Annotated in this window: 49 protein-coding genes and 1 other annotated feature (2 of these 50 running past the window's edge); of the genes, 10 read left to right on the top strand and 39 right to left on the bottom strand. The window is 44.9% G+C overall.

Annotated elements, in window-relative coordinates; genetic code table 11:
• Window positions 1–1197 carry the 5' portion of an ABC transporter substrate-binding protein gene (locus IGJ26_RS02165; protein ID WP_015508887.1) on the bottom strand. It extends 144 nt beyond the left edge of the window, so only the first 1197 of its 1341 coding nucleotides appear in the window; it begins with the start codon at window positions 1195–1197; the stop codon falls past the left edge of the window.
• A gap of 375 nt (window positions 1198–1572) precedes the next feature.
• On the opposite strand from IGJ26_RS02165, the gene IGJ26_RS02160 reads away from it, so the two are divergent.
• On the top strand, window positions 1573–2463 hold the full coding sequence (locus tag IGJ26_RS02160) for an ArsR/SmtB family transcription factor (protein ID WP_008376111.1): 891 nt from the start codon (window positions 1573–1575) through the stop codon (window positions 2461–2463).
• Between the two features lie 71 nt (window positions 2464–2534).
• Here IGJ26_RS02160 and IGJ26_RS02155 read toward each other — a convergent pair whose 3' ends face one another.
• From IGJ26_RS02155 to IGJ26_RS02105, 11 genes are all read right to left on the bottom strand, one after another.
• On the bottom strand, window positions 2535–4358 hold the full coding sequence (locus IGJ26_RS02155; RefSeq protein ID WP_034872061.1) for an APC family permease: 1824 nt from the start codon (window positions 4356–4358) through the stop codon (window positions 2535–2537).
• A gap of 217 nt (window positions 4359–4575) precedes the next feature.
• Window positions 4576–7278: a YhgE/Pip domain-containing protein gene (locus IGJ26_RS02150; protein WP_016611396.1), complete on the bottom strand. Its 2703-nt coding sequence runs from the start codon at window positions 7276–7278 to the stop codon at window positions 4576–4578.
• 15 nt (window positions 7279–7293) lie between these two features.
• Window positions 7294–7518: a hypothetical protein gene (locus IGJ26_RS02145; RefSeq protein WP_223347157.1), complete on the bottom strand. Its 225-nt coding sequence runs from the start codon at window positions 7516–7518 to the stop codon at window positions 7294–7296.
• 47 nt (window positions 7519–7565) lie between these two features.
• Entirely contained in the window at window positions 7566–8240 is a 675-nt protein-coding gene (locus IGJ26_RS02140; protein ID WP_016611398.1) for an HAD family hydrolase, read from the bottom strand.
• Between the two features lie 46 nt (window positions 8241–8286).
• Window positions 8287–9087 carry a pyrroline-5-carboxylate reductase gene (gene proC / locus IGJ26_RS02135; RefSeq protein WP_430599820.1) on the bottom strand — a complete coding sequence of 267 codons (801 nt, stop codon included), beginning with the start codon at window positions 9085–9087 and terminating at the stop codon, window positions 8287–8289.
• Between the two features lie 61 nt (window positions 9088–9148).
• Window positions 9149–9850 carry a GntR family transcriptional regulator gene (locus IGJ26_RS02130; protein WP_005232219.1) on the bottom strand — a complete coding sequence of 234 codons (702 nt, stop codon included), beginning with the start codon at window positions 9848–9850 and terminating at the stop codon, window positions 9149–9151.
• A gap of 43 nt (window positions 9851–9893) precedes the next feature.
• A complete protein-coding gene (locus IGJ26_RS02125; protein WP_086316835.1) occupies window positions 9894–12332 on the bottom strand; it encodes an FtsK/SpoIIIE family DNA translocase in 2439 nt (812 codons plus the stop codon).
• A gap of 163 nt (window positions 12333–12495) precedes the next feature.
• On the bottom strand, window positions 12496–13299 hold the full coding sequence (locus IGJ26_RS02120) for an amino acid ABC transporter substrate-binding protein (protein WP_005227273.1): 804 nt from the start codon (window positions 13297–13299) through the stop codon (window positions 12496–12498).
• Between the two features lie 13 nt (window positions 13300–13312).
• Entirely contained in the window at window positions 13313–13945 is a 633-nt protein-coding gene (locus IGJ26_RS02115; RefSeq protein ID WP_005227272.1) for an amino acid ABC transporter ATP-binding protein, read from the bottom strand.
• 12 nt (window positions 13946–13957) lie between these two features.
• Complete coding sequence (locus tag IGJ26_RS02110; RefSeq protein WP_005232226.1) at window positions 13958–14602, bottom strand: amino acid ABC transporter permease; 645 nt, start codon at window positions 14600–14602, stop codon at window positions 13958–13960.
• 307 nt (window positions 14603–14909) lie between these two features.
• Window positions 14910–15144: a binding site (T-box leader), on the bottom strand.
• A 126-nt stretch (window positions 15145–15270) separates the two neighbouring features.
• Window positions 15271–16425 (bottom strand): cobalamin-independent methionine synthase II family protein, encoded by a 1155-nt coding sequence (locus IGJ26_RS02105; RefSeq protein ID WP_429961698.1) that lies wholly within the window; start codon window positions 16423–16425, stop codon window positions 15271–15273.
• A 126-nt stretch (window positions 16426–16551) separates the two neighbouring features.
• On the opposite strand from IGJ26_RS02105, the gene IGJ26_RS02100 reads away from it, so the two are divergent.
• Window positions 16552–17472 (top strand): LysR family transcriptional regulator, encoded by a 921-nt coding sequence (locus IGJ26_RS02100; protein ID WP_430599819.1) that lies wholly within the window; start codon window positions 16552–16554, stop codon window positions 17470–17472.
• Window positions 17473–17600: 128 nt separating this feature from the next.
• Here IGJ26_RS02100 and IGJ26_RS02095 read toward each other — a convergent pair whose 3' ends face one another.
• The 5 genes from IGJ26_RS02095 to IGJ26_RS02075 all read right to left on the bottom strand — a co-directional run bounded on the left by IGJ26_RS02095 (window position 17601) and on the right by IGJ26_RS02075 (window position 25029).
• Entirely contained in the window at window positions 17601–19967 is a 2367-nt protein-coding gene (locus IGJ26_RS02095; protein ID WP_430599818.1) for a phosphoketolase family protein, read from the bottom strand.
• A gap of 196 nt (window positions 19968–20163) precedes the next feature.
• Window positions 20164–21588 (bottom strand): L-arabinose isomerase, encoded by a 1425-nt coding sequence (araA, locus tag IGJ26_RS02090; protein WP_430599817.1) that lies wholly within the window; start codon window positions 21586–21588, stop codon window positions 20164–20166.
• A 19-nt stretch (window positions 21589–21607) separates the two neighbouring features.
• On the bottom strand, window positions 21608–22303 hold the full coding sequence (locus IGJ26_RS02085; RefSeq protein ID WP_008376133.1) for an L-ribulose-5-phosphate 4-epimerase: 696 nt from the start codon (window positions 22301–22303) through the stop codon (window positions 21608–21610).
• 19 nt (window positions 22304–22322) lie between these two features.
• The gene (locus IGJ26_RS02080; RefSeq protein ID WP_430599816.1) at window positions 22323–23918 is read right to left on the bottom strand and encodes a xylulokinase; all 1596 of its coding nucleotides are present in this window, start codon (window positions 23916–23918) and stop codon (window positions 22323–22325) included.
• A 4-nt stretch (window positions 23919–23922) separates the two neighbouring features.
• Entirely contained in the window at window positions 23923–25029 is a 1107-nt protein-coding gene (locus IGJ26_RS02075; protein ID WP_429947004.1) for a GntR family transcriptional regulator, read from the bottom strand.
• A 165-nt stretch (window positions 25030–25194) separates the two neighbouring features.
• Between IGJ26_RS02075 and IGJ26_RS02070 the strand changes: the two genes are divergently transcribed.
• From IGJ26_RS02070 to IGJ26_RS02060, 3 genes are all read left to right on the top strand, one after another.
• Window positions 25195–26034 carry an SHOCT domain-containing protein gene (locus tag IGJ26_RS02070; RefSeq protein WP_194187887.1) on the top strand — a complete coding sequence of 280 codons (840 nt, stop codon included), beginning with the start codon at window positions 25195–25197 and terminating at the stop codon, window positions 26032–26034.
• A 330-nt stretch (window positions 26035–26364) separates the two neighbouring features.
• Window positions 26365–27069 carry a helix-turn-helix domain-containing protein gene (locus tag IGJ26_RS02065; protein WP_223272959.1) on the top strand — a complete coding sequence of 235 codons (705 nt, stop codon included), beginning with the start codon at window positions 26365–26367 and terminating at the stop codon, window positions 27067–27069.
• A gap of 107 nt (window positions 27070–27176) precedes the next feature.
• The gene (locus tag IGJ26_RS02060; RefSeq protein WP_008376142.1) at window positions 27177–28286 is read left to right on the top strand and encodes an ABC transporter ATP-binding protein; all 1110 of its coding nucleotides are present in this window, start codon (window positions 27177–27179) and stop codon (window positions 28284–28286) included.
• A 129-nt stretch (window positions 28287–28415) separates the two neighbouring features.
• On the opposite strand, the gene IGJ26_RS02055 is transcribed toward IGJ26_RS02060, so the two are convergent.
• The 5 genes from IGJ26_RS02055 to chvE all read right to left on the bottom strand — a co-directional run bounded on the left by IGJ26_RS02055 (window position 28416) and on the right by chvE (window position 34479).
• Window positions 28416–29936, bottom strand: coding sequence for an alpha-L-fucosidase (locus IGJ26_RS02055; protein ID WP_430599815.1), 1521 nt, complete (start codon window positions 29934–29936; stop codon window positions 28416–28418).
• A gap of 220 nt (window positions 29937–30156) precedes the next feature.
• Window positions 30157–30492 (bottom strand): PTS sugar transporter subunit IIB, encoded by a 336-nt coding sequence (locus tag IGJ26_RS02050; RefSeq protein WP_005232241.1) that lies wholly within the window; start codon window positions 30490–30492, stop codon window positions 30157–30159.
• Between the two features lie 12 nt (window positions 30493–30504).
• The gene (gene mmsB / locus IGJ26_RS02045; RefSeq protein WP_005227258.1) at window positions 30505–31701 is read right to left on the bottom strand and encodes a multiple monosaccharide ABC transporter permease; all 1197 of its coding nucleotides are present in this window, start codon (window positions 31699–31701) and stop codon (window positions 30505–30507) included.
• Between the two features lies 1 nt (window position 31702).
• The gene (gene mmsA / locus IGJ26_RS02040) at window positions 31703–33232 is read right to left on the bottom strand and encodes a multiple monosaccharide ABC transporter ATP-binding protein (protein WP_061053686.1); all 1530 of its coding nucleotides are present in this window, start codon (window positions 33230–33232) and stop codon (window positions 31703–31705) included.
• A gap of 146 nt (window positions 33233–33378) precedes the next feature.
• Window positions 33379–34479 (bottom strand): multiple monosaccharide ABC transporter substrate-binding protein, encoded by a 1101-nt coding sequence (chvE, locus tag IGJ26_RS02035; protein WP_005231478.1) that lies wholly within the window; start codon window positions 34477–34479, stop codon window positions 33379–33381.
• A 232-nt stretch (window positions 34480–34711) separates the two neighbouring features.
• On the opposite strand from chvE, the gene IGJ26_RS02030 reads away from it, so the two are divergent.
• From IGJ26_RS02030 to IGJ26_RS02020, 3 genes are read left to right on the top strand one after another with little or no spacing between them, the layout of a single operon-like run.
• Window positions 34712–35716 (top strand): ABC transporter substrate-binding protein, encoded by a 1005-nt coding sequence (locus tag IGJ26_RS02030; protein WP_196043695.1) that lies wholly within the window; start codon window positions 34712–34714, stop codon window positions 35714–35716.
• A 10-nt stretch (window positions 35717–35726) separates the two neighbouring features.
• Complete coding sequence (locus IGJ26_RS02025) at window positions 35727–37175, top strand: sensor histidine kinase (protein ID WP_430599814.1); 1449 nt, start codon at window positions 35727–35729, stop codon at window positions 37173–37175.
• Window positions 37153–38706 (top strand): response regulator, encoded by a 1554-nt coding sequence (locus IGJ26_RS02020; protein ID WP_005232247.1) that lies wholly within the window; start codon window positions 37153–37155, stop codon window positions 38704–38706. The genes IGJ26_RS02025 and IGJ26_RS02020 overlap by 23 nt, the downstream gene beginning before the upstream one ends.
• A 77-nt stretch (window positions 38707–38783) precedes the next feature.
• Here IGJ26_RS02020 and IGJ26_RS02015 read toward each other — a convergent pair whose 3' ends face one another.
• Window positions 38784–40856 (bottom strand): DNA topoisomerase III, encoded by a 2073-nt coding sequence (locus IGJ26_RS02015; protein WP_430599813.1) that lies wholly within the window; start codon window positions 40854–40856, stop codon window positions 38784–38786.
• Window positions 40789–41166, bottom strand: coding sequence for a DUF1033 family protein (locus IGJ26_RS02010; protein WP_005227251.1), 378 nt, complete (start codon window positions 41164–41166; stop codon window positions 40789–40791). The genes IGJ26_RS02015 and IGJ26_RS02010 overlap by 68 nt, the downstream gene beginning before the upstream one ends.
• Window positions 41167–41478: 312 nt before the next feature.
• Between IGJ26_RS02010 and IGJ26_RS02005 the strand changes: the two genes are divergently transcribed.
• Window positions 41479–42339 carry an AAA family ATPase gene (locus IGJ26_RS02005; RefSeq protein ID WP_005232252.1) on the top strand — a complete coding sequence of 287 codons (861 nt, stop codon included), beginning with the start codon at window positions 41479–41481 and terminating at the stop codon, window positions 42337–42339.
• 539 nt (window positions 42340–42878) lie between these two features.
• Here IGJ26_RS02005 and mnmA read toward each other — a convergent pair.
• Window positions 42879–43997 (bottom strand): tRNA 2-thiouridine(34) synthase MnmA, encoded by a 1119-nt coding sequence (gene mnmA / locus IGJ26_RS02000; protein ID WP_026008140.1) that lies wholly within the window; start codon window positions 43995–43997, stop codon window positions 42879–42881.
• A gap of 368 nt (window positions 43998–44365) precedes the next feature.
• Between mnmA and IGJ26_RS01995 the strand changes: the two genes are divergently transcribed.
• Complete coding sequence (locus IGJ26_RS01995) at window positions 44366–45079, top strand: C39 family peptidase (RefSeq protein ID WP_194199307.1); 714 nt, start codon at window positions 44366–44368, stop codon at window positions 45077–45079.
• An 86-nt stretch (window positions 45080–45165) separates the two neighbouring features.
• On the opposite strand, the gene IGJ26_RS01990 is transcribed toward IGJ26_RS01995, so the two are convergent.
• The 14 genes from IGJ26_RS01990 to IGJ26_RS01925 form a co-directional block, all read right to left on the bottom strand.
• Window positions 45166–45684, bottom strand: coding sequence for an Asp23/Gls24 family envelope stress response protein (locus IGJ26_RS01990; RefSeq protein ID WP_005232258.1), 519 nt, complete (start codon window positions 45682–45684; stop codon window positions 45166–45168).
• Window positions 45685–45740: 56 nt separating this feature from the next.
• Window positions 45741–45935 carry a DUF2273 domain-containing protein gene (locus IGJ26_RS01985; protein ID WP_005232259.1) on the bottom strand — a complete coding sequence of 65 codons (195 nt, stop codon included), beginning with the start codon at window positions 45933–45935 and terminating at the stop codon, window positions 45741–45743.
• 11 nt (window positions 45936–45946) lie between these two features.
• Complete coding sequence (amaP, locus tag IGJ26_RS01980) at window positions 45947–46510, bottom strand: alkaline shock response membrane anchor protein AmaP (protein ID WP_005232260.1); 564 nt, start codon at window positions 46508–46510, stop codon at window positions 45947–45949.
• A 205-nt stretch (window positions 46511–46715) separates the two neighbouring features.
• Window positions 46716–47321 (bottom strand): metallophosphoesterase, encoded by a 606-nt coding sequence (locus IGJ26_RS01975; RefSeq protein WP_005232261.1) that lies wholly within the window; start codon window positions 47319–47321, stop codon window positions 46716–46718.
• A gap of 42 nt (window positions 47322–47363) precedes the next feature.
• On the bottom strand, window positions 47364–48209 hold the full coding sequence (locus tag IGJ26_RS01970; protein WP_194199308.1) for an aldo/keto reductase: 846 nt from the start codon (window positions 48207–48209) through the stop codon (window positions 47364–47366).
• Between the two features lie 177 nt (window positions 48210–48386).
• Entirely contained in the window at window positions 48387–48728 is a 342-nt protein-coding gene (locus IGJ26_RS01965; RefSeq protein ID WP_005232263.1) for a DUF1831 domain-containing protein, read from the bottom strand.
• Between the two features lie 68 nt (window positions 48729–48796).
• Window positions 48797–49936, bottom strand: a complete 1140-nt coding sequence (locus IGJ26_RS01960; protein ID WP_128432280.1) for a cysteine desulfurase family protein — start codon at window positions 49934–49936, stop codon at window positions 48797–48799.
• Between the two features lie 199 nt (window positions 49937–50135).
• Entirely contained in the window at window positions 50136–51089 is a 954-nt protein-coding gene (gene manA, locus IGJ26_RS01955; protein WP_176257035.1) for a mannose-6-phosphate isomerase, class I, read from the bottom strand.
• 45 nt (window positions 51090–51134) lie between these two features.
• Complete coding sequence (locus tag IGJ26_RS01950; RefSeq protein WP_429976550.1) at window positions 51135–52151, bottom strand: serine hydrolase domain-containing protein; 1017 nt, start codon at window positions 52149–52151, stop codon at window positions 51135–51137.
• Window positions 52152–52349: 198 nt separating this feature from the next.
• Window positions 52350–53171: a VOC family protein gene (locus IGJ26_RS01945; protein ID WP_086372563.1), complete on the bottom strand. Its 822-nt coding sequence runs from the start codon at window positions 53169–53171 to the stop codon at window positions 52350–52352.
• Window positions 53172–53346: 175 nt separating this feature from the next.
• On the bottom strand, window positions 53347–54108 hold the full coding sequence (argB, locus tag IGJ26_RS01940) for an acetylglutamate kinase (RefSeq protein WP_087664814.1): 762 nt from the start codon (window positions 54106–54108) through the stop codon (window positions 53347–53349).
• 35 nt (window positions 54109–54143) lie between these two features.
• Window positions 54144–55334 (bottom strand): bifunctional glutamate N-acetyltransferase/amino-acid acetyltransferase ArgJ, encoded by a 1191-nt coding sequence (argJ, locus tag IGJ26_RS01935; protein ID WP_034872069.1) that lies wholly within the window; start codon window positions 55332–55334, stop codon window positions 54144–54146.
• A gap of 78 nt (window positions 55335–55412) precedes the next feature.
• Complete coding sequence (argC, locus tag IGJ26_RS01930) at window positions 55413–56435, bottom strand: N-acetyl-gamma-glutamyl-phosphate reductase (RefSeq protein ID WP_194199309.1); 1023 nt, start codon at window positions 56433–56435, stop codon at window positions 55413–55415.
• A gap of 146 nt (window positions 56436–56581) precedes the next feature.
• A protein-coding gene (locus IGJ26_RS01925; RefSeq protein WP_087664812.1) for an acetylornithine transaminase crosses the window boundary here: on the bottom strand, window positions 56582–57671 show its 3' portion. It continues 56 nt past the right edge of the window; the window shows 1090 of its 1146 coding nt (coding positions 57–1146); the start codon falls outside the window, past its right edge; the stop codon is at window positions 56582–56584.

Genomic DNA, 57671 nt, shown 5'->3' with positions numbered 1-57671 from the left:
ATTGTAGGTTGTTGCTACTGGCAAAGCGCGACCATAATCTTGGACGATGTCAATAAATTCTTGTTTATTATTAGGTACACTGTCCGTATCAGAAGCCCATTCTTCAGCCATATCAATCAGGTTAGGAATTTGAATCTGTGCATCTACTAATTGTTGTTGTCCTTCTTCAGATGCACTTAAATACTCAACTAATTTCACTGCTTCTTCTGGATGTTTGGTTTTGCTGGCAACACCAATTCCTAAAGAACCAATATACGTTGCAGATTCGCCTGTAGAGCCTGCTGGCCAAGGCATCAAGTCATACTCAAAATCTAATCCTGCATACGTACTCATATCCCAAGGTCCTACAGGGAAGAAAGCAATCTCCCCATTCATCCATCTTTGATACGTATCCAATGTTTGTGCATCAGAAATTGAAGGGGTGAGTTCATGCACATTTTGCAGATCCGCAAACCATTGCAATGCTTCCGCAAATTCTGGTGTATCGACTGTAACGGTATCTTTGGCTTCGTTGATCCAATCTGCTCCGTTACTCCAAACAAAAGCTTGTAAACTCCAGTTTACGTTAAATCCTGTTGCCCATTGGTCAAGATTTCCATCTCCATCAGAATCCTTCGTCAACTGTTTAGATACTTCAACGAATTCATCCCATGTATAAGGCGTATCTGTATCTGGCAAATCAATACCAGCTTCTTTAAACATGTCTTTGTTATATCCTAAAGCAAATGGTCCAACATCTTTTGGTAATCCATACAAAGCACCGCTACCAACTTTTTCACCATCATACCGATAACTGTTTACTCCATATTCCCAAATGTTTGAAAGATCAAAATCTGAATTCTCAATTTCATCCGTAATATCTAGCAAAACACCATTATCAACGTAAGCCATTAGATTGCTTTGTTCTACATAGAAAACATCGGGCATATTACCGCCTGAGATTGCCGCTTGCAGCTTTGTTGCATATTGATCAGCATCTGTGGCGATAATCTTAACGCTTACATCATTTTCTTCCTCAAATTGTTTAATTGCTGTTTCATAGGCTTTCTTCTCGTCCTCGCCGCCTCGAAACATAAACGTAATTTCTTTACTTCCGCTATCATCACCTGAACTATTATTACTGTTTCCGCAGGCCCCTAATACCAAACTACTTAAACCTAGAACTGCTCCCGAAAAAATAACCTTTTTGATGTTCATCTTTTCCATCCTCTCAAGTTTTATAGATATTTGCAGGTACGTTATCACATTTGTTCATTGACCTCTCTAAAAAAAGACCTTACTAACTGCTCATAATAATTCCTAACACCTAAGATATTTCCTATAAAGAAGCCTATAAACAATTCACAAAAACAAAACATAGAAATTGATGTTTGCAAACACTTTCAATTTACAAATAAATCATAACTTTATTTGTAATCGCTGTCAACAATATTTTGATTAATTTACCAAGGATAATATCTATGTTAATTAATAAATATATTAATAACTAGCGAAATAAACAACGCTATTTACACAAATTAGCAAATATGTTAACATTCAAGTAAATCAAACAGTTTAAGCGGAGGTGACACGATGCAATTAGAAATCAATCAAGAAGCATTGCCTGTCTATGAGGCACTTGCCAGTAACGTGCGAATCAAAATCATTCAATTGCTGGCTAAAAACAAGATGAATGTCAAAGAGTTGGCACAAGAGTTAGGCTTAAGCAGCGCTATCATTACGATGCATATCAAAAAATTAGAAGAAGCCAAAATCATCAAAACAGAGCGTGTGGGGCAAAAAAAGATTTCCAGTTTGAGAGTGGACCATATCGATATCAACTTTCCTGAGAAAATCTTTAATGCCTTTGATACGAAAGAAACGGCGATACCGATCGGTCATTATACAAATTATTCGGTAGAACCAACGTGCGGGCTTGCTACTTCAGCTGATTTTGTGGGAATGGTAGATGAACCGAAGTTTTTCATGGATCCCCGACGAATGGATGCCCGCATCTTGTGGTTTACGAAAGGATTTGTCGAATACCAATCGCCAAACTTCTTAGCAAAAGAAGAAAAACTCGAAATGATGGAGATTTCAATGGAGGTTTCGTCTGAATTTCCTTTTTCCAATAACAACTGGCCGTCAGACATCACCTTCAGCTTAAATGGTGTGGAGCTTGGTACATGGACTAGCCCAGGGGATTTTGCAGATATTCGCGGCAAGTATACACCGGATTGGTATCCAGACAATCTAAATCAGTACGGGTTATTAAAGACGATTCGCATCATGGATCATGGAACCTACATGGAAGGTGTTCCTCTTTCCGACATTACGATCAAGGATATACCTGCCTACGAAGATACGTGGCATTTAAAAGTGGAAGTCAAAGAAGATGCCGAGCATGTCGGCGGTTGTACCCTCTTTGGCAAGGGGTTTGGGAATTACGATCAAGATATCAAACTAAAAATGTTTTATAGCTAAAAAAAACGCTAGTCTTAGCGGCTGACCCAAACATTTCTTTTGGGAATCAGGTCGCTAAACTAGCGTTTTTGTTATTTCTTCAAATGGTAACTGTACGTACTTACAATGATGTTTTCACGCCAAGAAAGTCTGAAACGCAAGCGCAGGCTTGTTTGGTTGTGCAAAATATTTTGCCAGCGACGTCTTGGAACAAACTGTGGAATGATGACGGTCGTTGTGTAATTGTGTTTGGCTGCATTGCGGCTGACTAGATCTACATAACGCAAGATTGGATTTTCAATCGAACGATACGAAGAATGAACGACGGAGAAACGCACGTCTGGGAATTTTTGCTTAAATTCTTGTTCGATCTCTTTTTCTTTCTTCACATCTTCATCCAATGAGACGTGCATCGCCACGACATAATCACCAATCGATTGGGCATAGTTCAATGCGCCGATATTTACTCGGGTAACATTTCCGACGAGAACGATCACGGTATTTCCTTCATAGACATGCAGTGCTTCTTGTTTTTCCAATCGCAGCTGTTCTGCGACTTTTTTATAATGATCATGGATCTTGTAAAAGATATACAAGAGGATCGGCATGATAATAAAGAATGGCCAAATATCGCCTAAGCGATACACGAACAAGATGGCAATGATCGCAAAGGAAATCAAAGCCCCAACGATGTTGGCGATCGATTTAAAGAACCAGCCTTTGCCTTCTTTTCTCCATTTGATCACCATTCCGCTTTGGGACAAGGCAAAAGGAATAAATACCCCAATGGAATACAAAGGAATCAAACGCTCGGTCGATCCTTGGAAGATAAACAATAATACGATGGAACCAGCAGCCAAGGTGATGATTCCGTTCGAATAGCCAAGACGGTCCCCACGGTCTTGATACATATGCGGCATATATTTGTCTTTCGCTAGGTTATACGCCAACACGGGGAAAGCTGAAAATCCGGTATTTGCGGCAACTGCTAAAATCAGTGCCGTAGCAAATTGCAAAACGTAGTACATAAACCCATGACCAAAAACGGCAGAACCGATTTGAGATAGGACGGTCACTTCTGTTTCTGGTACGATACCATACCAATAGTTGATAAAAGTGATGCCGACAAAGAAGAATCCTAAAATCGACGCCATGATTGTCAAGGTCGCAGCTGCATTTTTCGCCCGTGGTTTTTTGAAAAACGGCACCGCGTTACTGATCGCTTCGACCCCTGTCAAAGAAGAGGAACCTGATGAGAAAGCCCGTAAAATCAAGGCCACGGATACCCCAGGTACGACCGCTCCCGGTAGTGCGGTTGCATTTAACGGTTGCGCACCCGTTACGATATTGTACAAACCGACCACGATCAAGACTGTGATCACTGCGATAAAGGTGTAGACAGGAATCATCAAGAAGCTAGCTGATTCTCGCAACCCTCGCAGATTCATCATCATGATCAAGATTACGATCACGACAGAAATGGCCACTTGATGACCAAACAACGCCGGCACAGCTGAAGTGATAGCTTCTGCCCCTGCTGAGACGGATACTGCCACTGTCAGCATATAATCGATCAATAGAGAGCCGCCGGCAATCAGGCCCGCATTTTTCCCTAAATTTTCACTACTTACTACATATGCCCCACCGCCGTGAGGGTAAGCATGAATGATCTGGCGGTAAGACAAGGTCAATGAAATCAAAAGAATAATAACAAAAGCAGCGATCGGCAATGAATACCAGATAGCAGCAGCGGAAAGTGCCACTAATACGACAACGATCTGCTCTGTCCCATAAGCAATCGAAGACAAAGCATCAGAAGATAGCAACGCAAGGGCCGCCGTCCGGCTCAGTTTTTGTTCATCATTCTCTGCGGATTTCAATGGACGTCCGACCAACAAACGTTTCAAATACTCCACTTTTTCTACACTCCTTTTCATGAAAAAATCCTTCGTTAAACTTGTAACGATATCCTCACAAATATTGAATTATCAAGACTGTATGCTACTCTTGTAACCGCGAAAAGTCAATGAAAATCAGATGAAAAAACGACCCTTTTTCCCTCTTTTGATTATTAGAAATTTCACGTGATGGCACAAAAGCAGAAAGAACAAATGCTCTTTCTGCTTTAAGATTTTAGTGGAAGAAATGACTTTCTTTGGAAATGTCACTTAGTTTCTTCGTAGAGTTGACTAGATAAGGATACGCGTACGTACCGACGATCCCAAAGACTAGGAACAAAATCGTTAAAATGATCAACTGCGGGATAGCATTTGGCCAATAGATCCCACCGGCTGATTCTCTTAACAGATTGACCGCATGAGTAAACGGCAGTAGCGGATTAATGAATTGGAAGAACTTCCCAGAGACTTGGATTGGGTAGTTTCCTCCCCCACCTGAAATGGAGAGAACCAAAATAATGATGGCGATCCCTTTCCCGAGGTTGCCGAACAGTCCCGCCAGTACGTAGACGATCATCATAAAGGCGAGTCCGACGAGTAATGCGAAGAAGACACTGTACACAGGGTTGTGGACATCGACGCCTAATAAAAACATATTTCCTAGGGTCACGATCAAACTTTGGGCGACTGCCATCGTCAAGAACGTCAGCATCCGTGCCACAAAGGTTTCACGTTGTGTAAAGCGTTTTTTGTCTTTCTTCTCTAAATGATACTCCGTTGTAGCGACACTTGACAATAATAATGCCCCTACCCACAAACACAATGCGGTATAAAATGGTGTGCTAGCTGAACCATTGTTGGCGATTGGGTAGATTTCATTGCTTTTTAATTCCACTGGTTGTTTGAAGAAGTCGGCTTCATCCGTGGCATCAAGTTTCAATAATTTGATGACTTCCCCGAGATCGACTTCATTTTCTCCTGCTCGGATCGCATCAGCGGCTTTGTGGATGCCTGCTTTGATACTTGGCCAATCGTTATTGATTAAATCGACAGCCGCATCCAAGGCTTTTTCAACTTCTGGCAGTTTTTCATCCACCATCGCCATCGTAGAACTGATTTCTGATTTGATGGTTGGCCAATCGTTTTGCAAGAAGTCTACGGCCAGCCCTAATTTTTCTTCGACAACTGGCAATTCGTTGTTGTACAGGTCGGCTCCTTTGTTGATGGCATTGACGATTTCATCCATATGACCATTCAGCATCGTATTGGCATCGTGCAATTCTTGCTTGATGGCAGGCAATTCTTTTTGGTATTTTTCCAAAATCGTCACGGCATTGCTGACCACTGATTTGGTGGAAGACAGCAACGAGTCAAAATCGATTTCTTGGGCTTTTTTCAAGACATCTTCGGCAGTGGTGATGGTTTCGATTAGTTTAGTTAGAATGTCGTTGATGGTTGCAGTGATTGAATCAACATTGATGCTGTTCATGAGATTGGCAACGTTATTAGCTGCATCAGTAACTTGACTAAGGTATTGCTTAGCTGCTGTAACATCGCCGCTTTGCACAGCATTTCTAACCTGAGTTAACAACCCAGATACATTCGTCAAACGCCCTTTTGCGTCATTTAACTGACTGATCACGGCTTGAATTTGGGCATTTTCAGCTGAACCTTCAATATTTCCTAAAAATGCAATTAAGGCATCTAGCATACTTTGTTGTTGCTGAATGCTTTGTTGCAACCCATCAATTGTTTTTAAGATTGATTCTCGATCTTGTTCCAACTGCTCCTGGTTGATTGAATCGTTCAGAGCCTTCGACCATTTAGCAGTAGTTGTTGCCACTTGACTGATCGACTCAATCGTCACCTTCACACTGCTAGAAATACTTGGCAGGGCATCTTGCAACTGTTGCGCCCCATCTTTGGTCGATGTGGCGAAGCTGGCGGCTTGGTCGCCTAGTTGTTCGATCTGTGGTAACGCGGCTTGAACTTGTTCGATGACTTGCAGTCCTTGTTTGGCGGTATCGATGCCGTCCGTCATGGTGCTGGCAATGTCATCAAAATCATCATCGATCATCTTCAATTGTTTGCCGGCATTTTGGATCTCTGGGATCTTCTCTTGCAAGGTCAAAATGATGCTGGCTTCTTTCTTCAATGTCGGCAGCTTATCGTTTAGGCCAATCAGTTTTTCCCCCATGGCATCCACTTGCGGGATATAATCGGTAAATTCTTCAGCTTTTGCGATCTTTTCCTTGATTTCTGGAAACTTATCGTGCAAGGTGACGATCTCTTTCGTATAACCGTCGATCGTAGCCAAATTGTCATCGGTATCTAAGATCATGGATTTGACTTTGTTGATGCTGACTAAGTTGGAATCAATGTCATAGCCGATTTCATTGAAGACTTTTATTAACGTAGAGCTGGCAGTCTCAATAAAGTTTTGCGAGATCTCTTCTTGAAGACTGCTGGCTCCTTTTTCGGTGATTTTTGGTGCGATGGCGTTGATTTTTTGGTTGCTGTAATACTCAATGGTCGGTTTTTCAATTGTCCCGCTGGTAAAGCTGATCAGATCATCTGAAAAATCAGCTGGCAGATAAATACCGGCGTAATACTTTCCTGATTTGACTCCTTCTACCAAGTCCTCTTTTGAATCCACGAAACGCCAGCCTAACTGTTTGTTATCATGGAGGGTGTCGATGACTTCATCACCGATATCGATATGCTTGCCTTGAAATTCTGCCCCTTTATCCGCACTATACACGGCGATTGGCAATTCACTGGTGTTGCCATATGGATCCCAAAGTGCTTTGATATTGAACCACGCATAAAGCGAGGGTAAGATCATTAAGGCAATGATCAAAAATGCAGAGATTGGATTGCTGAAAATTCGTTTCCAGTCCAGTTTATATAAATAGAAAACATTCTTTAGTTTATTCATTTTTTTCTTCCCCCACTAGTTCTTCGTCGAAGGATAATTTACCATGTTTTTCCCCCGCCGCCAACGGCTACGATCGACCAAGAAAAGTCCTTTTGACAAATGGACGTTTTTGTCAAAATGAAACCCCTTTACTTTTTGTTTTTTTTCGCTTATTGTTAAACTTTCTTTAACTTTACCATGATGGCGAAAAACAAACCACTCATATCCTTTGAACTGTTTTTTTACCGGTCTTTTCTTCACAAAAAAAGCTTCCTTTTTCTGCAACGAAAAGGAAGCTTTTTTAGGTGTTATTTCAGTTGATCCTTTGCCAATAAATCATACACATATTTCAGTGAGGTGGCTTCGCCATATAACTGAAGTCCGGCCTTCTCTTCTGGGGAGTAGACTTGATCAAAACTTTGATCGGGAATCAACACGACATCGATCTCCGCACGTGTCGCAGCTGTTGCTCCCACAAGAGAATCTTCCATGACTAATGCTTTTTCTGCTGCGGCTTGCGCTTTTTCTAAAGTCAGCAAGTAAGGTGCGGGATCAGGTTTATGGGCGGAGACATCATCGCCAAAGGTCTGATAGTCAAAGGCCTGCAACAAATCGAAATGCGCCAACAATTCAGAGGCTCTTTTTTTCATCGTCGAGGTGGCTAGTGCCGTTTGGAAGCCTTTCTCCCTAGCCAATGCGATGGTTTCTTTCGCATAGGGTTTAGTTTTGAAGGTGCCATCAGTTATTTGCTGGGCAATATAGACTTCCCGTTCTGCTCGTAATTCCTGCACCCGCTGCTGACCGCCTACGAGGTCGGCTAATTTACTAGCCGTCTGTTGCCAACTTTGACCACGCCAACCAAAAATATCAGCGGCTGTAATCGGAAGCTGATACTTTTTAAATAGAGCCAACCACCCATCAAAATAGACTTTTTCAGTATCGACTAACAATCCATCAAAATCAAAAATCAAAAGTTCTTTCATAAACGCTCCTTCGTTTTGCTAAGATTTTCCCCTCACTCACTGGGTATCAAGACATTTCCCGACTTTTGTCAGCAGCTGCTTGCACTGCTTTGATGACAGCCGCACGAAAGCCATTTTCCTCTAAGGTTTTGACTGCTTGGATCGTTGTGCCCCCAGGCGAGCTGACACGATCCTTTAAGACACCTGGGTGTTCCTTCGTCTCTAGTACCATCTTCGCTGCGCCTAATACCGCTTGAGCAGCAAATTCATACGCCATCGGCCGCGGCATACCTTCTGCCACTGCTCCATCTGCCAAAGCTTCAATGAATAAATACGTGTAGGCTGGCGAAGAACCACTGACACCAATGACTGCATCGATCATGCTTTCTGGTACTTGCTCGGCTTTCCCAAGGCTTTCAAAAAGTTGTTTGACTTCGTTGGCTTCGGCTTCCGTTACTTGACCGTTGGGGCTGATAGAAGACATCCCTTCGCCGACAAGTGCGGGGGTATTTGGCATGACCCGCACGATTTTGTGCGCACCGATGATTTCTTCCATTTGCGCGATCGTCACACCCGCGGCAATGGATACTAGCAAGTGTTCCTCAGTCAATCCTGCTTTTAAATCAGCAAGCAAGCGGGGAAAGACAAAAGGTTTGACTGCTAAGACGAAGATCTCTGCTTTTTCTGTGACATCCGCCAGCTTAGTTGTCCCAGTGATTCCGGTTTCTTTTTCTAATTGTGCCAAAGTCGACTCGTAGCGATGGTTATAAACCAAGATCTCTGCTGGTTCATACAGCTTTGCTGCAATCAAGCCATTAATGATAGCTTTTGCCATGTTACCGGCTCCTAAAAAGGCGATTTTTCTCATGTATTTCACGCTCCACTTCTGATTTTGGTACCACTTTTTGCTAAAAAAGCCTAATCAATGACTAGGCTTCAAATTCGATCATATACGGATGCAAGGCAGTGTTATAGATCCCTTCTGTATATTCTACCACTTCTCCTTGTAGATCATACGAATAACGGGTTCGTTTCAAGGCAGCGACCTCCGGCGTGATCATAAACTTCTGTTGCTCTTCAGTCAACGTCGTTGCCACAAACGCATCTTGAAAGCGATCGATGATCATTCGATGTTCATCCAATAGGCGATACAATGATTTTTCTTCAAAGACCTCGATGGAGGTTCCCTTTAGTTGCTTTGGCAAATGGTACTCATAGTAAATAAAAGGTTGGTGGTCAAAATAGTACATGCGACGTAAACGCATGACTTCTTTGCCCATCAAAGAATACGCAGGGTGTTCAGGCGCAAGTTCGACTAATTCATAGCTGAGGTTTTTCTTTGTGTATTCCTTGCCGGTCTTTTCAAGCAATTGGCTAAACGTCGTGCCTTTTGACAGCTTGTTGTAGGGGCGATTGCTTAAAACCGTCGTCCCACGTCCGCTGCGTTTTTCCACATACTCATCTGCCGCTAACAATTCGATGGCTTTGCGGACAGTGATCTTGCTGACATTGAAGGTAGCTTCCAATTCTGTTTCCGTCGGTAAAAATGAACCAATCGGGTAGCGACCCGACATGATGTCTTCTTTGAGCTTATCGGCAACATCACGGTAAAGAATGTGTTTGCGTTTCATTGCTATCTCGCCTTTCTCTCATTGGATTGGTCTGGTGTTCTCCTTATTCATCAAAGGTAGGAATGTCTTCTGGTTGCGGCTCAATCAAGACTTTCCGCGGCTTGCTGCCTTCAGAAGGTCCCACGACACCTTGATCTTCTAATTCATCCACTAACCGAGCCGCTCGGTTATAGCCGATGCGGAAACGTCGCTGCAAGAGAGAAACGCTGGCGGTCTGCATTTCCACCACAAGGGCTTTGGCATCTTCGAACAGCTCATCTTGCGGTTGTCCGCTGCTGCCGGCACTCGTTTCTTCCTCAGTGACCATCATTTTTTCTTCATAATTGGCTTCTTGCTGATCTGTCACGAATTCAACCACTCGTTCGACTTCTTGGTCGGAAATAAAGGCCCCTTGGACCCGAATCGGTTTGTTCTCACCCATCGGCAGATACAGCATGTCGCCGCGGCCCAGCAGTTTTTCGGCCCCGTTCCCATCAATGATGGTCCGAGAATCGACACCGCTGGAAACAGCAAACGCCATCCGTGATGGAACATTGGCTTTGATGATCCCTGTAATGACATCCACACTTGGTCGTTGCGTTGCTAAGATCATATGGATACCAGCTGCCCGCGCCATTTGTGCCAAACGAATGATGGCATCTTCGACTTCGTTGCTAGCAACCATCATCAAGTCAGCTAACTCATCAACGATCACCACAATGAATGGCAAGATCGGACGATTTTCGCCATCTTCTAAATTCTTATTGATTACTAAATCGTTGTAGCCAGTAATATTTCGGACCCCAGTTGCCGCAAATTTTTCGTAGCGTTCTTCCATTTCCTTGACCACTTTTTGCAACGCTTGCGCCGCTTTGCGAGGATTGGTCACAACGGGTGTCAAGAGATGGGGAATCCCATTGTAAACATTTAATTCAACCATTTTCGGGTCGATCATCATCAGTTTGACTTCATGGGGTTTTGCCCGCATCAAAATACTGGTGATGATGCCGTTGATGGCTACGGACTTCCCGCTCCCGGTCGATCCGGCAATCAAGAGATGGGGCATTTTCGTTAAGTCTGCCGTTTGGACACGGCCAGAAATATCGCGTCCTAAAGGTACTTCTAATAGTTTATCTGGATGATCTGGTTGGGCTTCGATCACTTCTCGGAATGAAACCATGCTGACTGCGCTGTTTGGAACTTCGATCCCAATCAATGATTTCCCTGGGATCGGCGCTTCCATCCGCACATCTTTGGCGGCCAAGGCTAAGGCGATATCATCGGTCAACCCGACGATTTTGCTGACTTTGACCCCTACTGCTGGTTGAACTTCGAATTTGGTTACTGCTGGTCCTAAGCTAGCTTTGACGACTTTTGCGTCAACACCGAAGCTTTGGAAGGTGGTTTCTAACACACCAATATTTTGTTCGATCTTTTTGTACTCGCTGCTTTGATCCGTTGAAGGGATCGAATCGAGTAATTGCGCTGAAGGCAATTCATAATCACGATTTTCAGCTTCTTCCGAAATCTCAAATTCCAATACTTCACCATCGTCATCGAGGATCTCCCCGTCTTCGTTGACCTTTTTGCTTGGTCCCGGTTTGTTTCCTGCTGGATGCGGTGCTTGAGCGGCCTCTGGTCCCGTCGCTTGCGGCAATTCTTGGAAGTGGTCGATGGGTACAAAGCTCAGCTGCTCTGGTTCAAAATCAACTGGCGCTTGCATCTGCTGTTCTTTTGCTGATTTTTCGTCTTCTGTCATTGGTCGGACTTGATTCTTTTCTTTGATCTCCGCCATGACTGCTGCTCGCTCGGCTTCTTTTTTGGCTTCTTTCGCCGCTTGTTTCTCTGCTGCTCGTTCTGCTTTGCGGGCTTCTCGTTCGGCTTGCTTTTCTGGAGAGCCTTCTAACAACCGCTGCAGCTTGTCACCAGCTGCTTGCAGGTGCTCCACTAACTCGTGGCTGCTCATTTGGCTGAACAAGAACGCCCCGATCAGCATGAGTAAAACAGCGATGATGTAGCTGCCGATCTGGGAAACAAGAAAATAGGTCGCCCCATAAAGCATGGCGCCAATCATTCCGCCCCCGACATTTTGGGTCACTTGGCTGCGCCGGATATCGCCTAACAGCGTCATCCACGTCGTTTGGAAGACATTGGCTTGTTCTCCCACCACATTACTAAAGATTTGCGCATGGAGGATGATCAGTAAGCCAAAATACACCAATACACAGCCAATCACTCGCCGAATACTCTTAAACCGAGCATCGGTCGTTTTGATCGCTAACCAGACACCATAAGCGGCTAGGGCAACACTCAAAAATTGGTACGTGTTTCCGCCAACGATCCGAAACCCGTTGGCAATCAAGGTTCCTAAAAAACCTAAATGGAAAAAGCCAAATATCGAAAACAAGACAAAGAGCAGGCCGACGCCGACCAGCATTAATTTCTCTTGCTGTTTTTGTTGTTTTTTTGTTTTGCGTTTCTTTGCGCGTTTTTTTTGCGCCATTTCTATCCCTCTTTTCATCTTTCCCTATTATAACGAAAAAAGAAGGCGAACAAAAGTTTTCCTGTGAGAAATTTTGATTAGGTGCTAGAATTTACGCGAAAATTTCTTAAATGATGAAAAAAACACCAGCTGCTAAGCAGCCAGTGCCTCTTGTTGACTTGTTTTAGTTTGGTGTGACGTCTTCGCCAAACCACTTTTCAGAGATTTCAGCAAAGGTACCATTGTCTTGCAATTCTTTCAAACCATCATTGATTTTATCTGCCATGGCTTGATCGTCTTTACGCACACCTACGGCAAAATCTTCTGCTTCAAAAGGGCTTTCGATTTCGTTGAAGTCATCGGTTTTGCCTGTTTGAGTCAAATAATATTCTGCGTAGACGCGGTCGATCAAAAGACCGTCGATCCGACCGTTTTCTAGATCGATAAAGGCTTCATTAAAACTGGCATACAAGGTTGCGTCATTGCCGTCTACAAGATCCTTCAAAACTTCCGGTTGGTTATTGAAGGTCTCATAACCAGAAGAACCTTCTTGGGCACCTAAGACTTTGCCCTCCATATCATCGAAGCTAGTAATGCCGCTGGCTTTTGCTGTGACCAAGACTTGTTTGTTTTCCATATAAGTATCTGTAAACAATACTTTTTCTTCACGAGCTGCGGTTTTGGTATACCCGTTCCAGATCATATCGATGGTGCCATTGCTTAGTTCGGTTTCTTTCATGGACCAATCGATTGGTTGAAATTTGACTTTGGTTCCTGTTAGATCCAAAATCGCTGTGGCTAAATCCACATCAAACCCAACGATGTTGCCTTGGTCGTCTTTAAAGCCCATCGGTACAAAGGTATCGTCTAGGCCGACGATCACTTCTTCTTTGTCAGCGGCACTGGTTGTGGTGTCATTGCTGCTGCCACACGCCCCTAATAAAAATACACTTGCTGCTGCGATTCCCGTTAATAGTAATTTTTTCATTTTGTTCTCCCCCTTATTCTCCTGCTACTTTTAATAATTGATCGCCGATATTTTCGGCAAAAACCAAATCATGGGTCACCACGATCTGGGTCACTCCTTCTTTTTTCAGATCCAAGATCAGCTGTTCGACTTGCTGTCTCAAGCCTGGATCTAAGGCGCTGGTAGGCTCGTCATAGGCCAACACTTTGGGATTCATCGCCATCGCTCGTGCGATAGCCACCCGTTGCCGCTGCCCCCCAGACAATTGGAAGGGATATTGGGCTAATAGGTCACTTAACCCTAGTTTTTCTGCCAACTGTTCGGCTTTTGCTGTATACGCGGCTTTGTCTTGTTTTAGCACCATTTTTGGTGCCAAAGTGATGTTTTCAAAAACCGACAAGTGGGGAAACAATTGGAAGTCTTGGAAGACGACACCGACGACTTGTTCTTGTTCTTTTGTGTCGGTGGGATCAAAGGCTTTGCCATCCAGTAAAAAGCTTCCAGAATCGATCGTTTCTAACCCAGCCAGTGTCCGAAGCAAGGTGGTTTTCCCGCCACCGGAAGGACCGACCACCGCTAAGATACTGCCGTCTTCGATCGTCAGGTCTAGCTGATCGATGACTTTTTTAGCGCCAAATGATTTTGATACTTGTTTTAGTTCTAACATATGTGGTTCCTCCTAACGGTAATAGTCCAGTTTGGTCTCGATTTGTTTTAACAATAACGTGAAGACGCCCGTCATCACCAAGTAGATCAAGCCGACCCCAACTAACGGAAGCAAGGTACTGTCTCGCTCCATGGCGATTTTTCCGATTCGCATCACGTCTGACAAGCCCAAGATGTAGACGAGGGATGTGTCTTTGACAAGATTGATGACTTCATTGCCGACAGATGGCAGGGTGATCTTGACAACTTGTGGGATGATGATTTTTTGGATCGTTTGGATTGGGGATAAACGCAAGACTTTCGCAGCTTCGTATTGTCCGGCTGGAATCGATTGGATCCCCCCACGGAAAATCTCAGCAAAATAAGCAGCGTAATTGATGATAAAGGCGATCAAGGCTGCTTCAAAGCGATCAAAGACGATCCCTAAAATCGGCAGACCGTAGAAAACAAAGATCAACTGCAGCAATAAAGGCGTTCCTCGCATCAACCAAACGTAGACTTGCACGATCAATTTCAAAATACGCAGGCGACTGGCTAAAACAAAGGCAAACAAGATGCCTAAGGGAATGGACCCGATTAAGGTCAGTGCGAACAATTTAACGGTGATTCCGGTTCCTGAAATTAGTTGGGGCATAACATTGACTAAATACTCAAACATGGTGACTTCCTCCTTGATAGGTTTCAATTTCGCTTGGCAGAAAAACAGCTTAGCGACGGCTTACTCCGACGCTTATGTGGCGCTGTGCGTTGGCTGGTGAGGGCAACTGGCAAGTTTCATTTTTCTAAAAAAGAAAAACAAAAAAAGCGCACACTGGCATTTGCCAGAGGACGCTAGATACGTGGTTCCACCTCAATTTGCCTTTCCTTCACAGGAAAAGGCCTCGTGCAGTCTTTGTGATCCTTCCACTTTCGGTTTTCGGTGAGCCGCAAAAAAAGAGAAAAAAAACGTCCCCTAGCCATTACAGCTAAAGGACGTTATCAACGCGGTTCCACCTTTGTTTATCAGTGCTTCACAGCAACTGAACTCAGAAAGTCATCAATCAATGACTGCTGCTGTAACGGGCAGACCCGGTCTCTCCTACTTTTCTTTCGGAAAAACGACTCCAAGATGTGTTTCACAACCATGCGTTATCTCTTTGCACCAACCAGAGACTCTCTTCAAACAGCAAGCCTTGCTACTCTTCTTTTCGATGTCTGTTTCATTAAGTTGTGTCTTACTTTACTCGCTCTTAAAGAAAATGTCAAACATTTTTTCTGAAATTTTCGAAACTTTGTGGAATGCACCGATTTCCAGGGGAAGATTCAGGGTAAAGAACACGCAACTGCTTAACCGAAGTATGCTTCAGCTAATGCTTGCCCTTGCTTGATTTTTGCCCATTGCTGCTCAGTCGAAAGCTCATTGCCGCAGTCACAAGAGGCAAAGCCGCATTGATGAGAAAGATAAAGCCGATCCTTAGGAATGATTTGACTAGCTTTGTCTAATAAGGCGATCACTCGCTCTTCATCGTCTAATGTGGCGGTTTTGCTGGATAATAAGCCTAAGACAACTTCCACTTCTGAACGATCTTTCAGCGCTTCTAAAGCCGAGATATCACCGGCACGGTCATCGTCCCACTCCAGGAAAAAGCGGTCATAATGCTGATCACGTAAGAATTTTTCGGCGATCGCTTTGTAGGTACCACTGGCTGCCGCGCGGCTTTGGTAATTGCCGCGACAATTGTGGGTCCAGACTTTTAATCCTAATTCGTGGGCGTAATCAGCGACTTCGTTGTTGATCGCCACGAATTCATCGGCTAACGCTTCTAAGCCGTCATTGCCTTGGGTGAAGAAGCTCTTGTCATTGTCTTCAGCAAATAGTTCCCATAAACAATCATCGAACTGAACGATCTCACCACCGGCTTCTCGGTATTCCTGCAAGAATTCCTTGTAGGCGTTAAGCAGCCCTTCCCGCAAGGCTTCTTTCGTTGGATACACCTGACCTTCACCAACGAGGTCGTTAAAGACAGTCAGCTCGGTAAATGCGTGGGCAGCCCCCCAGACGGTGATTTTGACTGGCAAGTCGCCAGCTTGGCGTTTGGTTTCTTTAAACAATGTCAAGTAATGATGGTTTTTGCCAGATAATGGTTCTGTGATCCGGATGCCGATGTCTTTACGTGTCTCAAAATGTCCACCGTCCAAATCTTCAAAGGCATACCCATGATCGGAGATATAGCGCTCAACCCCTTTTAATCCCCAGAGAAAATCCAGGTGCCACATTGAGCGGCCGTGTTCGCCGTCTGTGATGACTGTGATGCCGTGTTCTTTTTGCGCTGCAATGATGTCAGCGATCGCTTTTGCTTCCGTTTCTTGGTAGCCAGGAAACGCATCATAAAACGGGTAGCGGATGTCCTCCCGATGCTCGATTTGATTTTTGTAGTCCAATAAATCTTGTGGTCGTAACAATGACCCCACAAGCTGAAATTTGTCTGTTGCCATATCCATTCCTCCTATACAAAGTTTTCAAAATTGTTAGATTTATTCTAGCAAACATCTTATACTATAGATAATACTTATAAACTTATATATTCCATAGGCAATACCTATAACACAAAAAGGAGGTTGCTTCCCATGCGTATCCAGCAGCTTGAATATTTGGAAAAAATCGTAGAGACCGGCTCTTTCAATGAAGCCGCCAAACAGCTTTTCATCAGTCAGCCATCCCTCTCCCAATCCATGAAAGAGTTGGAAAAAGAGTATGATCTGCAGCTGTTTTACCGCAGTAAATTAGGGGTGACCTTGACCGATGATGGCCGTTCCTTTCTCAACTATGCTCGAAATGTTTTAGACCAAGTCAATCTCTTGGACGAACGCTTTCGCAAAGACAGCCATCGCAAGCATGTTTTCAGTGTTTCCGCACAACACTATGCCTTCGTCGTCCACGCCTTCGTGGAACTGGTCAAACAGTTAGGGGAAGATGAATTTCAATTCACCTTGCGGGAGACCCAGACACAAAATGTACTGGATGATATCCAGACGTTTAAGAGCGAATTGGGGGTCATTTATCTGAATGATTTCAACACGACGGTCCTCACCCGTTTGATCCACGAAAAAGACCTGCAATTCATTCCTTTGTTTGAAGCCAAACCCCACGTCTTCATCGGCCGAGAAAATCCCCTGACTCAGAAAAAAAGCATCACATTAGCTGATTTGGAACCTTATACCTATTTGTCGTACGAACAAGGGGAAACCAATTCCTTCTACTTTTCTGAAGAGATCTTAAGCACTTTACAACGCAAAAAACACATTCGCATCAGCGATCGTGCCACGATCTTCAATTTGATGGTGGGTCTCAACGGCTATACCATCAGCTCTGGGATCATCAGCAGTGAGCTGAATGATGAAAAAATCGTTGCGATTCCTTTGGAAGTCGATGATGCGATGACACTAGGTTACCTCAAACACAAGAAAATGGAACTGAGTGAGATGGCTTTGGACTATCTCGCCTTGTTGAAACAGCATATCAAAAATTACGGTTTCGACGTCTTTTAAAAAAACGATCCGCAGACAGTCGGTCGGGCTTCCTTGGTAAGGCGTCCCGACCCTGTTGCGGATCGTTTTGTACTGTTTGTTCTTCTTCTGTTCTTAAATTATCTTTCGCTGATGTAGTGGAGAAAAAATCAACGCAATGGTTTCCATTCCCACTCTTCGACTTCGGCGATATCATAGCCGTTTTCTCGAATAAAGTCATGGTGATACGCAACGGTGTCTGCCATTTTTTTGGCAAAGTCCGTTGCTTTTTCTCCATAGACCCATTCGGCGGCGTCTTTGGCTAAGTGGAAGCGATCCAATTCAGAAAGGATCCGCATATCAAACGGTGTCGTGATGTCGCCATTTTCTCGGTACCCATGAATATGAAGCTGTTGGTTGCGACGGCCAAAGAAGATGTCGCGAATCAGTCCTTCATACCCGTGGAAAGCAAACACGATCGGTTTGTCTTTCGTAAAGTAGGCTTCGAATGCTTCATCGCTCAACCCACGAGGATCGACTTCTGGACGACGCAATTTCAATAGATCGACCACATTGATGAAGCGGACTTTCAACTCTGGGAAGGCTTCAATCAGCAAGGAAACAGCAGCTAATGCTTCCAAATTCGGTTCCGTCCCGGCAGCTGCGATCACGATGTCCGGTTCTTGTCCTTCATCTGTCGATGCCCAGTCGATGACTTTCAAGCCATCTTTGACAAGCACTTTCGCTTCATCCGCCGAATAAAACTGCGGACGTGGGTGTTTCGAAGAGACCACTAGATTGATCTTTTCTTCAGAAGCGAGCGTTTCTGCCATGACAGCCATCAAGCTATTGGCATCGGCTGGCAAGTAGACCCGCACAAAGTCGGCTTTTTTCTCTGCAATATGGGTCATGATCCCTGGATCTTGGTGGGTGTACCCATTATGGTCTTGTTGGAAGACCGTTGATGAAGCGATCAAATTCAATGAGGGGTACGGGTTGCGCCAGTCAAGATCATGGGCTTTTCGTAACCATTTGAAGTGCTGCGTGATCATAGAATCAACGACTCTTAGGAATGACTCGTAGCTGGCAAAGAAGCCATGACGCCCCGTCAGCACATAGCCTTCCAAGAAGCCTTCTGCTTGATGTTCTGATAATTGTGAATCAATCACACGGCCCACTGAAGACAGCCATTCATCATAATCAGGATGTTTTGGCTCCAACCATTGGCGGTCCGTGACTTCGAACACATGGTTCAACCGATTGGATTTGGCTTCATCTGGGCCAAAAATGCGGAAGTTGTCAGGATTTTCTTTGATGATGTCACGGGCAAATTTCCCAAAGACCATCATATCTTGGGCCGTCGTTTCCCCTGGTGTCTCAATCGCAATGGCATGTGCTTGCCAATCTGGCAAGCGTAGCGGTTGCGGATCGATCCCCCCGTTGGTGATTGGGTTGACAGCCATCCGTTGCTCCCCTTTTGGCGCCAATGCTTGAATCTCAGCATTGATGCGGCCGTTTTCGTCAAAAAGCTCTTCTGGACGATAAGACTGCAGCCAATCCGTCAAAGCATCCACGTGTTCCATATGTTTCGCATTGACAGGGATCGGCACTTGGTGGGCACGGAAGCCCCCTTCAATCGGCTCGCCATCCCAGACTTTCGGTCCAGTCCACCCTTTTGGTGTGCGAACGATTAAAACAGGCCAATGAGGCATAGCGGCTTCTTCCGCAGAACCTTTGCGGGCTTCTGCTTGGATCGCGTGGATCTGTTCGATGGCTTGATCCATCTTCTGTGCCAATTGCGGATGAACCGCTTCTGGATCGTCCCCTTCTACGAAATAAGGGGTCCAACCCATGCCTTCAAAATATTTCGTGAGATCTTGGTCGCTTTTACGAGCCAAAATCGTTGGATTGGCAATTTTGGCGCCATTCAAATGCAAGATAGGCAAAATTGCGCCATCATTGACTGGGTTGATAAAGGTATTTGAAAACCAGCTGCCCGCTAACGGTCCGGTTTCGGCTTCACCATCACCGACCACTACTGCTGCAATGACATCGGGATTGTCTAAAATAGCTCCGGTAGCGTGGGCGATGGAATAGCCTAGCTCGCCGCCTTCATGGATCGAACCTGGCGTTTCAGGTGCCGCATGAGAAGCGATCCCACCTGGGAAAGAGAAAGTTTTGAATAAATGTTTCATCCCTGCTTCGTCTTGGGTGGCTTTTGGATAGATCTCGCTGTAGCTGCCGTCTAAATAAGCATTCGCAACCATGACTTGTCCGCCATGGCCCGGTCCTTCGATATAAAACATGTTTAAGTCGTACTTATTGATGACGCGATTGAGATGGGTGTAAATAAAATTTTGTCCGGCGATCGTTCCCCAGTGACCAATTGGATTCACTTTCAAGTCTTTTTCTTCGATGGGGCGGCGCAATAAGGGATTGTCTTTCAAATAGATCTGACCAACGGAAAGGTAGTTGGCTGCTCGCCACCAAGCGTTCATTTTCTGATAATACTCTGGTGTATCGTAGGTTGTCTTCATTGTGCTCCTCCTTTTAGTCCATTGTTCCACTCTTACATAAAAGTCTATGCCCCCTATATTTAAAAGTCAATTTTGCTGATTGCTGGTGCTTTCAAGGGTTTGCTTGCCCGCACTTTACAGCCAGAAGGCAAGAAAGCTTAAGAAAAACGCAAAGAAACCGCCGGCATAGCCAACGGTTCCTTTTGTGATTGTGTACTTATTTGATCGTTACGTATTCTAATCCTACAAGTTTCGCCCATGTTTCGATCTGATCAGAATTTAAGACAAGTGAGACAACGGTGTGATGGCCACCGCCTGTTTCGATCCACTGTTTGACGCCATCGTGGAAGTTTGGTTTTGGCGTCCACATTACTCGTGCAACCGGTAGTTTTGGTGCTTCTTCAGTTGGCTCAAAGGCATCGACTTCATTGATCAATAATTTGTAGTGAGTGCCAAAGTCGGCCATCGAAACCACGACACCTTCGCCGCCTTGGCCGTCAAAGACGAGCCGGGCTGGGTCTTCACGATCCCCCATCGACAATGGCGAAACCACGATTTTTGGTTTGCTGGCTGCTAATACCGGATCGACTTCCATCATGTGGGATTGCAAGATGGCTTCTTTTCCTGGTGTCAGCTCATAGGTGTAGTCTTCCATAAAGCCAGTCGCTTTATTGTGAGCCATGATTTTCATCAAGCGGTCAATAGCGGCTGTTTTCCAGTCCCCTTCACCGGCAAACCCATAGCCTTCTGCCATCAAGCGTTGTACAGCTAAACCAGGCAACTGCTGCATACCATACAAGTCTTCAAAGTTCGTGGTGAATGCCGTATAGCCGCCTGCTTTAAGGAAGCGGCGCAGACCGATTTCTTGTTTGGCTTGTGCTTTGACATGACGTGCCCACTCTTCTTTGTCGTAATCACCATAATCGAAATCATACAGCTGGCTGTATTCTTCAAAGAGTGCATCGATTTCTTCGTCAGTCACCGCATCGACAACTTGTACCAAATCGCCGATCCCAAAATAATCAACGGTCCAACCAAATTGGATCTGTGCTTCGACTTTGTCTCCTTCCGTCACCCCAACGTTACGCATGTTGTCGCCAAAACGAGCGACTTTAATTTGGAAGCTTTCATTGTAGCCGACTGCCACGTCCATCCAAGCAGCAATTTCTTTTTGGATGGCTTCATTTTTCCAATAACCGACAACGATTTTGTTTTGCTTTTTCAAACGGGCATTGATAAATCCGTATTCTCGGTCACCATGAGCCGCTTGGTTCAAGTTCATAAAGTCCATATCGATGGTTTCCCATGGAATTTGTTCATTGTATTGAGTGGCAAGGTGCAGCAATGGTTTTTGTAATAATTTCGTGCCGCGAATCCACATTTTTGCAGGTGAGAAGGTGTGCATCCAGGTGATCACCCCAGCGACTTCATCCCGATAGTTGACTTCTTTCATGATTTTCGTAATCGTATCGGCAGTAACAGCGAGTTCTTGTAAAACGACTGGATAAGGCAGCTTTGAGCTGTCATTTAAGCTTTTGACCATTTCTTCTGCATGGTCCCGTACTTCTTGTAATGCTTCTTCTCCATATAAGTGCTGTGATCCTACGACGAACCAAAATTCTTTTTTCCCGATTTCTAACATTCTACTTGCTCCTTTTTCGTTATTTTTGCCCGTAATAGGCATTTTCTCCATGTTTGCGTAAATAATGTTTGTCTAAGACCCGCTGCGGCAATTCGGGTGCGTAACTGTTGAGCTGGCGCGTGATAAAATTCATCTTAGCGACTTCTTCTAAGACCACTGCGTTCATCACCGCCGCATCCGCCGTTTTGCCCCAGGTAAACGGTCCATGACCGTGAAGCAAGACACCAGGAATTTCTTCTGGCGTGATGCCGCGTTCCTTAAAGGTTTCGACGATCACCTGTCCTGTTTGTGCTTCATAGCCTTCATCGATCTCGGCTTGCGTCAAAAAGCGGGCACAGGGGACTGCTCCATAAAACGTATCGGCATGGGTCGTGCCCATCGCTGGCAGATCGAGTCCTGCCTGAGCCCAGCTCGTCGCCCAAGTAGAATGGGTATGGACGATCCCACCAATTTCTGGAAATGCTTTGTATAAAACGGCATGCGTCGGCGTATCGGAGGAAGGATTTTTTGCTCCTTCCACTACGTTGCCCTCAAAATCACAAACCACCATATCACTGGCTTGCATGGTTTCATAGTCAACACCGCTAGGTTTGATGACAAACAACTGCTGTTGGCGATCCACTGCTGACACATTGCCCCAGGTGTATTTGATCAATCCTTGCTTCGGCAATGCCAAATTGGCTTGAAAGACTTCTTCTTTTAATCCTTCTAACACAAAATTCCCTTCTTTCTTTTTAAATCAACGCATCGATTGCCGCTTGCTCGATCGGCAACCCTGCTTGGTAACGTTGGGTAAAGACGGTGAATCCCTGAATGTCCGCTTCCGTTGGGACTAACGTCACGCCGTGATCATTTTTAAACACTTGATCTGCTAAAAATGCGGCCAAGGATTGTTCTGGCTTGTGGCGGCGTAGGTATGCTGCTAAAAGGGCGATCCCCCAGGCGCCGCCTTCACCAGCCGTTTCCAGGACCGTAACTGGCGCTTCCATGACAGCTGCCAAGACACGCTGGGCAACTTCTGGCGTCTTGAAGATCCCACCGTGACCAACGATTCGATCGAGGGCAACGTCTTCGGCTTCCAGAATCTTCATCCCGATCTTCATCGCACCAAAGGCACTAAACAGATGTAAGCGCATAAAACTTGCTAAAGTAAAAGAACTCTCTGGCGATCGGACGAAAAGCGGTCGTCCTTCAGGGATCTTGGTGATATTTTCACCAGAATAATAGCCATAAGAGAGCATCCCACCACAGTCTGAATCCCCTTTCAATGCTTCGTTGAACAAGGTCGCAAACAATTCTTCCGTGGAGAGTTTCATTCCAGCTGCGTCGGCAAATTCGCGGAAAAGTTTGACCCAGGCATTGATCTCCGAGGTACAGTTATTCGTATGGACCATCCCCACCAAATCACCAGAAGGCGTCGTGACCAAATCGATCTCTGGATACACTTGCGTTAAGGGTTCTTCTAAAACGATCATGGCAAAAGCCGACGTCCCGGCTGAAACATTCCCGCTTCGCTGTGCCACACTATTCGTGGCAACCATGCCAGTGCCCGCATCGCCTTCTGGCGGACATAACGGGATGCCGGCTTGCAAGGTACCGGTTGGGTCGAGTTTTTTTGCGCCTTCTGCCGTCAATGTGCCGGCTGGTTCGCCTGCTGTCAACACTTGTGGCAAAAGGTCTTTGATCTGCCAAGGATACCCCTGACTGCTGATTTGCGCATCAAATTGCTGCAGCATATTCGCATCATAGTTTTTTGTCGTACTATCGATTGGGAACATCCCAGATGCATCACCGATTCCGATAACTTTTTCTCCTGTCAGCTGCCAATGGACATAGCCGGCTAAGGTAGTGAAAAAAGCGACCTCTGGTACGTGAGCTTCTTGATTCAAAATCGCTTGATACAAGTGCGCGATACTCCAACGCTGCGGGATGTTGTATTGGAACAATGCCGTCAAAGTTTTTTCTGCTTCTTCCGTGATCGCATTGCGCCATGTCCGAAAAGGGACCAACAGCGTGCCTTGCTGATCAAAGGCCATATAGCCGTGCATCATTGCAGAAAAACCGATACTGCCGATCGTCGTCAAAGGTACCTCGAATTGCTGCTGGATATTGTGCGCCAACTCTTGGTAGCTGGCTTGCAGTCCTTGCCAAATCGCTTCTAGCGAGTAGGTCCAAATCCCTTGCTCCAATTGATTTTCCCATTCAAAGCTGCCAGAAGCGATCGTCTGAAACCGCTCATCGATCAAGACAGCTTTGATCCGTGTCGAGCCTAGCTCGATCCCAAGAGACGTGCGCCCGTCAATAATTGCTTGCCTTACTTGTTGCGTCATCTTCTTACTCTCCTTTTTGGTTATTGACTGAACCGCGAACGATCAGCTCTGGTTCAAAATAAAAGTGTTGTGCTTCTGTTGCCTTCCCTGTAGTGATCCATTGTGCTGCCAATTCCCCCATCGCTTCTTTCGGGTGAGTCAGTGTGGTGATCGTCGGTGTGGACAAGGTGCTAAGGGGCGAGTCATCGTTTCCTACGATCGAAAAATCAGTAGGAACGTTCTTCCCAGCAGCCGTCAATGCTTGAATCAAACGATGCGCGATCTCATCGTTGTAACAAACGATGCCTGTGACTTGATTATCGGCAGCCGTCAAGCGCTGGATCGCTTGTTCAATAACGGCTTCTTTCGTCTCCGTCGTATACGTCAAGACGTCTTCTGCTGCAAACGTCCGCTTGGCTTGGGTCAACGCTTTGACAAACCCTTTCATCCGATATTTCCCTTGTAAGTCATCGATTTTCGTGATCATCATCAACTGCTGATGCTGTTGTTCTAATAGATAATTGGTTGCTAAAAAAACAGAACGTGTATCGTTGACACAAATATGCGGCAAGTCTAGTTCTTCGTAATAGGCATTGATCATGACGAGAGGAATCCCAGCTTCTTGGAGTGCGACATAATAGGCAAGATTCGGGTTGTACTGGCTGCTCTTAGTTGGTTCAACGATCAACCCGTCTACCCCTTGATCCATCATTTGCTGCAAGCACGCTCTTTCTTGCTCATGGTCATTGTTGGTTGAGCCTAAAAGCAGTGAGTAGCCTTGCTCCCGCAATGTCTGCTCCACGCCACGCATGATCGATGGGAAAATATAATCAGACAAATAGGTCATGATGATCCCAATCGTTTTGCGGTTTTTACGATTGACAGTCTCAGGTTTTGAAACGTAGGTACCTGAGCCCCGTTCTTTTCTTAAATAACCTTCATTGACCAAAACAGCGATCGCTTGGCGCACCGTGTGGCGGCTATAATGAAATTCTTCCTGTAAGGTTGCTTCTGAAGGGATCGCATCGCCTTCTTGATAGGTGCCTAAGCGGATCTTTTCTCTTAAGATATCCGCTAGTTGTTCGTACTTATTCGCCATTTTCATCCCATCTTTCAAAAGTTGTCCGTACATCTAAGATACCAAGAAACCGCTTCCTTGTCAATTGCTGCTATACTAATTTTTCTGAAAAAGTAATAGAGAAAAAATTCCAAACGATAATACACCTCGATTTTACTCATAATAAAAATAAACAAGAATAAATTTGTTGTATAATTGAATAAATAGTTAGTTATTTCTATGAAGGAGGCAAACACTTTGACGAGAAATATGAATGAAAATCATGAGGCACCAATCATTCTGTATTCAAAAAAATATCGAGAGAATCGCAGACATGATGCTAGCTGTCGTTGGTTCATTACGAAAAAAGGCGTCTGGATAAACAACACCCATCCAAAAATCCCGGATGAAAAGATTCCCATGGCAAAAATTGCCGATGTGGAATTACATATAGGCAAAGGTCTCTTAGTGGACTACCTCCGACTGCAGGTACCAGGTAATTCTCATCTGCTTTATTTCACCAATCGAATCGATGCCCAAAAAGCCTATGAATTTTTAACGGATCATTTGGCAGCACTTGGCGGACAATCAGCCAAAAGTTACGTGGATGAAGAGGCTGGAGAAATCAAATTACTTTCCTATCAATATCGTGATGCTTGGATCATCGCAGAAGATACCCTCACGATCATCGACTACAAAAAGAAAGAAAAGCAGGTTTTGCAGATTCCCCAGATCACCAGTGTCAGTCTGAAAGAAGTTGCCGAATCTGGTCTTTGGAAAGGCAATGGCTTCTTGGAACTGTATATTGGCGGCGGGGCAATCAGAGAAACCCATTCTCGCAGAAGGACGGAACCAAACCACTCCCTTTGCTTTGCCGAAAAAGACCTGCTGATTGCTCGGATCATACAGCGCTATCTCACTAACTTCCCCCGTGAGCATGCGATACTGCCCCCGCGACCAACTGTAACCCCGACGGAACAGGTCATTGCTGATCTTCGCGAACTGAAAATGCTGGTCGACGAAGGAATTTTGACTGAAGAAGAATTTGCCTTAAAGAAAAAACAACTGTTAGGATTATAGAAGCCATCGCTTCGGGAAAAAAAGCAGTCCTCCTGCCATGCAAAGGCAGAGATTTCGGTGAAGGGCTGTGCTTTTTTCTGGGAAAATTTTGAACGGTTTTTTTAGAACATGCTATACTAAATGAAGAATACGTAGAGTATCTCAAAGGAGGTCTTTCTCATTTTTTCTTTTAATGACATCAAAGCGCGTTTCCCCCAGGCAACGCTGCATGACAAAGTATCCACAACGAAGGACATCGAATCCATCGCTTTCGGCAAAAAATATATTTGGCTGCCAACTGACCAATTAAGTGACAGTGAAAAACTGCTGATCCAACTGGGAAACGGCTCTTTGCAACCAGAAATCGATAACCGAAACCATCCATGGTATCCGATTTTATTTGAACATCAGCCCGTTCAAGACCAAACGTGGGTCCGAATGCTGCAAGTTCATTTCACCCGAACCATTGACTCCTTGCAATCCGAATGGCTCGCAGAGATCCAGCAAATGCTCCCTAGCGTGGTGGATCTTTTTTTCCTCACCGAAGACCATGCGGTGATCGTAGAAAAACAAGACGACACTAATTTACCCATCGAAGATCTCGACGGCTTATTCGTGGCTTTGGATATGGATTTCGACTGCTATTCCCAGCTGTTCGTTGGCCCCTTCCATCACCCACGCCACGACTTCACTACCTTATGGACGAGTGAATCTACCCTGTTTAAAAATGAGTTAAAAACGAAAACTACCAGTAAAAGTATGGATCTGCCCAAAGTGGTCTTCGCTCTTTTTCGCAATGGCTTTTCCGAGTATATTTCCTTGTTTCGTACCTTGTATCTAGATTGGTTTGAAGAAGAGACCGAAACGATCATTCAATCACTGTGGCGCAATCAAGGCAATGCGAGTTCCACTGCCAAAGAACTGTTTATGCATCGGAATTCTCTCCTATATAAGATCGATAAGTTTCAAACACTGACACGTTTAAATTTAAAAAATATGGATGATCTGCTGCTTTGCTATTTACTGATCGACCAATTCACCCATCAGAGCAATTAAACAACCTGCACAAGAAAACGTTTTTTTCTTGTGCAGGTTTCCGTTGCGCATTCGAAGCGTTTTCATTTATGCTATTCATGTAAACTAAATGGAAAGAGGTAATCCCAATGGTAGAAATGGCCTTAAAAAATATCCACAAAAAATATGACAATAATGATGCGTATTCGGTAACTGATTTTAATTTAGATATCGCGGATCGCGAATTTATCGTTTTCGTTGGACCTTCTGGTTGCGGAAAATCAACAACCCTTCGAATGATCGCTGGTTTAGAAGATATTTCTGAAGGCGAATTGAGCATCGGTGGAAAAGTAATGAACGATGTAGCACCAAAAGACCGCGACATCGCGATGGTTTTCCAGAACTACGCATTGTATCCCCATATGACTGTTTTCAACAACATGGCATTTGGTTTGAAATTGCGTAAATACGACAAAGAAGAAATCAAAAAACGCGTAGAAAATGCCGCTGAGATCTTAGGTTTGACAGAATACTTAGATCGTAAACCTGCTGCCCTTTCTGGTGGTCAGCGTCAACGGGTTGCCTTAGGCCGTGCCATCGTTCGTGATGCCAAAGTCTTCTTAATGGATGAGCCGTTGTCAAACTTAGATGCGAAATTGCGGGTTGCCATGCGTGCGGAAATCGCAAAATTACACCAACGTTTAGAAACAACGACGATCTACGTAACCCATGACCAAACAGAAGCGATGACCATGGCTGACCGGATCGTTATCATGAAAGATGGCTTCATTCAACAAATCGGTTCACCAAAAGAAGTCTACAACACGCCGAAAAATATTTTCGTTGCCGGCTTTATCGGTTCACCAGCAATGAACTTCTTCAATGTTACGTTGAATAACGGTATGATCTCTGATGGTCAAAGTTTGAATTTACGTATTCCTGAAGGCAAGAATAAGATTCTTGTTGAAAAAGGCTACGAAGGCAAACAATTAGTCTTTGGTATTCGTCCAGAAGATATCCACAGTGAACAAATCGCATTGGAAGCTTCTCCTGAAGCAACTGTACGTGCTGAAGTGGTCGTATCTGAACTATTAGGTGCAGAAACAATGCTTTATACACGTGTAGGTGCGACTGAATTTATCTCGAAAGTTGATGCCCGCGACTTCCACCGTCCAGGTGAAACAGTTGATTTAGCTTTCAACATCAACAAAGCGCATTTCTTCGACAAAGATTCAGAAAATGTCATCACACTTCCTTAATTTGTAGTTACCATGCACTGTTCTCGGATTTGCCCCCTAGGCAGTCGCATTTAACTAATATCCACTTTTATTCCTTATTTGTATCCCTCAAAAACAGACAGTCAGCCGACTGTCTGTTTTTGGGTTACTTTATTCTTCCTGAGGCACATAGCGCGCGGCCATGGTTTGAATGATCGGTGTTTGCCGAACTTGAGTAAAAACGATTTTGACAGCAGACACGCCGACCGCTTCAAAGCTGATGATTTTTTGATAGCCGATCGTCACTATTTCGGTCAGTAACTGTGGTCCTGCTACAGTTTGCAGAAAAATTTTTGCTTTTTCTACCCGTTGCCCATATTGAATCGCTTCCTTCAATACAAGTGAATTGATGACGACCGGTTCTGCAAAATGTAGGGTCAGCCATGGCCGTTTGTCTTCCAAGTCCGGTTTCCAATACTGGCCAAACGCTTGAGATAGTTGGAGCTTATCCATTCTGCTGGACACACTGGTTGAAGAGCTCGCAAACGTGCCGTTCCTTTCAGTCGTCACCTCTTTCAATTGTTTAATCGAGTGACCTAATTGCTGCAATGCCTTTTGATCCGTTGGATGGATCATACCATCCGGCATCGGCGACACATTAAGTAGAAAAGAACTATTGCCCCCAACGATCTGCTTGTAAAAAGACCAGAGCTCAGCGCCGCTTTTTACTTGTTGGTCTTCTGATGGATGATAAAACCAGCCGGGGCGAATCGATAAGTTGACCTCAGCAGGGTACCAAGCCAATTCGGCAGCTTCTTTAATGCCGTACTTTTTCAGCGCTTGTCGGCTTCCTAAATCGATTTCCATACTGGAAATCGATTGCCGAAACGCTGTGCTATCGGCTTTTTGCGAATGACTCGCTGTTTTTTCAGCATCCTTTAATGCTGCTGGCACCACACTCCATTCTTGAAGTCTGGTTTGCCCCGCTTCGTTTCCTACCCAACGGACATCCGGTCCGCAAACCGCAATCACTGCATTGGGTTGCAGCTCACGAATCACTTGATAATACCGTTCCCAATCATAGTTTTGGCGTTTTCCATTGGGTCCTTCACCATTGGCCCCATCTAACCATATTTCGAATATATCACCATAATTGGTTACAAGTTCTGTCAACTGCGCCGTATAAAAATCATCATAGACTTGCCCCATTCCATAACAAGCTTCATGCTGATCCCAAGGCGATAAATAAATGCCGAATTTCAGGTCTGCTTGACGGCAAGCATCAGAAAGTTCTTTCACTAAATCACCTTGACCATTGCGCCAGGGCGTTGAAGCGACTGTGAAAGCAGTGTGCTGGCTTGGCCATAAGCAAAAGCCGTCATGATGTTTGCAGGTCAAAATGATTCCCTGCATACCGCTTTGCTTCATTGTGGAAACCCATTGATGACAGTCTAGCTTTTGCGGGTCAAATACCGTTGGCGACTCATTGCCGAGCCCCCATTCACGATTGGTCATCGTATTGAGACCAAAGTGGATAAAGCCATAAAATTCCAACTGCTGCCACTGTAGTTGTCGTTTACTGGGGCGAATCTGGGTAAGTTCTGCTGGTTCGATAATCTGTTCCTCCATTCTATGAGTTGTTTGCTGCTTTAAGGAAACAGATACAAGATCGATTCTTGACTGTTTCCTCATTGGAAAAGATCCAACGCCTTTACTGTACTTCCGTCATCTGTACGCTCACTGGCAAACGAAGTACAGGAACTGACTGAAGCACCATTCAATCGACGGGTCTTCCCTATCAGGTGATCAAACTACTTTACGATAAAAAGAGTAGTGCTTGCTTGGGGGATTCGCAAGGCACTACTCTAAACAACATATTCAAACGCTAAAAGACACATCTTTTTACGCGAGCCTAGTGATCGTTTTGTAAGAGGGTCAGGCTGTCTGTAAGGACAGCTTCGCCATCTAACAGCTCGTAATCTGTTTCTTTGATTAATTTATATGGCACCGCTTTGACCATGAGAAAGTCTTTTAATCGATTGACTTCGTACTTCGACTGCGGACCGATCAACAAAGCATCGACTGTTTGCTGCTGCAGGATCTGTTCAGCAATGATGGCTGGTGCCGAATAGATATGCACAGCTAGCCCTTTTTCATCTGCGGCCCGCTGCATGTTTTTCACTAAGAGACCCGTAGTGATGCCGGCGGTACAAATCAATAAAATCGTCTTTTGTGCTTGGTCCTCCATAAACAGGCCCTCCTACGAAATTTTCTTTTTCTTATTGTAGATATCCAACACGACAGCCAGCAGCAAAATCAACCCTTTGATGGCTTGCTGCCAATCGACACCGACCCCTAAGATCGACATCCCATTGTTTAAGACACCCATCACGAGACCACCAACGATCGCCCCCATCACAGTACCAATACCGCCTGAGGTAGAAGCACCGCCGAAATACACTGCGGCCATTGCATCTAATTCCATTGACGTTCCCGCTTGCGGTGTGGCTGCATTCAACCGAGCCGCTAAAACCAAGCCCGCCAAAGCTGCCATCATCCCCATGTTCACGAAGACCCAGAAGGTGATTTTCTTCGTCTTGATTCCCGAAAGTTCGGCTGCTTTTTTGTTGCCGCCGGTTGCATAGATTTGCCGACCAGCGACGGTTTTGTTAGTCAAAAATCCATAGGCAGCCACGATCACCCCTAAGACGATCAAAATGATCGGATACCCTTGATAAGAGGCAAAGATGTAGGTAGCACCGAGAAAAACAACCGCAGTAAAGACGGCTTTAAAGGCAAAGGCTGCCATTGATTCCACTTCAAAAAGATTTTTTTTGCGGCGCTCACGGGTCCGCCATTGGCCTAAAATCAGGATGCCCGTGATCACTACACCTAAAATCATGGAAAGTAAATGGATCTGACCGCCTGCAATATCTGGCAAATAGCCGGTGGAAATTTGTTGGAATGCCTTGGGAAACGGTGCCAATGATTGACCGCCTAAGACGACTTGGGTCAATCCTCGAAACATTAGTAAACCAGACAAGGTCACGATAAATGCTGGGATACCGACATACGCGACCCAGAAGCCTTGCCAGGCACCGATCACTGCGCCCATCAGTAAGCAAAGAGGCACTGCCAACCAAGGACTGATGCCGTTATTGACCATCAAGACGCCTGCAATCGCACCGACAAACGCCATCACGGAGCCTACGGATAGATCGACATGTCCTAACAAGACGACCAAAAGCATACCGGCTGCTAAAACGAGAATATGACTGTTTTGCAACACGAGGTTGGTGATATTCAGCGGCCGCCAGAAAATTCCGTCGGTCATGAGCTGAAAGGCCACCAATAATACTGCTAAGATAATGATCATACTGTATTTGCTAAAGATTTCCAGTGCCTTTTCTTTCAGCGAATGGCTGCGTTCTTTTTTTAATTTATTGGTTGTTTCCATCTCAAACCCCACTCTCTTCTAGTGTCATTAGATTCATCAATCGTTCTTGGTCGGCCTCTTCCCGTAACACTTCGCCCGTGAAGCGGCCTTCGTTCATCGTGTAGATCCGGTCGCACATGCCTAATAGTTCTGGTAACTCCGAGGAGATGATACAGATGGCTTTGCCAGCTGCTGCCATCTCTTCGATGATCGTATAGATTTCGTACTTCGCCCCGACATCGATCCCGCGGGTCGGTTCATCTAAAAATAAGATATCTGGTGTGGTCATCAGCCACTTTGCCAAAACGACTTTTTGCTGATTCCCACCACTCAAACTGCCAACGTTTTGATAGATTGAATTGGTTTTCGTCCGCATTTTTTTGCGAAATTCTTCTGCCATCGTGACTTCTTTTTCTTTATCGATGACCCCTTGGCGGCTGATTTTGGCAAGACTAGCGATAGTGGTGTTCTCGCGAATATCCATCAGCAGATTCAAGCCCAACGCTTTTCTGTCTTCCGACACATAGGCTAACCCATTTTTGATGGCGGTTGGCACATCTTTGACAGAAATCGGTTGGCCGTCTTTATAGACTTCCCCCGAAATCGAACTGCCGTAGGAATGACCGAAGACACTCATGGCAAACTCTGTCCGGCCAGCACCCATCAAACCGGCGATGCCGATGATCTCTCCTTTGCGGATCATCAAGTTTAAATTCTCATTCACCACACGGGTATGGTCGATTGGATGATGGACCGTCCAATTTTTGACTTCAAAAAACGGTTCACCAATAGTGGGTTTCCGCTCTGGGTAACGATTGGTCAAATCTCGCCCAACCATGCCGCGAATGATGCGCTCTTCAGAGATTTCGGCCCCGCTCAGCGTCTCGATCGTTTGCCCGTCTCGTAAAATCGTGATGCGATCCGCCACATTGACGATTTCATTCAACTTGTGGGAGATGATGATGGAAGTGATCCCTTGGTTGCGAAACTCTTTGATCAGCTCTAACAGATTGGCACTTTCTTCTTCATTCAACGCCGCGGTTGGTTCATCTAAAATCAACAATCGGACGGATTTTGAAAATGCTTTGGCAATTTCCACCAGCTGTTGATGCCCGACACCGATTTGTGAAACCAGCGTATTCGGGTCTAATTTCAAGCCAACGATCTTTAAGAGATTGTCCGTTTTCTTTTCGGTCAGATCCCAATCAATAATGCCGTGCTTGGCTTGTTCATTTCCTAAAAAAATATTTTCTTTGATCGACAGGTAAGGACTTAAGGCTAACTCTTGATGAATAATAACGATTCCTTTGTCCTCGCTGTCCCGCAAATCTTTGAACTTGCATAACTCCCCTTCATAATAGATCTCTCCATCATAACTGCCGTAAGGATAGAGTCCGCTTAAGACATTCATCAGCGTGGACTTGCCAGCGCCATTTTCTCCACACAGTGCGTGGATCTCTCCTCGCTCGATCGAGAGGTTGACGTTATCAAGGGCGCGAACCCCTGAAAACTCTTTGACTATGCCTTTCATCATCAAAATATTATCTGCCATGTTCTTTCACCCTTTTCCTTTTTATGTAAAAGTGATGCGCTCCCTTTGTAAGAAAAGCGGAAAGAACGAATACTGGGGATGATTCGTTCTTCCCTGCTGCTTTAGGGGAAACTAGCATCTTTTCTCGCTGGATCTGCACTCCTTGCTTAAATGCCCAGCTCTTCTTCTGTATAGTAATCGGTATCGATCAATTCTTCTTTGTAGTTGTCGCTATCCACAGAAACAGGATTTGACAAGTAGGTTGGTACGACTTTGACGCCATTGTCATAGGTTTCAGTATCGTTGACCGGCACTTCCTCGCCATTGGTGATGGCTTCGATCATTTCGATCGTGTTTTTCGCTAACACCCGTGTATCTTTAAAAATCGTTTGGGTTTGTTCGCCCGCGATGATTGATTTCACTCCTGCCACCGTCGCATCTTGACCGGTGATCACAGGCAGTGGTTTATCAGAGGAACCATAGCCCACACCTTTAAGCGATGAGATGATTCCTAGGCTGATTGGATCATAAGGTGAAAGAACAGCATCCAATGTTTGATCCGTATAGTTGGCACTCAACAAGTTGTCCATCCGAGCTTGCGCGGTTGAACCATCCCAACGCAAGGTAGCGATTTGGTTGAAGTTGGTTTGACCGGAAGGAACGACTAGCTGTCCGCTGTCAAAGTATTGTTGGAAAACCGAAAGGACCCCATTATAATTGATCAGTGCATTGTTATCATCTGGAGAACCGCCGAATAATTCAATGTTAAATGGTCCTTCACCGTCTTTGAGGCCTAATTTGTCTTCAATATAAGACGCTTGCAGCACGCCGACCCCAAAATTATCAAAGGTGGCATAATAATCGACGTATTCCGAGTTCATCAGTAAACGGTCATAGGCGATGACTGTGATGTCTTCGTTATGGGCTTTTTCCAACACGTCCGTCAGTGCCGACCCATCGATCGAGGCGATCACTAAAGTATCAACACCTTTGGTGATCATGTTCTCAATTTGTGCCACTTGGTTTTCTACTTTGTCTTCTCCATATTGCAGGTCAGTTTTATAGCCAAGCTTCTCTAATTCCTCTACCATATTGTCGCCATCTGCGATCCATCGTTCTGCCGATTTGGTCGGCATCGCAATCCCAACAAATCCTTTGTCTCCGTCACCGTTTGCCCCGCTATCTGATCCATTCCCACAAGCTGCTAACAATCCACCAACCAATAAGGTGGATGCTAGGACGACCAATTTACCAAAAGTACCTTTCATTGTGATCCCTCCATGTCTTTTTCTTACATTCTCAGTATAGCCAGTTAAGGAATCGCTTACATTTAGATTTTTTCGAGGTTTCTTGGATTTCTTGAGAAAAAACGACTCAGTTGCCCCCATTTCTTTTCGTAATCTTGGATTTTTTAAGATTCCCTTGGTTTTTATTTGATTTGATATTTTGTGTAAAGCGCTTCCGTATTTTTTAGTAGAATAGACAATAGAGGTGAAAAAAATGAGGAATATAAAAATTGGGTTACTCCTTTGGTTGTGTTTGTCTTTCTTGGCTGGTTGCCAAGCAGTCAAAGAAACGACCGCTGAAACAGCGGAAGAAAGTATCGTGATCGGTTTTTCTCAATCGGGAACAGAAAGCAGCTGGCGTAAACGCCACACCGAATCGATTCGCACTGAATTAGAGAAGGAAGGCTATGAAGTGCTCTATCGTAACGGCTATATGAATCAAGAACGTCAGATTCAAGATATCCGCAGTTTTATCGTGTATCAAGTCGATGCCATCGTCTTTACCCCGATTCAGGAAAACAATTGGGAACCGATTTTGGAAGAAGCTGCGCAAGCGGGGATTCCCGTTTTCGTGGTGGACCGTCATGTCAACGTCAGCGATCCCTCTTTATTTTTGACCCATATCGGGCCAAGCTTCAAAGCCGAGGGCAATCGTGCAGGTCTCTACGTTAGTAATTATTATAAAGAGCATGAGAACGAAACAGTCAATGTTTTAGAATTGACGGGACTGGATGCTACGTCCCCGACGTATTTGCGCTCAGAAGGGTTCCGAGAAACCATCAAGCGTGATTATGCCCATAACAATGTGACGATCCAAGTCGTAGACGAATTAAACGGCGATTTCATCCGCCGTAAAGGCAAAGAAGTCATCGAACAATACATCGAAGCAGGCAAAATGGAACAGATTGATGTCTTGTTCAGCCACAATGATGAGATGACGTTGGGTGCCCTAGAAGCCTTAGAAAAAACCGATATTGAGCCGGGGAAGGATTTAGTGATCGTATCGATCGATGCTCAAAAAGAAATGATCGATAAATTGAAGCAAGGAGTGGTCAATTGTGTCGTTGAGTGCAACCCAGATGCCGGGGTGTTCGTCAAAAATGCCATCTCTCGCTACTTGGCTCGCGGCGCCGATGCCATTCCTCGTGAAATCTATGTCCATGAAACAGTTTTTTCCAGTGACATGGATTTCGATCAGATTCCACCGAGAAATTATTGAGGAGATGAAGATGAAAACAAAAAGTATCAAGGGCATCTTTCAACAGACGAATAAACTGATGATCCTCGTCGCCTTTATTCCCCTCGTACTAAGCAGTGTGTTTTACTCGCGGCAGATTTTCATTTACCAAAATACCATCAACAATATTGAAGAAGCCAATCAACTATCGGAAAAAGTCGATGCCATTGTCTTGGAGGAGATGTGGGACTTAGTCTTTGGCCAAAAAACCGTCGCACAAGTCCAAGAAACCAATGTAATTGAGGAATTGAGGAGCGACCTGCAACACATCCAAGAAAATACCAGCACTGCGAAAGAGCTCAATATTTTAGCGGTCGCCTTTCGGACGCTCGATTCTTTAGAAACCTATCAGCAACAGTTGATCGACAATATTCTCAAGGATGAGCCGGTGGAAAAAAACCAATACGTCATGATCCAAGTGGATTCGGTGATCGATTTGCTATCCGATATTTTGCAGCAATTCGTCGGGGTAGAGATCAGCTTAGCCAGCCAAACCAATCACGAACTAGTCCAATCGGTATTGTTACTGATCCTTTTTCAAGTCGTGTTACTTTTGATCATCTTTGCTATCATCAATAAAAACCGGCGCTTTGTTCGTGACAACCTGCAAGACCCGCTGGATCGGTTATTAGATCTTTCCAACGAACTATCCCAAGGACATTTGAGCTACCGAGCAGAACTGCCAGAAACCCCAGAGCTGCGGACCTTGACGAGTAGCTTGAATCGAATGGCAGATGACTTGACCCGACTCTTGGAAGAAAATGCCTTGAAACAGTATCACTTAGCCCAAAGTGAGGTGCGGGTCTTACAAGCCCAGATTACCCCACATTTCATCTATAATAGTTTAGATGCGATCGTTTCTTTGATCGAAGCTGCCCGTTACGAGCAAGCAACGGAAATGACCTATGCATTGTCGGATTTTTTCCGTATCTCCTTAAGCAAAGGGCAAGACTGGATTCCTTTGGAAAAAGAATTGCGGCATGTGGGCGATTACTTGAAGATTTTGCAGATTCGCTATGGTAGGATGCTGTCTTACACCATCGAAGATCAAACCGTCAGTCCAGAACTGCAGGTTTTGAAAATGGTCCTGCAGCCCCTAGTTGAAAACGCCGTTTATCATGGCACCAAGTTTGTCCGTCGCGTCGGCATGATTCGAATCACAGTGTCAGAATTGCCTCACCAGATTCAAATGACCATCAGTGACAACGGCATTGGGATCGACCCTGACCGTTTGGAGGAGATTCGTCGTAACCTTAAAGAAACCACTGATCCCGCCTCTGAGAGCGGCTATGGCCTATATAACGTCTATCGCCGTCTCCAGCTGAACTACGGCAGCGAAGCGCAACTGACGATCCACAGTCAATACCAAGAAGGCACCACGATTACCGTCACAGTACCAAAAAGGGAGGAACCCAACCATGTACAAAGTGTTCATAGTTGAAGATGAACATCTGATTCGCGATAGTTTGCGTCACCAAATCATGACTCTTGCCAAACAATACCCGATCGTTTATAGCGATGAAGCCGCCGATGGCGAATTGGCGCTGGCTTCGATCCTTGATCTGCGTCCGGATATTATTATCAGCGATATCAAAATGCCGTTTATGGATGGTTTGGTCTTTGCGAAAGAAGCCAAAAAATTATTGCCGCAAGTTCGCATTATTTTTGTTAGCGGCTTTGATGATTTTGACTATGCAAAAACGGCACTGCAGCTGCAAGCAGACGATTACTTACTCAAGCCCATCAAAAACGAAGAATTAGAACAAGCCATCAAAACCGTCGTTCAACACTTAGATGAACAACAAACCACTCATCAGCAATTATCCAAAGAAGACGATTTATTCGAAATGGAAATCAAAAAAAATCACTTTCTGAATCACCTCTTTAAACAAAAGATCACGATCTCAGAAGCCTTTTTGCAAGCAGAAGAACTGGGACGGCGCTTTTCAGGCAAACAGTTTTGTGTGCTGTTAGCAAAAACCCCCTTCAATCAAAGTTTTTCTGACTACACTCGCTTTAGCCAGCAGCTGACCAAAGCCTATGAGCAAGATGATGCCGTCTTGTTCTCCAGTGTGTCTAGCCGCTTCATCAAGTTTTTACTTTTTGACCATGACCGCGAACAAGTTTTAGAAAAAGCCTATCAGATCGCTCAAAGCCTCGTTCATGGTTCTGGGGAAGAAGTGGCAGTGGCGATCGGACCTATAGCAGATCGTTTCTCGGGCATCCCTCTTTCTTATCAGAAAGCTCGTGACATGCTAAAAACCTATGGCAGCATCCGCAAGGAAAAAATCATCAGCTATGAAGATGACATTCGGGAAGGGGAACTGTCCCCCACCAATCCTTTCAAAACCGATCTTGCTTCAAGACTGGCAAATGCTGGGAAACAGACGATCCCTGAGCTGACCGATGAATTGATGGCGCCTCAAGGGACCGTTGAGCGAACGCAAATGTACCGTTTGTTCGTCTTGGTCGAATTGCTGGCATTATTGAAGAAAAAAGACAGTCATTCGCTGCCCCAGATCGTTCAGCACGCCCATGACTTAGACTATCTAGCGGCATTGACCCATGAGCCAGAGAACTATCAAACGACTCTGGCAGAACTGTTGCCGCTATTGACCAAACAACCCATCAATCCTGCAATGGCGAAATATCAAAGCGTCATCAATCAAGCCAAAGCCTTTATCAGTGAGCACTTTTCTGATCCCAATATTTCCTTAAATGTAGTTGCTGAAAAAGTTCATTTGAGTCCGGCGCACTTCAGCACCATCTTCTCGCAAGCCACTGATTCTACGTTTATCGAATACTTGACCGAGCAACGATTGACCTTAGCTAAGGAACTGCTGTTAACGACAAATCTACGGCTATCTGAGATCGCCTTTGATGTTGGCTATAATGACCCAAATTATTTTTCCTTTTTGTTCAAGAAGAAAGAAAGTATCTCACCGAAAGAATACCGTCAAAAAAATGCTTAAATGAATGAATGGATACAAAAAAAGAGTGAGAGACAGCAAAATCGTCCTCACTCTTTTTTATTTTCTACCTCATTCAGTTATTTCTTCTCCATAGCAGCTTTTAAAGCAGCTGCTAATGGGCTTTCTTGCGGTTCTTCTTGATTGATTTTATTCATCAAGCGGCGTTCTTCGTGTTTCGACAGCTTTTTGCTGCGCTCTTTTTTATCCGCCATTTTTTCGGTGGTCCCATCGAATTTACAGCGGAAATAGGCGCCATTTTTGCCCTCAATGATCTCCATCTTTCGGTGACATTGCGGGCAACGTCGGTTTGAAACTTTCGGGTCTTTCCGACGACGGTACTTGCAGGTGCCACTGGAACAAACATAGATCTTGCCATCACGGGTATTTTTCTCCCGCAATGGTTCGCCGCATTCTGGACACCGTTTTTGGGTCAATGAGAAATCTTGGTACTTGCTCTCACTTTGCTTGATTTCTTTAACCAATTGTTTAGTGTCTGCTTCGATTTGCGCGAGGAAGGTTTGGGCAGAGTAGGTGCCTTTCGCGATGGCTTCCAGTTCCTTCTCCCATTTTTCCGTCAACTCTGGTGTCACCAAGGAAGGATTGACTAAGACTAACAACTGCTTGCCTTTTGGCGATACTTGCAAGCCGCTTGGGGTCCGCTCCATCAGCTCAGATTTGATCAGCTTTTCAATGATCTCCGCACGGGTTGCCGGCGTACCGAGACTATGTTTTTCCATTTTACCTAAAAGAGTTCCTTCATTCAACGGTTTCGGTGGTGTGGTCAACTCTTTCTGGATGGTGAACTCAGGCTTGACGGTACTGCCTTTTTGCCAAGCTATGTCAATGGTTTCTTCTTCAGAAGTCGTTTTCCATCCCGCTTCTAACACGGTATTGCGGTTGAATACAAAGGTTTCTGAACCAAAGGTCACGGTCACTTTCTGCTGCTGCTTTTTATGGGGTTTCGCAAAGAGCATTAAGAAACGACTAACGATCATTTGATAGATCCGTTGTTCATCGGTAGTTAATTTTTCATAACGTGCCCGCTGTTCCGTTGGCAATAGGGCATGGTGATCTGTAACTTTTTTATCATTGAAGACAGCTTGCTGCACCACTTGTCCGCCATTTTTCAAGTATCCTTTGACTTCTGGGGCAAAATCCGCAACTGCCTGCAGGCGTTCCTTCATGGTTGCCTTCATATCATTAGTCAAATACTTGGAATCCGTCCTTGGATAAGTGACGATCTTGTGGGTTTCATACAAGCTTTGAACAAGCGACAAGGTCTTCTTGGCTGAAAACCCATAACGCTGATTGGCTTCTCGTTGGATCTCGGTCAAATCGTAGGGCAGTGGTGCACTTTCTGTTTTGACCTTTTCTTCGATCGCTGTCACGCGACCATTCTGTTGACTCATCTGTTTGACCAATGCTTCGGCATCGCTGCGTTCTTTTAATTGATAAGGATTTTTTTGTTGCAGGCGAGCCTTGGCATCGCCTACGTTTAGGGTAATCACATGATAGGTTTGCGGACGGAAACTCTCGATCTGCATTTCCTGACTGCGCACCAAAGCTAAGGTAGGGGTTTGGACCCGACCCGCACTAAGATTGTCTTGATATTTGACCGTCAATGCCCGGGTGACATTCAATCCTACCAGCCAGTCGGCTTTTGCCCGCGCAAGGGCGGAGTAGTAAAGATTATCGTAGTGCTTGGCTGACTGCAATTTTGCAAAGCCTTCTTTGATGGCTTTAGGGGTTTGCGAAGAAATCCACAAACGTTTGACTGGTTTGTCAAAACGAACCCACTCCAAAATCCAGCGAGCGACTAGCTCCCCTTCTCTTCCCGCATCGGTGGCGATCACGACTTCCCCGACATCTTTTCTTTGAGCCAATTGTTTGATGGCTTTTAGTTGATGACCGGTTTTTGGCAACGGCTTGATCCCGATGGACTTAGGGATCATCGGTAACGTTTCCATCTGCCATGATGCCCACTCTTTGTTTAAATCTTCAGGCATTTTCAAGCCCAATAAATGACCAAGGGCCCAAGTAACGATCGCCTTGGGTCCTTCGTAATAATTTTTATGTTTTTGCTCACAGCCCAAAACTTTGCTGAGGTCTTTGGCAACGCTTGGCTTTTCCGCTAGAATTAGTTGTTTCATAAAAATCTTTCCTGCTTTCGTCGACGACTTGCTGATATTCTTTGAGCAATGCCAGTCCAATATATTGTTGGAGGTAATCGTCGCATTCTTCGCACCAGCGTTCGTCTTCTTCATTCCAAAAAGCCGTCATAAAGTTTGATTTTGCATTTATGTACGAATACTCTTCTCTGATTTCTTGCCATTTTTGTTCATAAAATGACTGCGCCTCGCTGAAAGTTGCAAATGTGAACGCCTCTTGAATATCTGACTGCCATCCCTCAAAAAACCACCACGGTTCATTGTCCCCATACATGACTACTACTTGATACATTCCATTGCTCCTTTCACGATTCCTTCCCCATATTAGTCACTTTTACTTAAACTTGCAAGGAATAAGTTTCAGCATTTAAACATCGCTTAAAGAATTCATTAAACCTTCGTTTTTTTGTACGTTTTATTGGTTGCTTAAGATTACATCATTTCTATGCCCTTATAGTCTAGCACAGAAGTTTCCTGTTGTGAATATAACAGGAAAAGATTAAAAAAATATCAAACAAGATTTATTTTAACCTCGCAAAAAAAAATTTATCTGTGATGGATATGCTACAATAATGGCAACCATGAAACTGCCAGGAGGTGCCCCATGTATCTCGAACAAATCACTTTTCCCGATCAAGAAACCGAGTTTGATTTTTTCCTTTCTATCCAACGGACTGTCTATGATTCTTACTACCCTTTTCAGATTCTCAGTGCCCGCCGTTTTCAGCAGATCGATTTTGAACCAATCACGATTTTATATGGCGGCAATGGTTCTGGCAAAACCACTGCATTGAACGTGATTGCCGAAAAGATCCACGCGCAGCGCTTTGCTGCGTATAATCGGTCGAATTTTTTCGAGGACTATCTATCCTACTGTTCTGCTCGTAGCAACGACGAACCGCAAGAAAAAGTGCTATTGACCAGCGATGACGTCTTTGACTTCATGCTTGATATTCGAAACTTAAATCAAGGGATCGATCATCGCCGAGAAGAAGTGTTTCAAGAATACTACCAAGCAAAGTATGCGGACTTTCGTTTCACAGGTTTTGACGATTACCATGAATTGAAGAAAGTCAATCTCGCACGATCCAACACACAGTCCAAATTCACTCGCAAGCACTTGATCGACAACGTCCGAGAATATTCCAATGGTGAAAGTGCCTTTCGATTCTTTCAAGAAAAAATTCGTCCCAACAGTCTTTACTTATTAGATGAACCAGAAAATTCCCTTTCTGCTGATCGTCAGCTGGAACTAGTGCAGTTACTGGAAGATTTTGTCCGCTATGAACAGTGCCAATTCATTATTGCTACTCATAGTCCTTTCGTTTTATCTTTAAAGGAAGCCAAAATCTATGATTTGGATCAAACACCTGTCGATGTTCGGAAGTGGACGCAGTTAGCTAATGTCCAGCAGTATTACCGCTTTTTTCAAGCACATCAAGCCGAATTTGATGATCGATCATGACCAAAGCAAACCATTTTCCGTCAAAGATTTCTTTTGGCATTTTTTTCCGCTACACTCACACAAAGACCAAAATCAAATTGATCAGAGCAATATAGAAGGCGACAACTCCCGCAATTTTGCCTCACTTGACTTCTGCTTGGTTATACTGATCGGAATGCTCCGCAATCTGAGCGGACAAAAAGTAGAACTTTTTAAAACAATCAAATACCCTACTAAACCAAATAGTACGGCTAAGGCAAGTTCGTTGATTTGGCTTGAAATGACCTGATTCTGATGAAGCATTACCACCCCTACGGCACTAACGTCCCCTCATTTCATGAGGTTGGCTCTTGTACGATTCATGCCCCTCCCCCTTTCTTTTAAAAATGCCAATGCATCAAAAACATTCATTTTCTGACTAAATTATAGCATAATTTGACTATTTTTTAAAAATAGAACGCGCTCGCTCTAGTCGTATTTTCGAATTGATTAAAAGAAAGCCCTAGCTAAGTGCAACTGATTGGTTCAGTGTTCTTAGCTAGGGCTGATTGTGTTAGTGGTTAAACATATTGTAATTCTTTGGCTTCTTTGTAGGCTGCATCGATCAAACCGCCGCCCAAGCATTCCATGCCGTCATAAAAAACGACTGCTTGTCCCGGAGTGATGGCGCGTACTGGTTCGTCAAAAATCACTTCTGCTCGATCTCCATCTAATAGACGCACGGTTACCGGTACATCTTGTTGACGGTAGCGGAATTTTGCTGTGCATGAAAATTCCGTTCCGCGGTCTTGTTCTGTAGTAAAGTGGATTTGGCTTGCTTCCAAGCGATCTGCATACAAAGCGGGGTGATGGAATCCTTGTCCCACATACAAAGTGTTGGTCGCTAAGTCTTTTCCTACGACAAACCATGGTTCTTGAGTGGCACCGCCGCCGCCAATGCCTAAGCCTTGACGTTGTCCGATGGTGTAGTACATCAAGCCATCGTGTTGTCCTTTGACTTCGCCATCTAATGTAACCATATTGCCTTTTTTCGCTGGCAAGTAATTACTCAAAAATTGTTTGAAATTCTTTTCTCCGATAAAGCAGACACCCGTGGAATCTTTTTTCTTGGCTGTTGCTAGACCTGCCCGTTCAGCGATCGCTCGTACTTCTGATTTTTCCATGCCGCCTAGTGGGAACATGGTTTTGCTCAATTGTTCTTGTGACAATTGGCTTAAGAAATACGTTTGATCTTTGTTGTTATCCACGCCTCGCAACATATGAGTTACGCCGTTTTCATCAACGGTCACTTGCGCATAATGGCCAGTTGCTACATAGTCGGCACCAAGATCCATCGCATAATCCAAAAAGGCTTTGAACTTGATTTCCTTGTTACACATGACATCTGGATTTGGCGTCCGTCCGGCACGGTATTCTGCAAGAAAATATTCAAATACACGGTCCCAATATTCTTTTTCGAAATTCACTGAATAATAAGGAATCCCGATTTGCGCAGCCACTTTGGCTACGTCTTTGTAGTCTTCTGTTGCGGTACAAACACCGTTTTCATCGGTATCATCCCAATTTTTCATAAAGATCCCGACAACATCATACCCTTGTTCTTTCAGCAAAAGTGCTGTTACTGACGAGTCTACCCCGCCACTCATTCCAACCACCACACGGGTGTTTTCGTTAGACATGATCGTTTCACCATCATTTCAATTATAGATTCTGAAATCATCTACGATTTGAAGGTCGCAACTTTTCAGTAATTTGCATTATACAACAAAACACAAAAAACTTCACTGTTTGCTGTCTTTTCTTAAAAATTCCTTTTTTAGAAAAGACATCTGGAGAGAAGTTGCTGTTCGTTATTCCACCCACTCAGCCAAATAGAGGAAGCGCTGCTTTTGTGTCTGTCATCGACAGCTGTCCAAACAGTAACAACTTACTTTTCAAATGGTGGTTGTCATAAAATCGTATGAAATTCTTCAGGAAATGCAGAAATGCTCTTATTAGAAAAAGACTATACTTCTCTTAGATATTACTTTACGAGGAGGGGCATTTCATGCGATTGCACACAAGGATATCGAAAACGAGGAGAAACGATGGGAAGAAAGAAAAGAGCCTTGCACTGCTGCTTTTTCTCATCGGTGGTGTTTTTGTCATTCATTACGTGATTGATCAGGTCAGGGGTGCTGCGTTTGATCAGACAGCGCTTGTCTCAAAACAGTTCACTCGCCAAGCCAATCAAGCTCTTCAACAAGCGATGGCAGACACGCAGCAACTGCCGTTAATTGTACAAACCGATCAACGCTGGGGCAATAACACGTATGGATATGGAGAAGAGCAAAACACCTTTGCGGCAAACGGGTGCGCTATTGCTTCTTTAGCCATGATCGATGCTTTTTGGACGGATCTTCCGCCGAATCCTGACAAACTATTGGAGTGGGCTGGCGATCAATTTTATCTTCCCAAACAAGGAACAAGTTGGCAAATCTTTCCTCAGTTTGCCGAAGCTTTTGGTTACCAATTTGCCGATTTAGGGGATTCATTTGAGGCTGCCTATGAGAAAATGACACAAGGCATCCCCGTTGTGGTCTCGGTTCAAGCAGGAACCTTTACGACATCCGGACATATCATGGTATTGGCTTTGAACAAAGAAGGAACGATTCAAGTATTCGATCCTAATGATTCCCCCGAAAAAGCCCATTATGAGAAAAGCTATCCTAACGATGTCTTTCAAGCAGAAGGAATCCATTATTGGAGCTTTTGGCTTTGATGTTCTGATCGGCTGAAGCTGCAAAAATACACCTTTTGTGGGACAAAAAAAGACTAGCCGCAGCTAGTCTTTTGCTTATCTTGCTATTATTGAACGCGTGGTTCGTTGTTTTCTTGAATACGCGTCGTTGTCCGGTTGAAGGCACCTTTGGCTTTACGTGTTTGTTTTGACGCAAAGTCGCCAGTTGTTTCTGCCGCACTGCTTACTTTGTCTTGAACTGTTTCAGAGTCTTTTTCGAATTGTTCACGTGTTTTGACATCTGCTACATTCACGTTTACTTCGATGACTTCTAAATTCGTCATTTTGTTGACTTGTGTTGAAACAACCTCTTTGATTTGGTCGTAGATCGTGGTCATGTCGCTGCCATATTCTGCAACGATATCAAGATCGACTGCCACTTGTTTTTTCCCAACTTCAACATTGATCCCTGAAGTCACATCATCGGTGTTGACTAATTTACCTGCAATATTTGAGAAGAAACCGCCATCGACTGTTAAGAGTCCGTCTACAGATTCTAATGCAATGCCTACGATTTTTTGAATCACTTTATCTTCGTAAGTTAATTCTCCTTTAACACCTGTTGTTGGTTTTGTTTGGTTTTCCATCGTACATTCCTCCTACTATAATCTTGATATAAATTAAACTAATAATGTTACCAAAGTTAACGGCGCGGTCTTTGAAATTGTTCAAAGAATCCGACTTCTTTGAGATAAAATCCCAGATACGTACCTAGTGCCGTAAATAGCACCAGCAGTATGGTTTTCAAAAAGCCGATCGTTAGAAACAGGATCGCTAGGATCAAACCGAAACCTGCAAAGATAAGCGGGATCTTATAGTGGTAGAACCATTCACTCATACCTGTTCCTCCTAAACTACACGCGGTTGGTCATGGGCTGCTGGCGTTTCTTGCGTATCTTTTAAAACAACTTCCGTTTGGATATTGCTTTCGATACCGAAAAGCTGCTGCAGACTGCTGCTGATCTCACCAACCAAAGCTTCTTGTTTTTGCGGGATGGCTGCTGTTTGTTTCATTTCTCCATCGATTTTTACCGCTACTTTATTCTTGACGATTTTGATTTTTACCGATGGCTGATGGATGAAATCTGCTTGTTTCACCCGCTCGAGCACAAAATGCTCTAACGCCTTCTTCTGAATCACTAAATCGCCTGTCTTATGGGGAATGATCAAGCGGTCTGAGCGTTTTGGATAAAACAAAACGACAAAGAGTGCGATCACTGTAAAAATAGCAAAGCCAACAGATAACCAAAAGAGCAGCATACTCATGGAAGATCCGACCCAAGGATATTCATCCAAAGGAATCAAGTAAACAGGCAATGAAGCCGCTTGCTGATTGGCGATGATCCCAAAATAAAAGACAAGTAAGAGTAAAAGTAATCCGATGATAAAAATCACTTTAGAAATCTTACGCATTGGCAACCTCCTTTACTGCTTTCTACTTAAAGCATACACATTTCTTAAATATCCATCAAATAATAACTCTTGGAATCGATTATTTTTTACATATAAAGTTTATTTTTATCAAAAAAATTTCCTTAATCAAAGCTTGCTGTCAAAGTCATCACAAAAAAAGCAAGCCACCCGAATCTGTTTGGATGCTTGCTTTTCTTGTTATCTGTTAACGAGCTAGCTTGGCAAGTTCTTGTTGCTTTGCATGATGTAGCACCGCCAGTTCATTTTCGGAAACTGGTCGACCGAAGGGACGCGGCTGCGGCAGAAACGCCAATTCCGGTGCATCGACTCCTACGTTGAGATTCTCAGCGATTGGTACACTATGATGATGGATATGCCCATGCAGATTGCGGCTGTTTTTGGTGATCCCCAGCAGCATAGGATAATGGGTTAGTAAAAATTGCTGATGAGCAAACTTCAGCAAAACACCAACATCTTCAAACGCATACTTTTGGGCTCCCAAACAACCAGGATCATGCTTGCGCAAGTACGCAAAGAAAGCCCGGGTATCATGATTGCCTTTGATAAAAACGATTTTGCCCTGCAGCTGTGCTAACAGCGCCGCAATTTCTGGAAAACCTGCTTCATAAGCAGGGTGCATCGCGACATCCCCTAAATGATAAACGACATCTTTATCCGCAACGACCTCATTCCAGCTAGCGATCATCGTTTCATGCATTTGCGTCACTGTCTCAAAGGGGCGTGGGGCAAAGTCATTGTCCCCGAGCAAGGCTGCATGAAAATAATGGGTATCAGACGTAAAAAATTTCATAGTCGCTCCTTACTTTACTGCTTTTTTCTGTGATTAGGGTCTTCAAATCATCGCTAGCGGCTGCTTTTTCGTTGGCTCCGGAAAACGTGCATCGATTGTCGCCAATTCGCTTTTGGAAAAAACGATTTTGGCAGCTTCAATGTTCTGCAGCATATGCAGCGAGTCACTGGTTTGGGGGATCGCTAAGACGTGGGGTTGTCGAAGGGTCCATGCCAAAAGCAGCTGAAAAATCGTGCAGCCTTTGGCTTCTGCCAGCTCTTTCAAGACTTCATCATTTTTAAAGTGGTGCCCTAACCGATCGCCTTGAGCAATTGGTGAGTAGGCAATCACCGGAATCTCCGTCTCTGCCTGCCAAGGCAAAAGATCGTATTCGATCCCCCGGGCACCTAAATTATAGAGTACTTGGTTGGCGGCACATTGATCGCCGTTTTCTAACCGCAACAGCTCCTCCATATCTGCCACGTCAAAATTAGAGACGCCCCATGCACGAATCTTTCCAGAGGCTTTGGCAGCTTCTAGTGCGTCAACTGTTTCTGCTAACGGCACATCTCCTCGCCAGTGGAGCAGATACAGATCAAGATAGTCGGTGCCTAAACGCGCTAAGCTACGGTCTAAAGCTTTCGGCAATTCATCTGCGGAGGCATTCCAGGGATAAACTTTTGAAATCAAATAAAGATCCCCTCGTGTAAAGGGCTGGATCGCCTTGCCAACTAGCGTTTCTGCGTTTCCCTCGCCGTACATTTCTGCGGTATCGATGACAGCCGCTCCGGCTTTGATGCCCGCTTGCAGCGCATCGATCTCGGCTTTTTCCTTAGCAGGGTCATCCCCCATATGCCAAGTCCCCATTCCAACGGCTAACACGGATTGCTTGTTTAAGGTTCGTTTCATCTGGATTCCTTCTTTCTCGTCTCAACGTATCCACTTTCTGAGAACGGCTTAGGTTTGTTTTCTTTAGTATAAAAAGAAACCGGCAAAGATACAAAAGAAGTGTATCAATCCCTTGCCTGTTTGGCGGAGTGACACACTTCTTGCCCTTTGAACGGTATAGCTGCTTTTGACAAAAGCTTACGCTTTGACAAACAACCCGCGGCTGATAAAACCATCCATTAAAAAGTAAAATTTTTCTTGCAGCATTTTGTGCTGTTCATCTTTGAAAATATTGACTGCTTTTAATCCATTGGCTGTCGTGATCGACATCTTGAAGGTTTGCAGATCTTTTGCAACAGTGATTTTTAATTTAAAGCCTTCTTTGCTTTGGGGTGTTGCTTCAAGGCCACGAATCAATTGGAAGTTGCCGCCGTTCGTTTCTGTAAAGCCATTATCCCGCAACGTATATTTTTTTGCTTCAGGAGCAATGCGGTATTGGGTTGCTGCGCCTAAAACGGTTGCTGTTGTTTCAAATGCCATGTTCTTCACCTCTTTAACATCATTTCTTTCATTATAAATAGTTTTCAGCGAGATTGCTAGCTGTTCTCCTACTTTTTCGTTGCTAAGACAGTTTCTGCTAATAGCTGAGCAAATGCTTCGATTTCCGCCAATGTGTTGCCATAGCCAAAGCTGACTCTGACCGATTCCCGGATAGCTGGATGCTCTTTGCCCACCATCGCTTCGAGCACATGGGAGGGTTCCACATTGCCCGCCGTACAAGCGCTGCCTGTCGAGATGGCGGCCCCTTTTAAGTCCAATTTCATCAGTAACAAGTCACTGCTGACCCCTGGGAAACGCAGATTCAAAATATGCGGCAATTTGTGTGCTGGGTCACCATTCAACTGAACATCGATGCCTTGTGCTGCTAAGGTCTCCATCAGTACATCGGCAAACGTTTGATATTGTTCCGCCGCTGCTTGCTGCGCTTCGGGGGTATGCAAAGAAGCTGCTTTGGCCATTCCCATGATGGCTGCTAAGTTTTCCGTCCCTGCTCGCCGTTTTTCTTCTTGTTCGCCACCATGGAGTAGCGCAGGTAGCGACAAGCCATCTCGTTTATACAAAAAGCCGATCCCTTTTGGTCCGTTGATTTTGTGAGCCGAAATGCTTAGGAGATCAATGCTATTTTCATTGATTTCAAGCGGGATCTTGCCATAAGCTTGCACAGCATCGGTATGAAAAACGGCGGGATGCTCCCGTAAAAGTGCGCCAATTTCTGCAATCGGCAACAAATTGCCCGTTTCATTGTTTGCCGTCATTATGGATACTAAAATCGTATCGGGACGTAAGGCAGCCTCAACTTCACTGACGGCCAATTGCCCCTTTTGATCTACTGGCAAATAGGTCACCTCAAAGCCTAAGCCTTCTAAATAGCGCATACTCTCAATGACCGCCGGATGTTCGATCTGGGTCGTAATGATATGTTTGCCTTGTGCTTGTTTGCTAAGGGCTGTACCGATGATCGCTGTATTATCGCTTTCGGTACCTCCACTGTTAAAAATGATCTCATGTTCCTTGACCCCTAGCTGCTGAGCGATCGCTTGACGAGCCAATTCTAATTGGGTGTGGGCATCTCGACCATAATGATGAATGCTTGATGGATTGCCAAAAAATGTCTGCATCGTCTCACTCATCACTTTGATCACTTCTGGGTGCAGCGGTGTCGTTGCTGCATGATCTAAGTAAACCATTCTTTTCACCTATCCTTCATTACTGCCATTATAACAAATCTTCCTCAGACGTCTATCGTGAGTGTCCATACGAAAAAACCTGTCAGTCAAAAGCGGAAAAATCGCCAATGATGACAGGCAGCTGAACGCGTTCAGCCTTACGAAAAATCAGGAACGTGTGCTGTTTTGCTTGTGCGAATCACGTCACTTACTGATCGTTTTATTTTTTTCCAGGTTCAGAGGCAATGACAGTCAATTCACCAACCAATTCCCATTTCTTGATCGGGTTTGGCAAAATGCAGCTCGTGCCCATTTTTAGTTCATAGGAATGACCGTCGATCATCAACTGCCCATACCCATCAATCACGGTCATCAAGGTATAATCGGCCTTTTGTGCCAAAGATAATTTCCCACGTACTTCCCATTCATACACATTGAAAAATGGCGTTTCAAGATAGGTAACGACTGCTGATTGTCCTTGTTTGACTTCACGGATCGATAATTCTGGCGTCCGTGCAGGAATCGTCGTCACATCGATTGATTGTTGGATATGCAGCTCCCGTGTTTGTCCTTGATCATCAGTACGATCATAGTCGTACACCCGATAAGTCGTATCCGAGCTTTGTTGGGTTTCTAAGATCATGATCCCTTTCCCAATGGCATGGATCGTTCCACTTGGCACGTAGAAGAAATCGCCTTTTTTCACAGGGACTTTTGTTAACAAATCATCCCAACGACCCGCTTCGATCATTTCCGCAAGTTCTTCTTTGGTTTGTGCATGGTGGCCATAAATGATTTCCGCACCTGGTTCGGCATCAATGATGTACCAGCATTCCGTTTTCCCTAATTCCCCTTCATGGGCTAACCCATACGTGTCATCAGGATGGACTTGAACGGATAGATCATCTTCTGCGTCTAAAATTTTAATTAATAATGGAAAGACTGGTTCGTCTGAATGACCAAATAGTTCTTGATGGTCTTGCCAAAGATCCGCCAATGTTTTGCCTTTAAACGGCCCATTTTCAATGACACTCACCCCATGAGGATGCGCACTGATCGCCCAATCTTCACCGATTTTGTCACTCGGTAAATCAAAACCAAAAACAGAATGCAGGCGACTGCCTCCCCAAATTTTTTCTTGAAAAACAGGTTTCATAAACAATGGTTCCATAATTGTTCCCCTCTCTAGTTGTTCGTGCATATTATAGCATGAATCCACTTATTCGGCAGATTCTTTTAAGTAACATTGCAGGATTTCGTCACGATGACCCAAGTAGCTTTCTCGATGATCCACTGGATGGACCCGATTCGATAAGAAAATAAACGCTTTTTGGTTAGGGATATCTACTGCGAGAAACATGCCTGTATAGCCTGTATGAAATAATTGGTATGGTGCACCCAATAAGTCCCAGCCATAGGTGCGGGGCTTTGTGCTTTCAGGCGTCTGCCTCTGAGCCAGCGCCTGCATCACTTTTTCTGAGAAAAACGGCGCCCCTTGCTGCTGACCGTTTGCCAGTAACAGTTGAACGAACAGCGTCAAATCATCCACGGTAGAAAACAACCCGGCATTGCCGGCATGGTTTCCCAGCACTCGTGCTTTTGGGTCATGGGTGATTCCTCTAAGGATACTGCCGTCTGGCTGCTGCTGGGTAGGCACGATCAATGGCAGCTGTGAAGGAGGAAAAGGCGGAAAGCCGCTGTTCTTCATGCCTAAAGGCGTCAAGACTTCTTCTTGAAAAATCTCGGTCACTGGTTTTTGATACAGCTCCTCCAATAAAAAGCCCAGCAAAATCGTCCCAGTATCCGTATAGCTGACCGTTTGACCGATCGTATCACTGCTTTCAAGCTGCAAATACGCCTTGCGCAAGGCAGCAGCATCCAACTGGTCTCGATGAGAAATCCACGTGTTGATGGCTGCCGTATGCGTCAGCAAGTGCTTGATCGTTACCCGATCGTCTTTAAACGCTGGCAACCAACGAGTAAGCGGCGCCTCCATCTCGATTTTTCCTTGATCCCACAATTTTAACAGAACACTCGTTGTACAAACGACTTTCGTCAATGAGGCTAAATCAAACAAATGATCTTTCGTCATAGGTTCGGTTTTCGGAAGAAGCGCTGCCTGTCCGAATACCTGGGTCTCTTGGGTTTCACCAGCGATAAAACGCAGCACCGCTCCTGGGAAAACGGTCGGCATTTTTTCTTGAATGAGCTGTACTGTTTTTGGGTACATTGTCATCGTTCCATACTCGCTCCTTTCAGGCTTGTCTTGCTTCTAACTTTAGCACTTTTTAGCAGCAAACAAAACTCGTTATGCCCTTTTTTTCTCCAGCTATTCGCCTCGATCAGCTAATCGATTCGCTTGCTTGGTTTCTTAGACATCAAAAAACATCGACCACTCAAAAGAGTTTCCGATGTTTTTCTTATCTATTTGGATTTATTTTTTTACGATAAACCACCATTCGATACCGATCGCATCGTAGGTCGTCAACAATTGCCGTTTTTTGTCGATAAAAAACTCTTGCTTCTTCTCAGACAAGTGTTTTTCTAATGTATCGATATCTTCTTGACTGATGGAGATTTTCAAGAAGTCTAAGCCAAGCACCTCATGGGTCGGTAAATCGATCGTACCACCTTGTGCTTCCGTCAAGCCAACTTGGAAGTCACCATCATTGAGGATAAATTCCTTCGTTTCGGCTTCTTTTGTTTTCAACCCTAAGCTTTCTTCTAAGAAAAGCTGCTCTTTGGCTAGATTACTGACGTTTAAATACAGCTTGCCAAAATGAGCTTCTTTTGATAAGCCAGCCGCTTTTGCAGGTGCCGCTTTGATCAATTCTGCTTCGTCTTTTGGTACCGCAGTTCCTGCGGGTGCTGTAAATAAGACTTCGATTTTGTTTCCTTCTGGATCCGCTATAATAAAGCCTAATTGATTCGCTTCATAACGAGCTTCTTCGAAAGCAATCGCTTTTTGTTGGGCATTGCTCGCGATAGTTGCCGCTTCTTCTAGCGAGGATACGGCTAAAACGATGCGCTGCATCTTTTTGATCTCACCGAAATGGTCGTTGGCACGCGGGCTTTCTTCCAACCATAAAACTTCTCTATCTAATCCTTTTAGACCAAAGATGGCCAACTCATTTTCTTCTCTTTTCAGCTCAAAGCCAAGTACATCGCGATAAAAGGCAATCGCTTGATCGCGGTCTTTTACCCGAATTGCAACAGTCAGCAACTTCGTACTGCTCCCCAATAAGAAATCTGTCATTGTTTCTCCCCCTACTTACATATGTACTCATTGTACTGATAAAACGAAATTCTAGCAAATGAAATCCCTATCTCTTTTATTCTTTTTTTAGAGAAAATAAGAAGAAACGCACAGAAAAGTCAGAATTTTGCATTTTTATGAGTAGAGAGGAGGCGCTTGGGTGTCGCTAATGGCTTCAACTACAGCCAGCTGCTGCTGGACTTGCCGCGAGGATCTGGGTTCCTAAACGATCGATCCGATCGGTGATACAAACGGCAGCTACCCCTGCTTTTAAGGCTTTCTGAGCACTTTTTAGTTTTGGCAGCATGCCGCCCGTGACTACTTCTTCGGCGATCAGTTGGGGGATCTCCTCAAAAGAAACAGCCGACAACCACTTGCTTTCTTGCTTGATCCCAGGGACATCCGTCAACAAATACAGTTTTTCGGCTTGTAAGCTGGCTGCGACCTGACAAGCCACTTCATCCGCGTTGATGTTCAACCATTGCCCCTCTGGCGTAATTCCTAGTGGGGCCAAGATCGGGACATGTTTTTTCTCTGTCAAGAGCTGCAAGAAGGCGGCGTTGATTCGCTGAACTTTCCCTACTTGCCCTAATTTCTCCTCATCGATAACTTCTCCTTGGATCAGCTGATCACAGCCAGCATTCAGTCCCACGGCATGGAAGCCAGCTTGCTGGAAAGCAGTCGTAATCAGCGGTTGAACTTGTCCCAAAAGGACCATTCTAGTCACTTCAAGCGTCTGGGGATCGGTCACCCGCAAGCCGTCTTTGATTTTGACTGTCAACGCCATTTTCTCCATCATTTCTGAGATGTAGTGACCACCGCCATGGACGATGACCACTTTTTTGCCCGCAGCTTGCCAATCTGCTATCGTCTCAAAGAATGACGGGGTTAAATTTTCTGAGGCGACACCGCCGATTTTTACTACGATCGTTTCCATCTACTCGCTCCTTTTTGTCTAGTACCTGATTTGTTTCAGGTATGATATAGTGCGTTGATTTTCACATAGTCATACGTCAGATCACAGCCCCAAGCGGTGCCAACACCTGCCCCTTCTTTCAGCTCAACAGCGACTTTGACTTCATTTTCCGCCAACTGTTCTTGCATGATGGTTTCGTCAAAAGCTACCGGCGTCCCTTGGACAAAGACGGGAATGTCGGCTAATGCGATCGATACCGTTGCTGGATCGATGGGTTGCCCACTATAACCCACTGCACATAAGATACGCCCCCAGTTTGGGTCTTTGCCAAAGAGGGCTGTTTTGACCAGCGGCGAACCGACGATGGTTTTGCTGATCATGCGGGCTGCTTCATCGGTCACAGCTCCACTTGTGTGAGCTTCGATCAATTTGCTGGCGCCTTCTCCGTCCTTCGCAATTGCTTTGGCTAAGGCGGTCAGAACTGCTTTAAGCATCCCTTTAAACTCATGATAAGCTGGCGTATCGGCTTCGATCGTTGGATTTTTGGCTAACCCGTTGGCTAAAACTAACACCATATCATTGGTAGATGTATCACCATCGACCGTGATTTGATTAAAGGTGACATCGGTCAACTCTTTCAGCAGTGTTTGCAAGAGTGCTGACGAGATCGCTGCATCCGTCGTAACAAAGGCCAGCATCGTGGCCATATTAGGATGGATCATACCAGACCCTTTGGCACAGCCCGCAACAGTCACCGTTTTGTCAGCGATCGTTGATTGGATGACACTGCTTTTTTCAGTCAGATCCGTCGTCAAAATTGCTCTTTGAAATCGGTGGGCATCCCCTTGCCTGTTTAGTTGCTGAATCCCTGCCGTGATTTTTTCCATCGGTAAGCTCTTACCAATGATCCCGGTGGAGGCTACCGCAAAGGCTTCGGGACTCGTATGCAGCTGGGCTGCTGCCAATTCTGCCATCTCTTGTGCATCTTTTAAACCTTGCTCCCCGGTACAAGCATTGGCATTGCCCGCATTGACGATCACGCCTTGCAAGGTGCCTGCTTGCATTTTTTCCTTTGTAACGAGAATGGGTGCCGCTTGTACTTGATTGGTGGTAAAGACTGCCGCAGCACTGGCTGGCACTTCAGAGACGATCCAACCAAGATCGACTTTCTCTTTCTTCAGACCGCAATGCAGACCGTCGGCAAAAAAACCTTTGGGGGTTGCGATCGTTCCTTCGATTTCTTTCATTTTCTTTCCTCCTACTGTCACCTTTTTGCGGATTGTCCACTGGCTGACACGAGTATCCTCACGCGTCTGTTGGCTATTTTATGGATATAACGGTGCTTGCATAAGACCAGTCGTTTCTGGTATCTTTGCCCATCGATTGAAGTTTTGGATCGCTTGGCCAGCAGCCCCTTTGCCTAAATTATCGATCACTGCGACAACGGTCAACACTTGGGTCAGCGGATTGAAACATAGGCCAATGTCACAAAAATTCGTTCCCGTCACTTGCCGCAGCTCGGGCAGCTTTCCTAACGGTTGCACTCGGACAAACGGATGGTCTTGATACGTTTTTACGTACAGCTCATAGATGTCCTCTTGCGAAATCGCGTCTTTGATAGGCGCATAAAGCGTCATAAAGATCCCTCTTTTGACAGGCAGTAAGCTGGTAGAAAATTGGATCGGCGGCATTGCCTGATCCCATTGCTGAAACTGCTGCATGATCTCAGGAATATGCTGATGCTGATTTGGCTTATACATCGTCATGTTATCCGCAGCGGTTGCAAAGTGACTGCTGTCCGTCAATTTCTTACCAGCACCCGACAAACCCGACTTGCCATCAAAAATCAACGTACCGCTGAATAGTTTTTGCTGAACCAACGGCGCAGCAGCTAAAATGGCAGCAGTCGCATAACAGCCTGGATTGGCGATCAAATTGCCAGGAGTCGTTGCAAACTCAGGCAGCGAATAGGTCGCGTGTGCCAACAACTCGGCAGGGGCAGCTTCTTGGTGATACCATTTTTGATAGCTATCCCGATCCTTCAATCGCAGATCACCAGAAAGGTCAATCACTGGAAAGTCATTTGCGACAAAAGTCGCTGCGAGTTCTTTGCTGATTCCAGCAGGAGTCGCAAAAAACACGAGTTGATTTTCCTTTTGGATTTTTTCTGCATCAAAAGGTTCGATCAGCTGCTCTGTCAGCCCAACTAGATGAGGATACAAAACTGATGAATTTTCATGCATAGAATGACTATGCAAGGTGCCCACCTCCAATTGGGGATGTTGCTGGATCAAACGAATCAATTCAATTCCGGTATACCCTGTTACACCAACGATTGCTGCCTTCAAACACGTCACTCCTCAAAAGAATTTACTTAAGATTATAAGAAACTCCCATTGCTCTGTCAATGATTATTTATAAAACTATTCAAAATAAATTCGCTGTTATTCGGTTTTTATAAGAAAAAATGCCCAAAAAATCTATTTTTATACAATTATGCTAAGATCGCTTGTAAAATCGCCAAGGCTGCTTTCGTTTCCTCTTGCGAGATCGTTAAGGGTGGCAGCAAGCGCAAAACCTTGGTACCCGCCTTTAATGCGAGGAGGCCTTGGTTCCGCAGTTGAGTCAACACGGATTGCAAGCTTTCCGAATCTGCTAATTCGATACCAATCATCAATCCTTTCCCACGAATCGCCTGCACCTTAGATAGTCCTTGCAATCCGTCGAAAAACTGCTGCTGACGCAATTGAACATTGACTTGAATGTCCTCTTCTTGCAACACACTGCAGACGGCACTAGCAGCGGCCATCGCTAATTTATTGCCACCAAAGGTCGAACCGTGACTACCGGGTCCAAAAGCCGTTTGCAAATGACTTTTGCCTAGCATTGCTCCGACAGGGATCCCGTTACCAAGCCCTTTTGCTACGGTAAAAAGATCAGGTTCAATGCCATATCCTTCAAAAGCAAACAGTGTTCCTGTCCGTCCCATCCCGGTTTGGATCTCATCCACCACCAGCAGTGCTCCCTGCTCCTGACAAAGGGCTGCCACCCCTTGGACCCACGCCACCTCGGCAGGGATCACGCCGCCTTCGCCTTGGATCAATTCTAAAAACACGGCTGCCGTCTGCTCATCTAAAACGGCTTGCAATGCCTCAAGGTCATTAAACGGTACATAAACCATCTCTGGTACCAGCGGACCAAACCCATCGTGAATACTGCTTTGCCCAGTCAAAGACATCGCGCCAAAGGTCCGACCGTGGAAAGATTGTTCAAAACTGATGACTTTGCTACGGCCAGTCGCTTTGCGAGCCAGCTTTAAAGCAGCTTCGTTCGCCTCAGCGCCACTATTGCAAAAATAAGCCAGATACGGCTCGTCTGAGGCGCTCGTTTGATTTTGGGTCAGCTTTTGGGCAACTTCTTCTTGCAGCTGGCTGTCATACAAATTCGGCACATGCCAAATTTGCTCTGCTTGGGTCATCAACGCGGCTTGCACTTTGGGATGCCCATAACCGAGATTAACGACCCCGATGCCGCTTGTTAAATCTAAATATTGGTTCCCTTGCGAATCTACCACATAGCTGCCG

It is taken from the genome of Enterococcus sp. AZ095a (assembly GCF_050546735.1).
Classification (GTDB): Bacteria; Bacillota; Bacilli; order Lactobacillales; family Enterococcaceae; genus Enterococcus_D; species Enterococcus_D entomosocium.
This window is presented reverse-complemented; position numbering and strand designations above follow the sequence as displayed.

Coding starts and splice junctions, on each gene's coding strand:
- IGJ26_RS02070 (WP_194187887.1), top strand. CDS start 25,195: ATGAAGGAGGCAAACACTTTGACGAGAAATATGAATGAAAATCATGAG.
- IGJ26_RS02095 (WP_430599818.1), bottom strand. CDS start 19,967: ATGAAGACAACCTACGATACACCAGAGTATTATCAGAAAATGAACGCT.
- IGJ26_RS01960 (WP_128432280.1), bottom strand. CDS start 49,936: ATGGTTTACTTAGATCATGCAGCAACGACACCGCTGCACCCAGAAGTG.
- araA (WP_430599817.1), bottom strand. CDS start 21,588: ATGTTAGAAATCGGGAAAAAAGAATTTTGGTTCGTCGTAGGATCACAG.
- IGJ26_RS01985 (WP_005232259.1), bottom strand. CDS start 45,935: ATGAGTGAATGGTTCTACCACTATAAGATCCCGCTTATCTTTGCAGGT.
- IGJ26_RS02050 (WP_005232241.1), bottom strand. CDS start 30,492: ATGGAGGACCAAGCACAAAAGACGATTTTATTGATTTGTACCGCCGGC.
- proC (WP_430599820.1), bottom strand. CDS start 9,087: ATGAGAAAAATCGCCTTTTTAGGAGCCGGTAACATGGCAAAAGCTATC.
- amaP (WP_005232260.1), bottom strand. CDS start 46,510: ATGCGTAAGATTTCTAAAGTGATTTTTATCATCGGATTACTTTTACTC.
- IGJ26_RS02130 (WP_005232219.1), bottom strand. CDS start 9,850: ATGAAACGCAAACACATTCTTTACCGTGATGTTGCCGATAAGCTCAAA.
- IGJ26_RS01965 (WP_005232263.1), bottom strand. CDS start 48,728: ATGGCATTTGAAACAACAGCAACCGTTTTAGGCGCAGCAACCCAATAC.
- IGJ26_RS02020 (WP_005232247.1), top strand. CDS start 37,153: ATGTACAAAGTGTTCATAGTTGAAGATGAACATCTGATTCGCGATAGT.
- IGJ26_RS02055 (WP_430599815.1), bottom strand. CDS start 29,936: ATGAGGAAACAGTCAAGAATCGATCTTGTATCTGTTTCCTTAAAGCAG.
- IGJ26_RS02060 (WP_008376142.1), top strand. CDS start 27,177: ATGGTAGAAATGGCCTTAAAAAATATCCACAAAAAATATGACAATAAT.
- IGJ26_RS02150 (WP_016611396.1), bottom strand. CDS start 7,278: ATGAATAAACTAAAGAATGTTTTCTATTTATATAAACTGGACTGGAAA.
- IGJ26_RS02075 (WP_429947004.1), bottom strand. CDS start 25,029: ATGTACGGACAACTTTTGAAAGATGGGATGAAAATGGCGAATAAGTAC.
- IGJ26_RS02125 (WP_086316835.1), bottom strand. CDS start 12,332: ATGGCGCAAAAAAAACGCGCAAAGAAACGCAAAACAAAAAAACAACAA.
- IGJ26_RS02025 (WP_430599814.1), top strand. CDS start 35,727: ATGAAAACAAAAAGTATCAAGGGCATCTTTCAACAGACGAATAAACTG.
- IGJ26_RS02140 (WP_016611398.1), bottom strand. CDS start 8,240: ATGAAAGAACTTTTGATTTTTGATTTTGATGGATTGTTAGTCGATACT.
- argJ (WP_034872069.1), bottom strand. CDS start 55,334: ATGAAAGAAATCGAAGGAACGATCGCAACCCCCAAAGGTTTTTTTGCC.
- IGJ26_RS02080 (WP_430599816.1), bottom strand. CDS start 23,918: ATGACGCAACAAGTAAGGCAAGCAATTATTGACGGGCGCACGTCTCTT.
- IGJ26_RS01995 (WP_194199307.1), top strand. CDS start 44,366: ATGCGATTGCACACAAGGATATCGAAAACGAGGAGAAACGATGGGAAG.
- IGJ26_RS01970 (WP_194199308.1), bottom strand. CDS start 48,209: ATGAAACGAACCTTAAACAAGCAATCCGTGTTAGCCGTTGGAATGGGG.
- mnmA (WP_026008140.1), bottom strand. CDS start 43,997: ATGTCTAACGAAAACACCCGTGTGGTGGTTGGAATGAGTGGCGGGGTA.
- IGJ26_RS02005 (WP_005232252.1), top strand. CDS start 41,479: ATGTATCTCGAACAAATCACTTTTCCCGATCAAGAAACCGAGTTTGAT.
- IGJ26_RS02160 (WP_008376111.1), top strand. CDS start 1,573: ATGCAATTAGAAATCAATCAAGAAGCATTGCCTGTCTATGAGGCACTT.
- IGJ26_RS01990 (WP_005232258.1), bottom strand. CDS start 45,684: ATGGAAAACCAAACAAAACCAACAACAGGTGTTAAAGGAGAATTAACT.
- mmsB (WP_005227258.1), bottom strand. CDS start 31,701: ATGGAAACAACCAATAAATTAAAAAAAGAACGCAGCCATTCGCTGAAA.
- IGJ26_RS02105 (WP_429961698.1), bottom strand. CDS start 16,425: ATGGATATGGCAACAGACAAATTTCAGCTTGTGGGGTCATTGTTACGA.
- IGJ26_RS02115 (WP_005227272.1), bottom strand. CDS start 13,945: ATGTTAGAACTAAAACAAGTATCAAAATCATTTGGCGCTAAAAAAGTC.
- IGJ26_RS01945 (WP_086372563.1), bottom strand. CDS start 53,171: ATGACAGATTTCTTATTGGGGAGCAGTACGAAGTTGCTGACTGTTGCA.
- IGJ26_RS02110 (WP_005232226.1), bottom strand. CDS start 14,602: ATGTTTGAGTATTTAGTCAATGTTATGCCCCAACTAATTTCAGGAACC.
- IGJ26_RS01950 (WP_429976550.1), bottom strand. CDS start 52,151: ATGACAATGTACCCAAAAACAGTACAGCTCATTCAAGAAAAAATGCCG.
- IGJ26_RS01975 (WP_005232261.1), bottom strand. CDS start 47,321: ATGAAATTTTTTACGTCTGATACCCATTATTTTCATGCAGCCTTGCTC.
- IGJ26_RS02030 (WP_196043695.1), top strand. CDS start 34,712: ATGAGGAATATAAAAATTGGGTTACTCCTTTGGTTGTGTTTGTCTTTC.
- IGJ26_RS02010 (WP_005227251.1), bottom strand. CDS start 41,166: ATGTATCAAGTAGTAGTCATGTATGGGGACAATGAACCGTGGTGGTTT.
- argB (WP_087664814.1), bottom strand. CDS start 54,108: ATGGAAACGATCGTAGTAAAAATCGGCGGTGTCGCCTCAGAAAATTTA.
- IGJ26_RS02120 (WP_005227273.1), bottom strand. CDS start 13,299: ATGAAAAAATTACTATTAACGGGAATCGCAGCAGCAAGTGTATTTTTA.
- mmsA (WP_061053686.1), bottom strand. CDS start 33,232: ATGGCAGATAATATTTTGATGATGAAAGGCATAGTCAAAGAGTTTTCA.
- IGJ26_RS02015 (WP_430599813.1), bottom strand. CDS start 40,856: ATGAAACAACTAATTCTAGCGGAAAAGCCAAGCGTTGCCAAAGACCTC.
- chvE (WP_005231478.1), bottom strand. CDS start 34,479: ATGAAAGGTACTTTTGGTAAATTGGTCGTCCTAGCATCCACCTTATTG.
- IGJ26_RS02100 (WP_430599819.1), top strand. CDS start 16,552: ATGCGTATCCAGCAGCTTGAATATTTGGAAAAAATCGTAGAGACCGGC.